At 61.6% G+C, this 57493-nt stretch carries 48 protein-coding genes, 4 tRNA genes and 1 pseudogene (1 of these 53 running past the window's edge); 15 read left to right on the top strand and 38 right to left on the bottom strand.

Features of this window, described 5'->3' with window-relative positions; all coding sequences use genetic code 11:
- From ACPW75_RS10130 to ACPW75_RS10095, 8 genes are all read right to left on the bottom strand, one after another.
- Positions 1–121 carry the beginning of a hypothetical protein gene (locus ACPW75_RS10130; RefSeq protein WP_077096878.1) on the bottom strand. 440 nt of this gene lie to the left of the window's left edge, so only the first 121 of its 561 coding nucleotides appear in the window; the start codon lies at positions 119–121; its stop codon lies off the left edge, out of view.
- A gap of 31 nt (positions 122–152) precedes the next feature.
- The gene (locus tag ACPW75_RS10125) at positions 153–1577 is read right to left on the bottom strand and encodes an FAD-dependent oxidoreductase (RefSeq protein WP_077096880.1); all 1425 of its coding nucleotides are present in this window, start codon (positions 1575–1577) and stop codon (positions 153–155) included.
- Positions 1578–1672: 95 nt separating this feature from the next.
- Positions 1673–2491 (bottom strand): FTR1 family iron permease, encoded by an 819-nt coding sequence (locus ACPW75_RS10120; protein ID WP_077096882.1) that lies wholly within the window; start codon positions 2489–2491, stop codon positions 1673–1675.
- Positions 2491–5460, bottom strand: a complete 2970-nt coding sequence (locus ACPW75_RS10115; protein WP_179101464.1) for a hypothetical protein — start codon at positions 5458–5460, stop codon at positions 2491–2493. The genes ACPW75_RS10120 and ACPW75_RS10115 overlap by 1 nt, the downstream gene beginning before the upstream one ends.
- A gap of 4 nt (positions 5461–5464) precedes the next feature.
- Complete coding sequence (locus ACPW75_RS10110; RefSeq protein ID WP_077096884.1) at positions 5465–5914, bottom strand: hypothetical protein; 450 nt, start codon at positions 5912–5914, stop codon at positions 5465–5467.
- 117 nt (positions 5915–6031) lie between these two features.
- Positions 6032–6517, bottom strand: a complete 486-nt coding sequence (locus tag ACPW75_RS10105; RefSeq protein WP_011706364.1) for a YqhA family protein — start codon at positions 6515–6517, stop codon at positions 6032–6034.
- Between the two features lie 143 nt (positions 6518–6660).
- Positions 6661–6736 (bottom strand) — tRNA-Asn (locus ACPW75_RS10100).
- 2 nt (positions 6737–6738) lie between these two features.
- Positions 6739–6814, bottom strand: a tRNA-Asn gene (locus tag ACPW75_RS10095).
- 485 nt (positions 6815–7299) lie between these two features.
- On the opposite strand from ACPW75_RS10095, the gene dauA reads away from it, so the two are divergent.
- Positions 7300–9096, top strand: coding sequence for a C4-dicarboxylic acid transporter DauA (dauA, locus tag ACPW75_RS10090; RefSeq protein ID WP_179101465.1), 1797 nt, complete (start codon positions 7300–7302; stop codon positions 9094–9096).
- Between the two features lie 183 nt (positions 9097–9279).
- Positions 9280–9367, top strand: a tRNA-Ser gene (locus tag ACPW75_RS10085).
- Positions 9368–9527: 160 nt separating this feature from the next.
- Here ACPW75_RS10085 and ACPW75_RS10080 read toward each other — a convergent pair.
- Complete coding sequence (locus ACPW75_RS10080; protein WP_077096890.1) at positions 9528–10130, bottom strand: helix-turn-helix domain-containing protein; 603 nt, start codon at positions 10128–10130, stop codon at positions 9528–9530.
- Positions 10131–10173: 43 nt separating this feature from the next.
- Between ACPW75_RS10080 and ACPW75_RS10075 the strand changes: the two genes are divergently transcribed.
- Complete coding sequence (locus ACPW75_RS10075) at positions 10174–10869, top strand: B3/B4 domain-containing protein (protein WP_077096892.1); 696 nt, start codon at positions 10174–10176, stop codon at positions 10867–10869.
- A 146-nt stretch (positions 10870–11015) separates the two neighbouring features.
- Here ACPW75_RS10075 and alr read toward each other — a convergent pair whose 3' ends face one another.
- From alr to ACPW75_RS10025, 10 genes are all read right to left on the bottom strand, one after another.
- Entirely contained in the window at positions 11016–12128 is a 1113-nt protein-coding gene (gene alr / locus ACPW75_RS10070) for an alanine racemase (protein ID WP_179101466.1), read from the bottom strand.
- Between the two features lie 466 nt (positions 12129–12594).
- On the bottom strand, positions 12595–14226 hold the full coding sequence (locus tag ACPW75_RS10065) for a methyl-accepting chemotaxis protein (protein WP_077096893.1): 1632 nt from the start codon (positions 14224–14226) through the stop codon (positions 12595–12597).
- Positions 14227–14337: 111 nt separating this feature from the next.
- Complete coding sequence (locus ACPW75_RS10060) at positions 14338–15546, bottom strand: EAL domain-containing response regulator (RefSeq protein ID WP_077096895.1); 1209 nt, start codon at positions 15544–15546, stop codon at positions 14338–14340.
- Positions 15547–15548: 2 nt separating this feature from the next.
- Positions 15549–16625, bottom strand: coding sequence for a protein-glutamate methylesterase/protein-glutamine glutaminase (locus ACPW75_RS10055; RefSeq protein WP_077096897.1), 1077 nt, complete (start codon positions 16623–16625; stop codon positions 15549–15551).
- Positions 16622–17485, bottom strand: coding sequence for a CheR family methyltransferase (locus ACPW75_RS10050; RefSeq protein ID WP_252410719.1), 864 nt, complete (start codon positions 17483–17485; stop codon positions 16622–16624). The genes ACPW75_RS10055 and ACPW75_RS10050 overlap by 4 nt, the downstream gene beginning before the upstream one ends.
- Before the next feature lie 2 nt (positions 17486–17487).
- Positions 17488–18015 (bottom strand): chemotaxis protein CheW, encoded by a 528-nt coding sequence (locus ACPW75_RS10045; RefSeq protein WP_011706355.1) that lies wholly within the window; start codon positions 18013–18015, stop codon positions 17488–17490.
- A gap of 9 nt (positions 18016–18024) precedes the next feature.
- A complete protein-coding gene (locus tag ACPW75_RS10040; RefSeq protein WP_077096898.1) occupies positions 18025–19701 on the bottom strand; it encodes a methyl-accepting chemotaxis protein in 1677 nt (558 codons plus the stop codon).
- Positions 19702–19744: 43 nt separating this feature from the next.
- Entirely contained in the window at positions 19745–21901 is a 2157-nt protein-coding gene (locus ACPW75_RS10035; RefSeq protein WP_264098666.1) for a chemotaxis protein CheA, read from the bottom strand.
- Positions 21888–22208, bottom strand: coding sequence for an STAS domain-containing protein (locus ACPW75_RS10030; RefSeq protein ID WP_039213501.1), 321 nt, complete (start codon positions 22206–22208; stop codon positions 21888–21890). The genes ACPW75_RS10035 and ACPW75_RS10030 overlap by 14 nt, the downstream gene beginning before the upstream one ends.
- Positions 22205–22573, bottom strand: a complete 369-nt coding sequence (locus ACPW75_RS10025) for a response regulator (protein WP_039213502.1) — start codon at positions 22571–22573, stop codon at positions 22205–22207. The genes ACPW75_RS10030 and ACPW75_RS10025 overlap by 4 nt, the downstream gene beginning before the upstream one ends.
- Positions 22574–23304: 731 nt before the next feature.
- On the opposite strand from ACPW75_RS10025, the gene hybO reads away from it, so the two are divergent.
- From hybO to ACPW75_RS09970, 11 genes are all read left to right on the top strand, one after another.
- A complete protein-coding gene (hybO, locus tag ACPW75_RS10020; protein WP_011706350.1) occupies positions 23305–24438 on the top strand; it encodes a hydrogenase 2 small subunit in 1134 nt (377 codons plus the stop codon).
- Between the two features lie 2 nt (positions 24439–24440).
- Positions 24441–25466 (top strand): hydrogenase 2 operon protein HybA, encoded by a 1026-nt coding sequence (gene hybA, locus ACPW75_RS10015; RefSeq protein ID WP_077096604.1) that lies wholly within the window; start codon positions 24441–24443, stop codon positions 25464–25466.
- Entirely contained in the window at positions 25459–26646 is a 1188-nt protein-coding gene (gene hybB / locus ACPW75_RS10010; protein ID WP_011706348.1) for a Ni/Fe-hydrogenase cytochrome b subunit, read from the top strand. The genes hybA and hybB overlap by 8 nt, the downstream gene beginning before the upstream one ends.
- Positions 26643–28346, top strand: coding sequence for a hydrogenase 2 large subunit (hybC, locus tag ACPW75_RS10005; RefSeq protein WP_039213505.1), 1704 nt, complete (start codon positions 26643–26645; stop codon positions 28344–28346). Before hybB ends, hybC begins: the two co-directional genes overlap by 4 nt.
- Complete coding sequence (locus ACPW75_RS10000; protein WP_039213506.1) at positions 28346–28876, top strand: HyaD/HybD family hydrogenase maturation endopeptidase; 531 nt, start codon at positions 28346–28348, stop codon at positions 28874–28876. The genes hybC and ACPW75_RS10000 overlap by 1 nt, the downstream gene beginning before the upstream one ends.
- A complete protein-coding gene (hybE, locus tag ACPW75_RS09995; RefSeq protein ID WP_077096603.1) occupies positions 28858–29406 on the top strand; it encodes a hydrogenase-2 assembly chaperone in 549 nt (182 codons plus the stop codon). Before ACPW75_RS10000 ends, hybE begins: the two co-directional genes overlap by 19 nt.
- A 107-nt stretch (positions 29407–29513) precedes the next feature.
- Positions 29514–31145 carry an ABC transporter substrate-binding protein gene (locus ACPW75_RS09990; protein WP_077096602.1) on the top strand — a complete coding sequence of 544 codons (1632 nt, stop codon included), beginning with the start codon at positions 29514–29516 and terminating at the stop codon, positions 31143–31145.
- Entirely contained in the window at positions 31130–32140 is a 1011-nt protein-coding gene (locus tag ACPW75_RS09985; RefSeq protein ID WP_077096601.1) for an ABC transporter permease, read from the top strand. Before ACPW75_RS09990 ends, ACPW75_RS09985 begins: the two co-directional genes overlap by 16 nt.
- Positions 32130–32945 carry an ABC transporter permease gene (locus ACPW75_RS09980; protein ID WP_077096600.1) on the top strand — a complete coding sequence of 272 codons (816 nt, stop codon included), beginning with the start codon at positions 32130–32132 and terminating at the stop codon, positions 32943–32945. Before ACPW75_RS09985 ends, ACPW75_RS09980 begins: the two co-directional genes overlap by 11 nt.
- On the top strand, positions 32939–33727 hold the full coding sequence (locus tag ACPW75_RS09975; RefSeq protein ID WP_077096599.1) for an ATP-binding cassette domain-containing protein: 789 nt from the start codon (positions 32939–32941) through the stop codon (positions 33725–33727). The genes ACPW75_RS09980 and ACPW75_RS09975 overlap by 7 nt, the downstream gene beginning before the upstream one ends.
- Entirely contained in the window at positions 33727–34368 is a 642-nt protein-coding gene (locus ACPW75_RS09970; protein ID WP_077096605.1) for an ATP-binding cassette domain-containing protein, read from the top strand. Before ACPW75_RS09975 ends, ACPW75_RS09970 begins: the two co-directional genes overlap by 1 nt.
- Before the next feature lie 343 nt (positions 34369–34711).
- Here the strand turns inward: ACPW75_RS09970 and hypB are convergent.
- Positions 34712–35470, bottom strand: a pseudogene (gene hypB / locus ACPW75_RS09965) (hydrogenase nickel incorporation protein HypB); the annotation flags it as partial.
- On the opposite strand from hypB, the gene ACPW75_RS09960 reads away from it, so the two are divergent.
- Complete coding sequence (locus tag ACPW75_RS09960; protein ID WP_404833757.1) at positions 35399–35809, top strand: hypothetical protein; 411 nt, start codon at positions 35399–35401, stop codon at positions 35807–35809. The pseudogene hypB and the gene ACPW75_RS09960 overlap by 72 nt on opposite strands.
- On the opposite strand, the gene hypA is transcribed toward ACPW75_RS09960, so the two are convergent.
- From hypA to ACPW75_RS09870, 18 genes are all read right to left on the bottom strand, one after another.
- Positions 35787–36128 carry a hydrogenase maturation nickel metallochaperone HypA gene (gene hypA / locus ACPW75_RS09955; RefSeq protein ID WP_005333346.1) on the bottom strand — a complete coding sequence of 114 codons (342 nt, stop codon included), beginning with the start codon at positions 36126–36128 and terminating at the stop codon, positions 35787–35789. The genes ACPW75_RS09960 and hypA overlap by 23 nt on opposite strands.
- A gap of 69 nt (positions 36129–36197) precedes the next feature.
- Positions 36198–37202, bottom strand: coding sequence for a hydrogenase expression/formation protein HypE (gene hypE / locus ACPW75_RS09950; RefSeq protein ID WP_077096597.1), 1005 nt, complete (start codon positions 37200–37202; stop codon positions 36198–36200).
- The gene (gene hypD, locus ACPW75_RS09945) at positions 37199–38317 is read right to left on the bottom strand and encodes a hydrogenase formation protein HypD (protein WP_077096596.1); all 1119 of its coding nucleotides are present in this window, start codon (positions 38315–38317) and stop codon (positions 37199–37201) included. Before hypD ends, hypE begins: the two co-directional genes overlap by 4 nt.
- A complete protein-coding gene (locus ACPW75_RS09940; protein ID WP_077096595.1) occupies positions 38311–38562 on the bottom strand; it encodes a HypC/HybG/HupF family hydrogenase formation chaperone in 252 nt (83 codons plus the stop codon). The genes hypD and ACPW75_RS09940 overlap by 7 nt, the downstream gene beginning before the upstream one ends.
- 5 nt (positions 38563–38567) lie before the next feature.
- Positions 38568–40994 (bottom strand): carbamoyltransferase HypF, encoded by a 2427-nt coding sequence (hypF, locus tag ACPW75_RS09935; protein WP_077096594.1) that lies wholly within the window; start codon positions 40992–40994, stop codon positions 38568–38570.
- A complete protein-coding gene (selB, locus tag ACPW75_RS09930; protein WP_077096593.1) occupies positions 40991–42874 on the bottom strand; it encodes a selenocysteine-specific translation elongation factor in 1884 nt (627 codons plus the stop codon). Before selB ends, hypF begins: the two co-directional genes overlap by 4 nt.
- A gap of 4 nt (positions 42875–42878) precedes the next feature.
- Entirely contained in the window at positions 42879–44315 is a 1437-nt protein-coding gene (gene selA, locus ACPW75_RS09925) for an L-seryl-tRNA(Sec) selenium transferase (protein WP_077096592.1), read from the bottom strand.
- Between the two features lie 269 nt (positions 44316–44584).
- Positions 44585–44676, bottom strand: a tRNA-Sec gene (locus tag ACPW75_RS09920).
- A gap of 193 nt (positions 44677–44869) precedes the next feature.
- Entirely contained in the window at positions 44870–45379 is a 510-nt protein-coding gene (gene hycI / locus ACPW75_RS09915) for a hydrogenase maturation peptidase HycI (protein ID WP_077096591.1), read from the bottom strand.
- Entirely contained in the window at positions 45379–45792 is a 414-nt protein-coding gene (locus ACPW75_RS09910) for a formate hydrogenlyase maturation HycH family protein (protein WP_077096590.1), read from the bottom strand. Before ACPW75_RS09910 ends, hycI begins: the two co-directional genes overlap by 1 nt.
- On the bottom strand, positions 45785–46600 hold the full coding sequence (locus ACPW75_RS09905) for an NADH-quinone oxidoreductase subunit B family protein (RefSeq protein WP_024944977.1): 816 nt from the start codon (positions 46598–46600) through the stop codon (positions 45785–45787). The genes ACPW75_RS09910 and ACPW75_RS09905 overlap by 8 nt, the downstream gene beginning before the upstream one ends.
- Positions 46600–47157, bottom strand: coding sequence for a formate hydrogenlyase complex iron-sulfur subunit (locus ACPW75_RS09900; RefSeq protein WP_005345227.1), 558 nt, complete (start codon positions 47155–47157; stop codon positions 46600–46602). Before ACPW75_RS09900 ends, ACPW75_RS09905 begins: the two co-directional genes overlap by 1 nt.
- 9 nt (positions 47158–47166) lie before the next feature.
- Positions 47167–48885: an NADH-quinone oxidoreductase subunit C gene (locus ACPW75_RS09895; RefSeq protein WP_077096588.1), complete on the bottom strand. Its 1719-nt coding sequence runs from the start codon at positions 48883–48885 to the stop codon at positions 47167–47169.
- Positions 48886–48965: 80 nt separating this feature from the next.
- A complete protein-coding gene (locus ACPW75_RS09890; protein ID WP_045526940.1) occupies positions 48966–49919 on the bottom strand; it encodes a respiratory chain complex I subunit 1 family protein in 954 nt (317 codons plus the stop codon).
- Between the two features lies 1 nt (position 49920).
- A complete protein-coding gene (gene hyfB, locus ACPW75_RS09885; RefSeq protein WP_077096587.1) occupies positions 49921–51804 on the bottom strand; it encodes a hydrogenase 4 subunit B in 1884 nt (627 codons plus the stop codon).
- Positions 51804–52469, bottom strand: a complete 666-nt coding sequence (locus tag ACPW75_RS09880; protein WP_077096586.1) for a 4Fe-4S dicluster domain-containing protein — start codon at positions 52467–52469, stop codon at positions 51804–51806. The genes hyfB and ACPW75_RS09880 overlap by 1 nt, the downstream gene beginning before the upstream one ends.
- 580 nt (positions 52470–53049) lie before the next feature.
- A complete protein-coding gene (gene kup, locus ACPW75_RS09875) occupies positions 53050–54918 on the bottom strand; it encodes a low affinity potassium transporter Kup (protein ID WP_010633733.1) in 1869 nt (622 codons plus the stop codon).
- Between the two features lie 629 nt (positions 54919–55547).
- Positions 55548–56792 carry an ATP-binding protein gene (locus ACPW75_RS09870; protein WP_143238999.1) on the bottom strand — a complete coding sequence of 415 codons (1245 nt, stop codon included), beginning with the start codon at positions 56790–56792 and terminating at the stop codon, positions 55548–55550.
- Between the last annotated feature and the right edge of the window lie 701 nt (positions 56793–57493).

The following is a 57493-nucleotide window of genomic DNA, read 5'->3' as shown; positions in this document are numbered from 1 at the left end:
GCAGTGCCTCGCGGGCATCGATCAGCGGCTCCTTGCCGGCGGCGGCGTAGGAGTAAGCCTGCGCCTGACCGCTCAGGGTCAGCAGCAGGGTGAGGGCGAGTAAACCCGGGCGGATGGTCATCCTGTTCTCCTTACTTATGCCAATGGCGCGGTCAGGCCACGCTCTGGGTTTCGATCACGGTATTTTCGTTGCGATGATTGAAGATGGCGTGACGTCTGTCCACCCCGTCGATCACCATGTCGGCGGCCATCATCCCCATCTCCATGGCGGTGTCGGTGAAGATGTAGCGAAATGTCCCCTGACGGCCGGTCATGATGAGGTTATTGATCGGCATCAGCGCCTTGATGGCTTCGTTGCGACGAGCCTGATAGCCGAGATCCATCAGCGGATAGGCGTACTCGCTGCGTGCTTCGAAGGTCTCATCGCCAAGCTTCTGGGTATCGACGCCGAGGCTGGCGAGATCGGCAGTGACCCGGCCGCGTAGTTCAGCGAGCGGCGCCTGCCAGGTGGCATCACCCGGGTTGCAGGGGATCTCCAGCATCACGGATGTCTGGCCCATTGGCGCCATAAAGGGGCTGCGGCGGCGCGGCTCCTGCAGACGGGTCGCCAGAATATGGGGGTCGGAGAGGTACTGCCAGGTGTTGTCCGACAGGTTCTCCTGTTTGAGCGGCATGTTGACGAAACGCAAGGAGCGGTAGTGCAGATCGCACGGCAAGCCCAGATGCTGGCAGGTGAGCGGCAGCGGCAGGGTGGAGATCACCTGATCAAAGCGCTCGCTCTGCTCCACGTCATCTTGTGACCAATAGACCCGTTCGATGAGGCCATCAGCCTGCTCAAGGCGGGTGATGGTAGCGCCGGTTTTGAGCTCAACCCCTTCGGCAACCAGCCGCTCCCCCAGGGTGGTGAAGATCTGGCCGAAGCCGTACTTGGGGTAGCGGTATTTGCGGGCATAGGTACGCACCGAGATGCTGCCGTTACGTCTTGGCAGCAGGCGGCGCGCCACGTCTTTGAGATCGATCAGGCTGATGCGCTGACCGGCCCAGTCGGCGGAGAGCTGGTCCGGATTGATGCCCCACAGCTTGCCGGTATAGCCCTCGAAGAACTGGCGATAGAGGGTGCGGCCGAAGTGACTCTGGATCCACTCGGCAAAGCTCGCCTTGGCAAAATCGGTGGGCTTCTTGGCAAAAGGCAACAGCAGCAAGTCTTTCACCGCCCCGGCCATCAGGGCGAGCGGCGCCGTCTTGAGCAGGTTGGGCAGGTTCAAGGGGTAGTCATAGGTGCGCCCGCCGAAGCGGATGACGCTCTTGCGCTCGGCGTGGAGCAGATCGTCCCCCATCAGCTCGTCGATAAAGGCGAGCAGCTCGGGGTTCTTGGTGATGAAGCGGTGGCCGCCGTAGTCGAAGCGATACTCGCCGTCGCGCCCCTTGAAGGTCTGGGTGGCGCACATGCCGCCCACCACTGACTCCTGCTCGAACAGGGTGACTGCAAAACCGGCCTGGCGCAGGCGCCAGGCGGCCATCAGACCGGCAGGGCCGGCACCCAGTACCGCAATGTGTTGTGTGTTGTTGTCGCTCATGACTCTTTATCCGAAAAGCTGACCAAAAGAGAAGACGTTGAAAAGGCGGCCCCGCTGAGCCGCCTTGTCATCCGCTGCTGCGCCGCGCTGGGCGATCAGCGCTGGGGACGATAGTTGCGATGCCAGACGGTGACGAAGATCACCAGGTAGCTGGCCCAGGTCAGCAACTGCAGGCCGGCTGGTGAGGCATTGTAGCCAAACAGGGCACGCAGGAAGGTACCAAATACCCCCTGATCGTCGAGAATGTGACTGATGTTGAAGACCGGCGTCGTCCAGAAGGTGATGAGCCCGGCCGCCTGCAGCATGTTGACGGCGGACGACAGCAGTCCGGCGGCGATGATGATGATGAGCAGGCCGGTCCAGCGGAAGAAGGGGGCCAGCGCCACCTTGCGGGTGGAGCGCAGCAGCCCCCACACCAGCACCACCGACAGCAGCAGGCCGCCCAGCGCCCCCATCAGCCCCTCGTGCAGATCCACCCCTTGTCCGGAGTAGACTAGGGCCGAGAAGAACAGCACGGTTTCAAAACCTTCGCGCATCACTGCCAGGAAGGCGAGCAGCACCAGCCCAAACAGGTTGCCGCCGTCGATGGCGGCATCGATGCGCGCCGTCATGGCTCCCACCTGGGATTTGGCCTGCTTCTGCATCCAGACCGCCATGTAGGTGAGCACCAGGGTGGCGAAAATCAGGATCCCCGCCATCAGCAAATGGTTGTAGCGCTCGCTCTCGAACTGGCTCACCACCACCTGGAACAGGAAGGCGACGATGAGGGAGGCAAGCAGACCCAGCCCCACTCCCAGATAGACGAACTTGTTGTAGCGGCTCGCCCCCAGCTTGGCGAGGTAGGAGAGGCAGATGCCGACCAGCAGGAAGGCTTCCAGCCCCTCGCGCAGGGTAATGAGAAAACTTGCAAACATCAGGTTTGAGGCTCCGTAGCGGGCGTGACGGGGAGGGGCTGCAGGGTGAGTTGCAGCCGATTGAGTAGCACTATGGGTGGCTCCGGCAAGCTCGGCTCGGCGGCGCGCACCGCATCATTGACCCACTTGGGGTAAGTGCGGAAATTGAGTTTGATATCGGTCTTGAAGGGCCCCTTGGCATCCGCCGGCAGCGGCCAGGCTTCATCGCGCCAGCCATCGGCTGGAATGCGGGTATCTTCCAAGAGCTTGGCGTAGCGCCAGAACTTGAGCCCCACCGGTTTGCCCTCGGCATCGCCGAATACTTTCCTGAACAGTCGCGCATCCTCGGGGACGGCGCCATCCACCGGCTGGCCGCTGGCAAGCACCCGCTTGCCGCTGGCGTCGGTGACGGTCAGCTCCAGCCAGAGTTCACGGAAATCGGCGACCCCGGTGGGCAGGGCGTGGCCAGCGCCGGTATTGGCGACCCGCACCACCAGCTGCGGGCTAGCGGCACCCTGCTCGATCCGAGCCGAAAGGGTGGCGCTTGAACGCAGCAGCGCCAGACTCTCCTGCTCGAGGGTTGCACTTCTCAGCCCCACCAGCTGGTGCTGGGCGCCGGTAAAGTTGTGGCGATAGAGCCGCTCTTTCACGGTGCCGTTTTCGGTGGACTGGCCGGCCACCGGCGCGCCGCCGTTGCCCGGCTCCGGGTTCATGTGGCAGTCGATGCAGGTGCGCCGTTTGGCGGGATCGTCCGCCTTGGCGAAGCTGGAGTTCTCCCACTCGTCCCAGGTGTTGACGATGTTGGCGCCGGTGCCGGGGGCAAACTCGTTGTGGCACGACTTGCACAGGGCCGCGTCGCGGTAGAAATCCTTCTGGTAAGAGGCCTTGTGCATGGCGGGGCGGGCGTTGATCTGCCGCTCCGCCAGCCAGTGCTGGAGGCTGCCGCCGGCGGCATCCTCGAACACATAGCTCTCGCGGTCTTTCAAATTCACGGTAAAGGCGCTGTTGCCGCCGGCATCTTCTACCTTGGTGATGCGATGGCAGAGCACGCAGCCGGTCCCTTCCTCCACCACGGGCTCGCCTTTCTGGTGGGCTGCGATCAGCGAGGCGCCGCCCTGCTCGAACATGTGGGATCCCTTGGGCAGATCCTGCTGGCCGTTCAGTACCTGCTGGGGCATGTGGCAACCCTGGCACCACTGACCGAACGCTTCTCCTTCGGTTTCGCGGGCCAGGGCCTGTACCACCTTGTAGTAGGGGTGGGAGTTGCCCATAAGCCTGTGGTTGCTCTCGCTCCAGTCCTGGAACGCCTGTTGGTGGCAGTTCTGGCAGGAGGCGGAGTTGAGCCACTCCCTGGGATGAGTGGTCGGCGCCTTGGCGGGATCCGTGCGCGGGGCATCGAGCCTGAGCCAGTTGGCAAGATAGGGGAGGTTGCCATCACTGGTCACGAAGGCGTGCAGATCCTCCATCATCGCCTTCACCTCGGGCTGGGGCTTGGCAGGGTCGACCGGCTCGGCGCCATCGCGGGTGTCATGACCCATGCCGCCCTGGGTCTGCTGGGTCATGCGCAGGTATTCGCCGATAAAGTCCCCCGCCACCATGTTGGCGAGGTTGGCGTGGCCGTTGATGGCATTGTCGCCGCTCTGCTGGCGGTGGGCCGCCATCAGATAGCGGTTGGTGAAGTTGAACCCGTCCAGATGGCAGGAGTTGCAGCTCATCCAGTTGTCCCCCGCCATGGGGAAGCGGCTGTTGGCGGCGGTGTTGCCCAGGTTGAACAACCGCTCGCCACGCTTGAGCGCTTCGGGGCGCGGATCCGTCTCTACCAGTTTGGCGAAGTGGGGCACATCCACGGTGACCCGCGCAAACGGGCCGCTGCCGCCGGTGTTGAGGCGGGTGAGATCCTGCCCCATGACGTTGTGCACCAGGATGTGGTCGCCGTCGACAAACAAGTCCCGCGGATTCTGGCCCGGCAGGTGGCGAAGGAGCTGGGTCGCCTTGGCGCCCCCCTGGAACTTCTTGCGGCGGTGGCGGTTGCTGTTCTGCTTGCCGCTGCGCGACAGGTCGAACACCAGCAGATCCTCCGAGCCCGCCAGGGTTAGGTAGACCCGCTTGCCATCGGCGGCGAAGCGCGCCGCGAACGGGTTGGAGACGATCTGGCTGCGGTTGCCGACGCTGGGCAGGTTGATCTGCAAGAAGAGCTGCTTGCGCTCATCCACCCGCTCTTTCTCTTCATCGAGATCGATGATGGAGACGGCCGGGAAGACGGTGCTCTGAAACTGGAAGGGGTGGTCGAAACTCCACAGCACGTGGGGCAGCCAGGCTTCGCTGCCATCGGGGGAGAGGGTGATGCCGTCCAGCAGGTGCGGCAAGCCTTGCGAGTCGCTTGGGGTGTCGCTGTGGGTCTCGGCCAGGGTGATGAGTCTGGGTTTGGGCAAGGCAGCACTCTTAGCGTCCTTCTCAAGCTTGGCGAGATCATAGATGGCGAGCTGGCCGGTCATGGCGTGGGTGAGCAGCAGGCGATCATTGTCGGTCAAGGCCAGCCCGCGCGGGGTCTCGGCAGTGGCCACATCCAGCTGCAGCTTGCCCGCCGTGTCATAGGCCTGCAGGCGAGCTGATTCGAACAGCGTGACCCAGAACCACTGCCGCTTAGGATCGAAGATGACCCCGTAGGGTCTATGGCCGGTGGGGATCGCCTTGTTCAGGGTGAGATCATCATCCAGCAGCAGCAGGCGATCGCCGCGATAATCGCTCACCAGCAGGGTGCCGTCATCGGCGCGAGCCAGCTGGCGCAGATCGCCACCCAGTTGTGCCTCTTTGAGTCGCTTGCCGCTATCGCGCTCAAGCAGGGTGACCGAGCCGGCGTTCTGGTTGGCGGTGACAAGGCGCGGGGCACTCCCCTCGTCATAGGCAATCATGGCGGTGCCCATCTCCTGGGCCGAGGCGGTCCCCAGCAGCAGGGTGGCGAACATCAGGGATAACAACAACTTCAACATAAGATCAGGTGCGCCATTTCAAGATGGTCCAGCGCCAGGCGTGGCGCAGCACCAGGGGAGTCAACGCGAGCGCGCTCAGCCAGTGGGCCCAGCTGGCAAGGTTGCCCATGCCATCGCCCGGGGTGCCGTGCAGCACCAGCAACAGCCCGCTGACCAGACAGATCAGCAGCAAGGCTTCGATGATGCGGCCGGTGGTGCGTAGGAAAGGCTTGCGGCTTTTGCGCAGCAGGCTGCGATGGGAGAGCCAGAAGGCGCCGAACAGCAGGGGGAACAGGGTGAGCGAGAGGGCGACGTGCAGGAACAGGTTCCAGCGTGCCAGCGACCAGAGCGGGGTCAGCGGTTCCCACAGCAGCAGGCCGGAGAAGAACATCAGATAGAGGGAGCCCTCGGCGGCCTGATGGTGATAGGCCAGCCACTGCCAGCAGTGTCGTGGTGAGAGGGAAAGGCTTGTCATAAGTGCTCCAACGCCCGGGCAGTGCAGCCCGGGGGAGCAAGTTTACAATGCAGGAAAGGTAATGAAAAGAGTTATCAATTCCGCTCTTGATGAATAAAGGCTGAATGAAAACCGGCGCTATTTGTGGTCCGCCAGCCGCTCGGTCACCGCGTAGATGAGCGCCGCAGTGGAGAAGGCGAGGAACACGATCACCGACCACTTCATCTCCACCTCGTTGCCGACCCCGTCATCCAGGAAGGCCTTGAGCACTTCAATCCCGGCAATGGTGACCAGGGAGTTGATGACGATGAGCTTGAGGGAGGCGAAGTTGATCTTGCTGAGCCAGTTGTTGCCAAGCGCCTCGCGCTGCTCCTGGGTCTGGATGAACTGCACATAGCCGCAGATGGAGACCAGGATCAGCATCTGGGCCACCAGCACGAAGTCCACCAGAGTGAGTACGCCGGTGATGAGGTCCATGTAGTGAATGCCTACGATGTCGATGCACAGGGCATAAAGCAGCATGGCGAATTTCACCATCAGCAGGGCCACGCAGACCAGAATGCAGACATAGAAGGGGAACATCATCAACCGGCTGCCATTGAGCATGAAGTTGAAACGGCGCATGAAAACTCCTGAAGAGGGTGAGGTTGCGCTGATTATGGCGCGGATCCGCCATCGAGGGCATCCCTGTTTGCGCACAGAGGGCTGATGGCGGCAGAGCAAGCGGAAACGAAAAAAGCCCAGCCATAAGGCTGGGCTTTCGAATGTGGCTCCCTCGACAGGACTTGAACCTGTGACATACGGATTAACAGTCCGCCGTTCTACCGACTGAACTACGAGGGAATTGGCTCCTCCTACTGGACTTGAACCAGTGACATACGGATTAACAGTCCGCCGTTCTACCGACTGAACTAAGGAGGAATTGCCTGTCTCGTCGAGACGGTGCGGATATTAATGGCCCATCCGCCGGGTGTCAACCCGCGATCCGCTGCAAAAAGGGGATTTTGGCCCGTTTGCCCAAAACTTGGCCGCTGCGGACTATTTTCAGCACAATCAGCAGCTTGGCGTTGACCTCTCGGGCTCATCGAGACGGCTCAGTGGCATGAAGAGGGGATGGATGAGGATATGCCGAGGCATGGTGCGGGATAAGCAGCTGTCTTATGGCCGAACAATGGTAGACATAAAGGAGGGGAGAGGCAGGGACACGCATAAGGGTGGGGTAAATTGGTTAGCAGGCGAAGTGAGTGTGCTGCGTAATGGTGAGAAAAGTGGTCGATATGCTGACAATAAACGGTAATTCTGCGTGGTAACGGCCATTCATTGATCCCGCCCATCGAAATATTTCATCGGCTGGGGTATGGTTGGCCAGGATACCATCGCCGTGTCGACAGCTCTGCCGGCCCTTGATGATGATCGGGCGCCGGTTCAATCCGGCCTTTATCTCCCTCTTCTGGTATTACGAATACATGCACAACCAAGCACCTTTGCAAAGCGTGAAGCTGGCCATTGCTTTACGCCAATCCTGTATTGACGAACCCTACAGCGTTCCCCGCTTCGGCCGCGACCTGATCGCCGGCATCACGGTCGGCATCATCGCCATTCCGCTGGCCATGGCGCTGGCCATCGCCAGTGGCGTGCCACCGCAGCACGGTCTCTATACCGCCATCATCGCCGGCATCGTCATCGCCGTGACCGGCGGCTCCCGCTTCTCCATTTCGGGGCCGACCGCCGCTTTCGTGGTGATCCTCTATCCGGTGGCCCAGCAGTTCGGCGTGGGCGGTCTGTTGATGGCGACCCTGATCTCGGGCTTCTTTCTGGTGGCCATGGGGGTGGCCCGGCTCGGACGCCTCATCGAGTACATTCCGCCTTCGGTGACCCTGGGCTTCACCGGTGGTATCGCCATCGTGATTGCAACCCTGCAGATCAAGGACTTCTTCGGCCTGCATGTGCCCGAGATGCCGGAAACCTACCTCGGCAAGGTCGAGGCGCTGGCCCATGCCCTGCCCAGCTGGCAGTGGGGGGATACGCTGGTCGGCATTGCGACCCTGGCGGTGCTGCTGCTCTGGCCGCGCCTGCGGCTGCCGGTGCCAGGCCACCTGCCCGCCGTGCTGGTGGGGGTGGGCCTTGGCTTTGGCCTGCATCAGTTCGGGGTGGACGTCGCCACCATCGGCAGCAAGTTCAGCTATACCCTGGCCGATGGCAGCCAGGGCATGGGGATCCCGCCCATCGCGCCGACCCTGGTAATGCCCTGGGCTCTGCCGGGGCCTAATGGCTCGCCAGTGGAGTGGAACCTGGCCGCCATCGAGCGCCTGTTGCCTGCCGCCTTCTCCATGGCGATGCTGGGGGCCATCGAATCCTTGCTCTGCGCCGTGGTGCTGGATGGCATGACAGGTCGCAAGCACAGCTCCAACGCCGAGCTGGTGGGGCAGGGGCTTGGCAACATAGTCGCCCCCTTCTTCGGCGGCATCACCGCCACCGCCGCCATTGCCCGCTCCGCCGCCAACGTGCGGGCCGGGGCTACTTCTCCCATCTCCGGCATCGTGCATGCGCTGGTGGTGCTGGCGGCCATCCTGGTGCTGGCGCCCTGGCTCTCCTGGCTGCCGCTCTCGGCCATGGCGGCCCTGCTGCTCATCGTCGCCTGGAACATGAGCGAGGCGTACAAGGTGGTGGAGCTGATCCGGCGTGCCCCCAAATCCGACGTGCTGGTGCTCTTGGTCTGTCTGTCGCTGACCGTCATCTTCGACATGGTCATCGCCATCACCTTCGGGGTGATCCTCGCCTCCCTGCTGTTCATGCGCGAGATTGCCAAGATGACCAAGCTGCACGATCTGGCGGATCACAAGCGCTATGCCCATGAGGTACCGGAGCAGGCGCTGCTCTACAAGATCAACGGCCCGCTGTTCTTTGCTGCCGCCGAGCGGGTGTTCGGCGAGCTGGTAGCCCAGGTCAAGGGCCACAAGCTGCTGGTGCTGCAGATGGAGGCGGTCTCCATCCTGGACGCCGGCGGGCTCTCCGCCTTCCTGCAGTTTGAAAAGCAGATGGCCAAGGCGGGAGTGCAACTGCGGGTCGCCGAGTTGCAGTTCCAGCCGCTCAAGACCCTGGCGCGCGCCAAGGTGCGTCCGGTGCCCGGTCAGCTGGAGTTTTACGGCTCGCTGGAAGAGGCGCTCAAAGGCGAGCACTTGCACGAAGCGACTGGAAATTGATGGAAAGGGATACGAAACGGCATGTTTTTAGTCACTTGGTTCGGATAATGAGCAAACGAACGCAAAACGTGAAAAATTGCATTGACCGCATGCCGTCGTATCCCGTACATTACGCCCCGTTCCAGCGCAACAGCGCTGCGAACACCGTGCTGGCTGAGCACGTTAAACAGCAGACCAAAATTTGGTGAGGTGTCCGAGTGGCTGAAGGAGCACGCCTGGAAAGTGTGTATACGGCAACGTATCGAGGGTTCGAATCCCTCCCTCACCGCCAAATTACAAAAAACCGACCTGATGGTCGGTTTTTTGCTTTGGGCGTAGCAATACCTGCTCTCGCTAACAATTGGCAAAGGCCCCGTCGCAAGACGGGGCCTTTTGTTTATCAGGAAGCGTTGTTTATCAGGAGACGGTTTGTCACCTCGCAGCGGCCAGCCTCAACCGTGCGGTTCCACCACCGTCATGGTAAAGCGCAGCATGCTGTCGCCTGCGTTGCGATAGGCGTGGGGCAGGTCGGTGCGGGCCACGGCCGAGCAACCCTGAGTGACGGCAAGCTCGCTCGCTCCCAGCTGCAGTTGCAGGGTGCCCTGCTCGACGTGAAACAGCTCCACCGTGCCGGGCGGGTGGCCGTCAGAGTCAAACTGCTCGCCGGGGTACAGTTGCCAATGCCACAGCTCGATCATGTCCGGTCCCCGGGTACCGGCCAGCAGGCGGGCCGAGCCGCCGAGCGGGCCCTGCCACAGGGTCGGGATGGCTTGCGGCTCGATCAGGTGCACCGTCGGGGTGCTGGCTACGTCGACGATATCGGCAACCGATACCCCGAGCGCGGCGGCCAGCTTGCACAGGATGGCGATGCTGGGGTTGGCCGCCCCCTTTTCGATTTCGACCAGCATCCCCTTGCTCACCCCGGCCCGGCGCGACAGCTCATCGAGCGACAATCGGCCCTGTTGTCTGTACTCCTTGAGCCGGCGGGAGACGGCGGCGGTGACATGCCCCACGTCGGCGCCGGCATCGGTCGTTATATTGACTCTCTTGGTCATCGGTCATTATCATGAAATAAAATAGTCGATATAAGGATATTCCATGAGATCGGTACAACCGTCAATCGATCCCGCGCTGGCGACGCTGGCCCCGGGATTTCGGGCTATCAGCATTACCCTGCAGGCCGACGAGATCGTCAATCCGGCCATCGCCGTCGATGAGTTGGCGCAGGCCTGCCAGCGGGTTCTGCACGACCCCGCGCCCTGGACCGAGGCACATCTGGCCGCCTGGGCTGCGGTATTCAAGGGGTTTGGCGCCAAGCCCCAGCGTACTCCCTGTTCGGCGGATGCCCTGCGCAAGCGGGTGCTGCGTGATGGCGCTCTGCCGAGCATCGATCCCGTGGTGGATCTCTACAACGCCATCAGCCTTGCCTATGCCCTCCCGGTCGGCGGGGAAAACCTGGCCGCCTATGTCGGGACGCCCCGGCTGGTCATTGCCGATGGTAGCGAAGCCTTTGACACCATGAAAGAGGGGGCGCCGGCGCAGGAGTGCCCGGAGGCGGGCGAGGTGATCTGGCGCGACGATCTGGGCGTTACCTGCCGGCGCTGGAACTGGCGTCAGGGGGTGAGAACGCGCCTGGATAGCGATGCCAGACAGATGTGGTTCATTCTGGAGAGCCTGCCCGAGATGCCGCTGGCGGCCTTGCAGGAGGCCGCTGCCAGGCTGGTGGACGGGCTGCGGCGCATGATGCCTGACGCCCGCATCGAGCAGAGCCTGGTCGGCTTCGATCTTCCTTGAACCCGGCAGCAGGGGCGCCCTTAATCTCAACGCTGAGAGGAAGGGCGCCCCCGCCGTGGTATTGCTGCTCCCGCCATGAGGAGAGGCCAACTTATTGCCTGATGACGGCATAACAGGGCCCACATCGCAGGCCCGTACCCGCTTGCTCAGGCCAGCTTCAACATCGGCATCTGTTCGCGTTTGTCGCAATGCCTGAGATGGACCCGGCTGGTCAGGCGGGTCAGCAGTTCGTAGGGGATGGTGCCTATCTTTTCGGCCACCTGTTCCACCGGCAGCCCTTCCCCCCACAGCGTTACTTCGTCTCCCACCTTGTCGCTGGCTGCCGGCCCCAGATCGACGGTGATCATGTCCATGGAGACCCGACCCACGATGGGTACCCGGCGGCCATTGAGCAGCATGGGGGTCCCTTCGGGCGCCATACGCGGATAGCCATCCCCGTAGCCCGCCGCCACCACGCCGAGGGTGGTATTTCGATCTGCCACCCAGTGCCCCCCATAGCCGACCGTTTCGCCCTGCGCGCAGGCGCGGGTGGCGATAAGTTGGCTCTTGAGGGTCATGACCGGGCGCAGATCATGGTCGACGGCGAGCTGACCCGTAAACGGGGAGGCGCCGTAGAGCATAAGGCCGGGCCGGATCCAGTCGCTGCGCGATGCCGGCCAGGCGAGGATGCCGGCGGAGTTGGCCATGGCCCGCTCGCCCGGCAGATGAGCAGAGAGGCGGTTGAACTCCTCGATCTGCAACTGAGTGGCCTGGGTATCCTGTTCATCGGACTGGCTGAAGTGCGTCATCAGATGGAACGGCTGCACCACGTTGCGACAATGGCTCAGCCGCTCGATGAAGGCGGGCAGCTCCTCGGCGCGCAGCCCGAGCCGGTTCATCCCGGTATCGAGCTTGAGCCACACCTTGATGGGGGCGGGCAGAGTGGCCTGCTCGAGCAGTGCCAGCTGCTCCCAGGTATGCAAGGTGGTTTGCAGTTCGTGTTTCACCAGCAGCGGCAAGGCCTCGGCACTGAAGAAGCCTCCCAGCACCAGAATGGGCTTGGTGATGGCGTTGGCGCGCAGCACCAGCGCCTCCTCGACCCTGGCCACCGCATAGGCATCGGCCTGGGCGAGTGCATGGGCCACCGGCAGCAGCCCGTGGCCATAGGCATTGGCCTTGAGTACCGCGATGATCTTGCTGTGGGGGGCATGGCGGCGCACCACGGCGAAATTGTGCTGGAGTGCATCGATATCGATGCTGGCCGTAACTGTGTTCATCATGGGGTCGGGTGTCTGCTCGATGAGAAGTTGGCTGCTGGTTTCAATCCTGATCCGGTGATCCTGGCTGCCGCGACGGGCAAACGGGGGGTCACTGAATCATGTTGTTTTATATGCTTTAAAATGTAAAAAGATGTTATCAGTTGTTTTTTGGTTGGTAAATTATGTGGCGAATGGGAATATGAAAATGCGCAAAATACGGGATATTCCTCTGTATAAATTTGCCTGCCAACGCTTTCTCTGGCTCCCTATGACCCAGTATTTATCACTGGTTTTGTCCCTCCAAACGGGAGGGGAATGAGGCTGTTTTGGGCTGTTTTTGATGGATGTTTGAGCGGATGCCGCTCTGATGTCGGCATTCCAGCGCCGGCCGTCGTGAGCCCGCGGCAAAGAGGCGGGGTAAAGATGGGAGCTTGATGGCAGGATAAGGAGGAGGGACCCGCCCGGCCCATGGTCGGGCAGGTCGTGGTTATACCTTGAAGAACCCGATGCCCTGGTTGAGCTGCTGGATGATGGTGGTCAGCTGGGAGGCGTCGTGATTGACGCTCTCGGCGGCGGAGACGTTCTCCAGCGACATCTGGGTGATCTCTTCCACCGACTGGGCGATGAGCTGGCTGGCGGCAGCCTGCTCGTGGAGCATGGAGCTTATCTCCTGGATCAGCTCCACCACCTTGCGGGAGCTCTGATCCACCTGGGCCATGGTTTCGCTGGATCCCTCGGTGGTCTCCCGTACCGTGCTCATGCTGTCGGAGCAGGCGTTCATCCCCTTGACCGCGCTGGTGGCCCCCTGCTGGATGGAGGTGAGCATCTCGTTGATCTCCTGGGTGGCCTGGGTGGTGCGCGCCGCCAGGGTCCGTACCTCGTCGGCCACCACGGCGAAGCCACGGCCCATGTCGCCGGCCCGGGCCGCTTCGATGGCGGCGTTGAGCGCCAGCAGGTTGGTCTGATCCGCGACCCCCTGGATCATCACCGAGATCTGGCTGATGCGGGTGATGTCGTCAAACAGTCCCTGCACCTGCTTGGCGGAGTCGTTGACCGCCGTGGTGACCCTGAGCACCTCCTGGGAGGCGTGCTTGACCTGCTTCTCGCCAGCCTTGGCTATCTCCCCGGATTGCATCACCACGCTGTTGGCCTGATTGGCAAACGAGGAGAGCTGGGAGACGGAGGTAGTAAGCTCTTCGACCGAGGCGGCCGTGTTGGCGGTGGCGAGGGACTGCTGCTGGGAGCTGGTATTGACCTGCTCGGCCGCCGCCCCCAGCTGGGAGGCACTGGCGGTGAGGCTTTCGGCAGCATGCTGCATGGTCGAGACGATGTCGCGCAGGCTGCGGCGGGTGCTGATCATCGCCTGCTGCATGCGGGTCAGCTCGTCGTTGCCCTCGGCCTGATCCGGGGCGGTGAGCCGGCCCTGCGCCAGTTGCTGCAGATCCTGCATGATGGCGAGCAGCGGCTGGTTGATGCTGCTGCTGAGCAACCAGCCCAGCAGCAAGGAGAGCAGCACCGAGATGGCGAGTATGGTGTAGGTGGCGGTGGTGATGTCGCTGGCAATCACGTCGCTCTCATCAAAGGCCTGTTTGCCCAGCCCCTGATTGATGTCGACCAGCTTGCTGAGCAGATCGTCCACCACCTGAAACGTGGTGGCGGCCTCGCCCTTCATCAGCTTGATGGCGCTGTCGTTGTCGTTGGCTGCACTTGCCGCCATCGCCTTGTGCGCCGCTTCCTTGTAGAGCGGCCAGGCGCGGTCAAAGTCCGCCAAGGCTACTTTCTCCGGTTCGCTCAGCTGGGTTGCCCGGTACTTGTCCAGCAGGGCGACCATCTTCTGCTCGTGCAGATCCATATCCCTGGCAATCTTGTCCATGCCGCTTTGGGTCGGCTCGATGACGTAATCGAACAGCGAGCGGTTGTGATAGATGGCCTGCATGTTGGCGTTGGCGACATCCGTGATGGGGGTCAGGATGTTGAGGTACATGTCGTTAAGCATGTCATTGATGGTGTTGGTGTTCTGCTTGCCGTAGAGCCCGACCCCGATCAGGATGAGATTCAGCAACAGGAAGGAGACGATAAGCCGCGTCTTGATGGAGAGCTGGCGAAGTAGGTTGTTCATGGTAGCCTCATGCTTGTTTCAAGCGTCCATGCAGCGATGTCGATACTGCCGGTGTTGTTGTTATCCCGCCCTCTCAGAGCGGGGTTCCTCAATAGCGCAAAGGGACACGATTCAGGTCGCCCTGGCCTGCCATTCGGCAAACCATTTTTCAATCTGATCGACCGGCAGCGGTCGGCTGATGTAATAGCCTTGCGCCAGCTCGCAGCCGAGCAGTGCCAGCTGCTTCCAGTCCTCTTCGGTCTCCACTCCCTCGGCGACCGTCTTGAGGTTGAGCTTCTGGCTCATGACGATCGCTGAGGTCAATATAGCCAGCTTCTTGGGGCTGCTATGGGCGTCGTGCACGAATTCCTTGTCAATCTTGATCTCGGTGAAAGGACAGCGAGATAGCTGCTTCATGGAGGAGTAGCCGGTGCCATAATCATCCATTGCGATGCCGAATCCACGCAGTCTCAATCGTGCCAGGGTGCCCAGCGACATGGCGAGGTTGGACATGAAGGTGGTCTCGGTGACTTCGATGATGATGGCGCTGCAGGGCAGTTGATGGGCCTGCACGATGGCAATCATGTTCTCGACCAGCTTGTCCGTCAGCAGCAGGCTGACCGGCATGTTGATGGAGCAGGTGGGATGCTCGGACAGTGCGCCCAGGGTGGTGAGCGCCTCGCAGGTGGCGTGCAGGAACTGGTAGAAGAAATCGAGCGCCAGCTGCCCCTCTTCCAGGTGATGAACGAAGCAGATGGGGGGAATGACCCCGTGGTCGGGATGGATCCAGCGCACCAGCGCCTCGAAGCCGTAGAGACTGGCGTCCGCCATCAGCACCTTGGGCTGCAGAAAGGGGATCAGCTGGCGGTTGTCCAGCGCCTGCTGTACATCCTCGGCGGTGAAGGTGAGCTGCATCCACTTCTTGTTTTCCCGGTGCGCCAGCGGATCGCAATGCTGCAGCATGTTGCGCAGATCGCTTTGTCGCAGCGGCTTTGACAGCACGCCGATCACCTCCAGGGTGCTGGCATCGGCGATGGCGTGGATCACGTCCAGCACGTCCCGCTCCACCCCGCTCATCACGGCCACGAACATCCGGTAGTGGGTGTTCTTCTCCAGGTTGCTGATGAGCTCGACCCCGTCCATGCCGGGCATGTTGAGGTCGGTCAGCAGCAGATCGATGCGCTCGAGCTGCTGCAGCTTGTTCAGAGCATCCTGACCATCATGGGCCAGGTGGATCTGGCCGAACCCCAGCTCCTGCAGCAGACAGGTCACTTCGTACTGCTGGGTGCGGGAGTCATCCACCACCATGGCACTGCGGCCTTGCCATTTTTCCAATGACATAATTACACGCCTCGTAGATCCGGACGGCTGAGCGTCTGGGTAATGTGGGTGAGGGACATGACTTCATCCACTCCGCCGTGGGCTATGGCCTCTTTGGGCATGCCGAACACCACGCAACTGGCTTCATCCTGGGCAATGGTGCGTGCGCCCGTGTCGTGCAGCTCCCGCATGCCGCGGGCGCCGTCATCCCCCATGCCGGTCATGATGACGCCGAGGGCGTTGCGCCCCGCACTCACCGCCACCGAGCGAAACAGCACGTCCACCGAGGGGCAGTGACGGGAGACCGGCGGCCCCTCTTTGACTTCCGCCAGATACTGGGTGCCGCTGCGCTGGATCAGCAGGTGCTTGCCCCCTGGCGCTATGATGGCGACCCCGGGCAGCAGGCGATCGCCGGTCTCGGCCTCTTTCACCTCCAGCTGGGAGAGGCTGTTGAGCCGCTCGGCAAAGGAGGCGGTGAAGCGGGCCGGCATGTGCTGGACGATGGCGATCCCCGGGCAGGTGGCGGGCAGGCGGGAGAGCAGGTACTCCAGCGCCTGGGTGCCGCCGGTGGAGGTGCCGAGCGCAACTATCTTCTCGGTGGTGCGAAAGGAGATCCGCTCCGCCGGCGGGGAGAGTACCTCGTCGGCATTGCGCCTCGGGGTGACCGGCAGCGGGGCGGCACCGGGCAGCAGATTGCGCAGCTTGGCGCCGACGGCGCCCCGGATCTCCTGGATGAAGTCGTTGGCGGACTGCTGCAGGAAGCTCTTGATGCCGACGCTGGGCTTGGTGACGATGGAGATGGCCCCCGCCGACATCGCCTCCAGGGTGATCATGGCCCCCTCTTCGGTGAGGGAGGAGCAGATGATGACCGGGGTGGGGTGCTCGGCCATGATCTTCTTGAGGAAGGTGAGGCCGTCCATGCGCGGCATCTCGATGTCGAGGATGATGACGTCGGGCCAGCACTTCTTCATCTGCTGCATGGCGAAGATGGGGTCGAAGGCGGCGCCGATCACCTCGATATCTTCCGCCTTGCTCAGCATCTGGGTCAGTACCTCTCGTACCAGGGCCGAGTCGTCGACGATAAGCACGCGTATGGTCATGGCAGCTCCTTGGGCTGAAGGGGCAGGCAGCGGTAGCGGGAGGGGGCCTCCTGCACCAGCGGCAGATCCTGCTGGCGGATGATCTCGGAGTGGCCGACCAGCAGGTAGCCGTCCGGGCGCAATAAGTTGCAGAGCTGCGACAGCACCCGGGCCTTGGTCTCGTCATTGAAGTAGATGAGCACGTTGCGCAGGAAGATGACGTCGAAGTTGCGCTCCGGATAGTCGCCGCAGGTCAGTAGGTTGAGGTTGGCAAAGGTGACCTTGCCGGCCAGCTCCGGCTTGACCCGGATCTTGCCGGCGAACTCGTCATGGCCGCGCTGAAAATAGCGCAACCACAGATGGGGCGGCACGTGCTGGGCCCGCTCGACCGAGTAGACGGCGCGGCGGGCAAAGGGAATGACCCGGGTGTTGATGTCGGTGCCGTGGATGCTCCAGCGATCGTTGATGCCGAGCTGTTCGGCCAGCACCATGGCGGCGGAGTAGGCCTCTTCCCCGGTGGAGCAGGCGGCGGACCAGACTCGCAGCGGCTGGCGGCGAGTGGCAAGCAGCTGTTCGGCATGGTGCTTGAGCCAGCTGAAGTGCTGGGATTCGCGAAAAAAATAGGTCTCGTTGGTGGAGAGCAGGTTGATGGCGAGCTGCCGCTCGTGGGGATCGATGGACTGGTTGATCCGCTCCCAGTAGGCGTGATAGCTGGTGAGGCGCAGCGCCCGCAGCCGCTTGGCGAGCCGGGATTGCACCAGCGCCCGTTTGCAGGGGGCAAGATCGATGCCGGCCGAATTCAGGATGAAGCGGCGAAACAGATCGAACTCGCTCTGGCTGAGGGTCGGGGTGAGTTCGGCGGTGAAGGGGGGCGCCACCATGGTCAGCCGCCTTGTTCCGGGGAGAACTGCTGCTCGGTGGCCGCCTCGGCCATGGCGCTCAGCTCGGCGATGGAGAGGGCTCTGTGCATGTCGAGCAGGATGGCGAACTGCTGATCGATGGTGACCACCCCCTGAATGAAGTCGCCGCGGATGTGGGTGCCGAAGGTGGGGGCCGGTTCGATGGCGTCGCTGCGGATCTCCAACACCTCGCAGACCGCATCCAGCAGCATGCCGATCTCCTGCTCCTCGCCGGTGCTGTTGGGCAGGGAGAGGATGGCGACGCAGGTGGTGGGTTGCAGCAGGGTCTGGCCCCGGCCGAAACGGATGGAGAGGTCGATCACCGGCACCACGGCGCCGCGCAGGTTGATGATGCCTCGCACGAAGCGCGGCATCATGGGCACCGGGGTCATCCCCTCGAATTCGATGATCTCGCGGATGCAGCCGATGTCGATGCCGTACAGTTCGCCGCCCAGCATGAAGGTGACGCAGTGAAAGTGGGCGCTGGTATCAGGGGCAAGCTTGTCTCTCATCGCCGGCTCCTAGTAGTTGGTGAACTTGCCATCGTCTATCTCTCGCTCCAGATCCTCTTCATGAAAAGGGTAGGGGCGGGAGAATGCGGACTTCGGCTTGCTGCGCCGGATGACATGGGCGCCGCCGTGCGGGGTATAGGGCTGGCGAGTGTTGCCGCCGCGCAGGGTGAACTGCTGCATCAGCTCCTGCAACTGCAGGGCGGTGGAGCTCAGCTCTTCCGAGGTGGAGCTCAGTTCTTCCGCCGAGGCGGCCGAGGCCTGCATGCCGTCGCTTATCTGGGTCACGGCAATGTTGATCTGGGAGACGCTGGCCCGCTGCTCGCGGGAGGCTGAGGCGATCTCCTGCACCAGGGTGGCGGTCTGATCGATGCCGGGCAGCATTTCACGCAGCAAGGATCCCGCCTGTTCGGCGACGCTGACCGAGCGCCCGGCCAGCTCGCCAATCTCCTTGGCGGCAGTCTGGGAGCGTTCGGCCAGTTTGCGCACTTCGGCGGCGACGGTGGCAAAGCCCTTGCCGTGCTCGCCGGCGCGGGCCGCCTCGATGGCGGCGTTGATGGCCAGCAGATCGGTCTTGTTGGCGATGTCGTTGATGACGGTGATGCGCGACGCTATCTCCTTCATGGCGTGCACCATCTCGCCGACCGCCTTGCCGCTTTCGGTGGCGCTGCTGGCCGCTTTGGTGGAGATGTTCTCGGTCACCTTGGCATTGTCGGCATTCTGGCTGACGGTGGCGGTCATCTCCTCGACCGAGGCACTGGTCTGTTCGACGCTGGAGGCGAGCTCTGAGGAGGTCTGGGAGAGGGCATTGGCGGTGGCGGCCACCTGCTCGGAGGCCGAACCGATGGCTTCCGACATGGCGCCCACCTCGTTGAGGGTGTCGGAGAGGCGGTGGGCCATGCTCTTGATTGCATAGAGCAGGCTCGAGGTGTCGTCGGCCTTGAGCAGCACCGGAGTGGAGAGATCCCCCTCGGCGACCCTGGACACTACTTGCACCGTGTAGGAAGGGTCGCCCCCCAGCTGGCGCAATATGCTGCGGGTCACCAGCAGGGCCAGGATGAGGCAGATGAAAAAGGCGGCGCTGGCGATGGCGATGAGGATCTGCAGGTTGTCCTGATAGATGTTCTGGCTCTCATCCATGGATTGGGTGGCCAGCTCGGCATTCACCTTGACCAGATCGCTCAACAGGGAATCGGCGATGTCGAAGGCGGGGCGCCCCTTGTCACCCATCAGCCGAAAGGCGTTGCGCTCGGGCACCCCATCCTGGCCCGGTGTCTGGGCCAGCTTCAGGATCTCGCTGGCGTACTGCTTGTAAGTGGCCCAGGCCTGATCGAAGCGGGTGAGCAGGTCCACCTCCCGCTGGGTGAGATAGGTCTTGCGGTAGCTGGCCAGAAAATCCCACATCCCCTTCTCGAACTTGTCGACATTGACCAACGCCTGAGCCTTGAGATCCGGGTCGACCTCGCCGATGTAGCGATAGAGGGCACGGTTCTGATAGACCGCATAGATGTTGGCGTTGGCGATGTCCTTGATCGGCAACAGCTGGTTGGCGTGCATGTTGCTGACCAGCTGCATCATGGTTCTGGTGGAGTAGTAGCTGGTGAGCGACAGCACCACCAGCAGCACCATGAGGATGGAGAACGAGAACACCAGCTTTGTTCTGACTTGCAAGTTGTGAAACCAGTCCATGGTCTGACTCCGTCAATTCCGTTGATGTGCTTAAGGTGTGTGGTCAATCTCTGAGGCTGTAGAGGGCATCGGCCTGTTGCCGGAGCGCATGTTGTTCCCGCCGCCAGGCCAGCTGGATGAGCTGGGGGACGTCGAGGATGAGCGCCGGCTGGCCGTTGCCAAGAATGGTGGAGCCGCTCACGTAGCGCAGGGACTTGAACAGCTCGCCGAGCGGCTTGATGACGGCCTGCACCTCGCCAATCAGGCGATCCACCACGATGCCGGCACGATGGTCGGCATAGTCCACCATCACCACGAATTCGGGTTCGTCGGCAGGGGGCAGGGCAAACAGCTCGCGCAGGACGATGAAGGGCACCCACTCGCCGCGCACGTTGATCTGGCGGGCCGGGGTGAGCAGGGCATCCGGCGGCAGATCGATGCACTCGACCATCATGTCGAGGGGGATCACCAGGGAGGCGTGATCCACCTCGATGCGAAAACCGTCGATGATGGCGAGGGTGAGCGGCAGCCTCAGCCTGAAGGTGGTGCCCAGCCCCAGCCGGCTGTCGATGGTGGTTTCACCGCGCAGAAACTCCAGGTTGCGCTTGACCACGTCGAGCCCGACTCCCCGCCCGGAGAGATCGCTGACATCGCTGGCCGTCGAGAAGCCGGGCAGAAACAGCAGTTGAAAGATCTCCTGTTCACTCAATACCTTGCCTTCCGGCAGCAGCCCCTGGCCATGGGCCTTGGCGAGGATCTTGTCGCGGTCGATGCCGCGGCCGTCATCGCTGACCTCCACCACCACGGCACCGGCGTCGTGATAGGCGTTGAGGGTGATGGTGCCCTGCGCCGGCTTGCCGGCGGCGAGCCGAGCCTGTTGCTCCTCGAGGCCATGATCGGCGGCGTTGCGCACCAGGTGCATCAGGGGGTCGGTCAGCTTCTCGACCATCGACTTGTCGATGTCGGTATCGGCGTTGCGGATCTGCAGCTGGATCTCCTTGCCGGTCTGCTGGGACAGTTCGTGTACCAGTCGCGGGAAGCGGTTGAAGATCTCGTTGATGGGCACCATGCGCAGAGTGAGCGCGTCGTCGCGGATCCCTTCCACCAGGGTGTTGACGATGGCCACTGATTCGATGAGCTCCGCATCGCCCCTCATCCTCGCTTGCAGGGTGGTGGCCGAGGTGGCGATCACCAGCTCGCCGACCCGATTGATCAGTCGATCGAGCTTGGCCGCCTCGATGCGGATGTAGTGCCCCTCCGCCCGCAGCGGTGCGGGTCTGGTCTGTTGTTGGGGGGCCTCCTGCGGCGGGGGGGCTGACTGGATGGGGGGCGCCAGGGCAGGCTCTGCGCTTGCCGCGCCGGGCGTCAGTTCACCCTGCGCGATGCAGGCCGCTTCCTCTTCGCTCAGGGCACCGGCCTGCACCCAGCGCTGCAGCTGGGCCGCGAGCGGTTCATTGCGCCAGGCCGCCAGCTTTTGCCCCTGTTCTGAAAACTGCGCCAGATCCTGATGGGGGCTGAGCAGACAGATGAGACTGGCGTGGGCAACGAAGTCAAAGGTGCTCCGGATCCGCTCGGCCGGTTCGGCGCTGAGCAGGCCAATCTCGTAGCCGAGAAAACACTCGGTGGCATCGAGCAGTTGCAGCGGGGGCCACTCCTGCCAGACCGGCTGGATGACGCGGATCTCCCCCAGGTTGCCGAGGTAGCGAATGAAGGCCAGCAGATCGAAGCCGTCCTGATAGAGGGCCGGATAAAAGCGCAGGGAGAGGTGCCAGGCGCGCCGATCCGCCTGATTGGCTGGTGCGGGAGCCGGCATGATCAGCGGCTGGCTGGGTAGAGTCTGGTGCCCCTGCAACTGGGAGAGCAGGGCCAGGATCTGCTGGGTTTCGGTCTGTTGCAGCTCGGGGTTGTGTTCGGCTCCTTGCAGCAGGTCGCGCAGTTGATCGTTGCAGGCCAGCAGCAGGTTGATGAGGTGTTCGTCCAGCGCAATCTCGCCGCTGCGCAGCCGCTCCAGCATGTTCTCCATGGCGTGGGCGAAGCGCACCAGCATGGCCAGCCCCAGCATGCCGGCCGAGCCCTTGATGGTGTGGGCGGTGCGAAACATCAGATTGTAGGTATCGGGGTTGGCCGGATAGGTGTCGCGATCCAGCAGGGCGTGTTCCAGATTGTCGCACTGCTCGTAGGCCTCCTCGAAGAAGAGGGCGCGGGCCTTATTGATGTCCATCCACACGGCCCTCCCCATGGTCGGTCGGCCACAATCCCATCAGGCTCAAGACATGGCGGGCCTGGCTCCCTTCAGCGGCCTCGAGTCGCAGCTGCTTGCCCTGCTGGCCGGCCTCCTGCTGCAGGATGGCGATGAGCTGGGCACCGCAGCCGTCAAGCATCTCCAGCGGGGTGAGATCCAGCGTCAATACCGAGAAATTGAGCAGACCGAACAGTTCATCCTGCAGATCCCCCAGCGTGATGACGCTGAGCTCGCCGCTCAGGGTGGCGGTCACCGGCGTCTGCCGGGTGTCGATCGTCAGGCTCATGGCTGCACCACCTTGCAGACATCGTCCAGCAGCTTGAGCGGTTCGAACGGCTTGGTGAGCCAGACTCGGGCGCCGGCCTCGAATCCTTCCCGCTTGATCTGCTCGGAGTCTTCGGTGGTCAGCATGATGAAGGGGAGGTAGCGGGTAGTCTGCTGAGCCTTGACCCGCCTTAGCAGGGTCATGCCATCCATGCCGGGCATGTTGAGATCGGAGATGATGAGGTGTACCCGCCGCTGCTCCAGTTCGATGAGGGCGGCTTCGCCATCGCCGGCCTCAACCACCTCAAAACCGGCGCTGCTGAGCGTCATGGTGATGGCCGCCCTGATCCCCACGGAATCATCCACCACCAGTATGGTTTTGCTCATCGGTCATCCTCATCGACTGCATGGATTCCTTGCCCTTAGCGCCAAGGGCAGAGCCCACTCAGGGCTCAGTGATAATTGTTGTTCAACAGCTTGATGTTGGAGAGATTTTTATGTCATCACCGACCAATAGAGACAAATGGAGCCAGTTGTACGGGCCAGGTGGCGCAGCCAGGCCGGGAAGGAGGGGGTGGGCCACCCGTTGCAAGAGGGGAAATAGGGGGGAAATGCAGATACCCTGTTGATGTCAGTTAATTAATCAAGCAAGGGGGATATTTCTTGAAATAGGCAGGTAAGCTTATTTTAGAAGCTGATAATAAATATCGTTCGCGCGTCCATTCCACTTGTTTACATATAATCATACAAATATAAAGGTATATATTATCAGCCACTTTTGACGAGGTAAAATAGCCTATGGCTGGTAACATAAAGACCGGGTCAAATAGTGTGACAACGCTTTCATTCTGATTATTTAACATCACGAATTAACGGGTAATTTAAATGAATTAAATTCATTAACACACAAAATTACCCCCTAGTGGGTATTTTGGTGGTTAGTGCCATGCTTTCTAAGTCTATGCTACATATGAAATTTTTAAATCCATGCTGATGAGTTTTCTATTTGAATAATCTTCCGTCACTTGATGGAGATCAACGCGGGGCAGGGGGGGAGTACTTAGCATTTCCGCTATTAAGCATTTATCAAACAAGTGCTCACTACGGGAATAAAAAGAATGGTCGAGGATACTTTTTTATCGGCTCATGGAATTAATCGCCGTGACTTCATGAAATTGTGCGCCGGGATGGCCGCAACCCTTGGATTAAGCCAGCATGCCGTGGCCAAGATGGCCACCGCGCTCACCAGCCCCGAGCGGCCACCGGTGATCTGGATAGGGGCGCAGGAGTGTACCGGTTGCACCGAATCGCTGCTGCGCGCCACCCACCCCACCATCGAGAACCTGATCCTCAACACCATTTCGCTGGAGTACCACGAGGTGCTCTCGGCGGCCTTCGGCCATCAGGCCGAAGAGAACAAGCACAATGCCATCGAACGCTACAAGGGCAAGTATGTGCTGGTGGTGGATGGTTCCATCCCGCTCAAGGACGGCGGTATCTACTGCATGGTGGCGGGTGAACCCATCGTCGACCATATTCGCCGCGCGGCTGCCGATGCGGCTGCCGTCATCGCCATCGGCTCCTGCGCCGCCTGGGGTGGAGTGCCCGCCAGCGGCGGCAACCCGACCGGTGCCGTCAGCCTGGAAGAGGCCCTCGGCAACCTCGGCACGCCGATTATCAATATCCCGGGCTGCCCGCCCAACCCCCACAACTTCCTCACCACGGTCGCCTACTACATCACCTACGGCAAGCTGCCGGCACTCGATGCCAAGAAGCGGCCGCTGTTTGCCTATGAACGGCTCATCCACGAAAACTGCGAGCGCCGTCCGCACTTCGATGCCGGCCGCTTCGCCAAGGAGTTTGGCGACGAGGGCCACCGTCAGGGCTGGTGTCTCTATCACCTGGGCTGCAAGGGGCCGGAGACCTACGGCAACTGTTCGACCCTGGAGTTCTGCGACGTGGGCGGCGGCATCTGGCCGGTGGGCATAGGCCACCCCTGCTACGGCTGCAACGAGCAGGGAGTGGGTTTCAGCAAGGGGATCTTCCAGCTCGCCAAGGTGGAGAATCCCACCCCGCGGGTGAACAAGCCCGACGTGGCCATCCAGGAGGGAGGACACATGTCGCCCACCGCCACCGGCCTTATCGGTGGGGCGCTCGGGGTGCTGGTCGGGGTGAGTCTGATGACGGTGCGTGAGCTCGGTCGCCAGCAGAAGCGCCATGAAGCCGGGCAGCACACCTCACGGGAGGAGTGACCGTGAACAGACGCAACTTCCTCAAATTCGCCTCCGTCGGTGCGTTGGCGGCGGGCACCACCGTCTCCGGCACTGCCCTGGCGGCGGCCGAGAACAAGCCGCCCATTCCCGGCGCACTCGGCATGCTCTACGACTCCACCCTCTGCATCGGCTGCCAGGCCTGCGTGGCGGAGTGTCAGCGCCTCAACGGCAACCCGGCCAATCCGGCCGGGGAAGCGACCTGGTCCAACAACGACAAGCTGAGCCCCTACACCAACAACATCATTCAGGTGTGGAAGAGCGGCACGGGTGAGCACAAGGATCAGCTGGTGGATGGCTATGCCTACATCAAGAAGCAGTGCATGCACTGTGTCGATCCCAACTGCGTCTCCGTCTGCCCGGTGCAGGCGCTGACCAAGGATCCCAAAACCGGCATCGTCCATTACGACCCGGATGTCTGCACCGGCTGCCGCTACTGCATGGTGGGCTGCCCGTTCGACGTGCCCAAATATGACTACGACAACCCGTTCGGAGCGATCCACAAGTGCGAGCTCTGCAACCAGAAGGGGCTTGCGCGCATCGATCAGGGCAAGTTGCCCGGCTGCGTGGAGGTGTGCCCCACCGGCGCCGTCATCTTCGGCACCCGCGAGGCGCTGATGGCCGAGGCCAAGCGCCGGCTGCTGGCAACGCCGGGCAGAGAATATGCCTATCCGCGCCAGACCTTCAGCGCCAACGATCCCTACCTGCATGAAGTGCCCAACTACCAGCCTTATGTCTATGGCGAGAAGGAGGGGGGCGGCACCCAGGTGCTGGTGCTGGCCGGGGTGCCCTACACCAAGCTCGACATGCCTGACTTGCCGGAGCTCTCCTCCGGGGCGCGCTCCGAGCACATCCAGCACACCCTCTACAAGGGGATGGTGCTGCCGCTGGTGGTGCTGACCGGGCTCTCGGTGCTCATTCGCCGCAACACCAAGGACCATCAGGATGGCGACGATCATGACTCGCACGCGGGCCATGACAAGCAATCGGGAGGCAAGGATCATGAGTAATCACAAGGCACATCCGCTGGGAGGGAGGCTGGTCAGCTGGCCGGTCATGGTGCTGGCGCCGTTCGTCATCCTGTGCGGCATGCTGATCCTCAAACGCCTGATCTTCGGGCTGGGCTCGGTCACCGATCTGAACGGCGGCTACCCCTGGGGGCTCTGGATCTCGTTCGATCTGCTGATCGGCACCGGTTTCGCCTGCGGCGGCTGGGCGCTGGCCTGGGCGGTCTACGTCTTCAACCGGGGCGAGTATCACCCGCTGGTGCGGCCGGCCCTGCTGGCGAGCCTGTTCGGCTATTCCCTGGGCGGCCTCTCCATCACCATCGACGTCGGCCGTTACTGGAACCTGCCCTACTTCTACATTCCGGGTTTCTTCAACACCTCCTCGGTGCTGTTCGAGACGGCGGTCTGCATGACCATCTACATCGGGGTGATGGCGCTGGAGTTTGCCCCCGTGCTGATGGAGAAGTTCGGCTGGAAGGTCTCCCTTGCGCGGATCAACAAGGTCATGTTCTTCATCCTGGCGCTGGGGGCCCTGCTGCCCACCATGCACCAATCCTCCATGGGATCCCTGATGATAGTGGCGGGGGAGAAGATCCATCCGCTCTGGCAAAGCTACGAGCTGCTGCCGGTCTTCTCCTTGCTCACCGCCTTCATCATGGGCTTCTCCATCGTGGTGTTTGAAGGCTCCCTGGTGCAGGCGGGGCTGGCGGGGCGCGGCCCCAACGAGAAGCCGCTCTTCTACAAGCTGACCCAGGTGATCGACATCTTCCTGATCCTGTTTGTGGCGCTGCGCTTTGCCGAGATCGTCATCAACGACAAGTCGGAGTACCTCTCCCAGTGGGATCGCTACGCCTTGATGTTCTGGAGCGAGATCGCGCTGATGATCTTCCCGCTGCTGGTGTTCCACTGGGACAAGAGCCGCCGCGATTCGCGCATGTTGTTCCTGGGGGCCCTCAGCATGCTGCTGGGCGCCGCCCTCTGGCGACTGGACTACTCCCTGCTCGCCTTCAACCCCGGCAATGGCTACCACTACTTCCCCTCCGCGGCGGAAGTGCTGATCTCCTTGGGCTTCGTCGCCATCGAGGTGTGTGCCTATTTGCTGCTGATCCGGCTGCTGCCGGTACTGCCATCACTTGAACGTGTTCACCAAGATTATCAGGCCCGAGGGAAAGCCAACGTATGAGCCAACGTATCACCATAGACCCCATCACCCGCATCGAGGGTCACCTGCGTATCGACTGTGAAATCGAAGGCGGCGTCGTCACCAAGGCCTGGTCGTCCGGCACCATGTGGCGCGGGATGGAGGAGATCGTCAAGGGCAACGACCCGCGCGATGCCTGGATGATAGTGCAGCGCATCTGCGGGGTGTGCACCTCCATTCACGCCATCGCCTCGGTGCGGGCGGTGGAGAATGCCATCGGTGCCAAGGTGCCGGTCAACGCCCAGTACATCCGCAATCTGATCATTGCGGCCCACAACATCCACGATCACATCGTCCACTTCTATCAGCTCTCCGCGCTGGACTGGGTGGACATCACGGCCGCACTGCAGGCCAATCCGCAAAAGGCGGCCGACCTGCTCAAGGGGGTATCGACCTGGTCCCTCAACAGCGCCGACGAGCTGACCAAGGTGCAGGACAAGATCCGCGCCCTGGTGGCGAGCGGCCAGCTCGGCATCTTCGCCAACGGTTACTGGGGCCACAAGGCGATGAAGCTGAGCCCGGAGGTGAACCTCATCGCCGTGGCGCACTATCTGCAGGCACTGGAGTGTCAGCGCGATGCCAACCGCATCGTCGCCATCCTCGGCGGCAAGACTCCCCACATCCAGAACCTGGCGGTGGGCGGGGTGGCCAACCCCATCAATCTGGATGCGCCGAGCGTGCTCAACCTGGAGCGGCTGCTCTACGTGAAGAGCTTTATCGACCGGCTCGGCGAGTTTATCGAGCAGGTCTACAAGGTGGATGCCGCCATCATAGCCGCCCACTACCCCGAGTGGCTGAACCTGGGGCAGGGGGCCAAGCATTACCTGAGCGTGCCTGAGCTGCCCACCGACGGTGACGGCGGCAGCTTCCTGATGCCCGGTGGCTACATCGAGAATGGCGATCTGGCCGGCTATCGCCCCATCGAGAGCCATCAGGATGCCTGGCTGATGGATGGCATCGCCGAGAGCAACAAGCACGCCTGGTACAAGGATGACGCCCCCCTCAAGCCCTGGGAGGGCAAGACTGAGCCGAACTACACCGGTTGGCAGGATGACGGCAAGTACTCCTGGGTCAAATCCCCCACCTTCTACGGCAAGGTGGTGGAGGTGGGGCCGCTCGCCGATTTGCTGGTGAAGCTTGCCGCCAAGCACCCGGAGACGGTGGCGCACTTCGATCAGCTGAACGGCCTCTACAAGACGCTGACTGGCTCTGCCATCAAGACCGAACAGCTGCACTCCACCCTGGGCCGCATCATCGGCCGGGCGGTGCGTTGCTGCGTGCTGAAAGACACCCTGTCCCATCAGTGGAAGGCGCTGGTGGACAACATCGGCAAGGGAGATTTCAGCGCCTACATCAAGACCGAGATCCCGGCGGACAAGGAGTTTCGCGGGGTGGGCTTTGAAGAGGCGCCGCGCGGCATGCTCTCCCACTGGATCGTCATCAAGGGCGGCAAAATTGCCAACTATCAGGCGGTGGTACCGTCGACCTGGAACTCGGGCCCGCGCAACTTCAACGACGAGCCCGGCCCCTACGAGCAATCCCTGGTGGGCACCCCGGTGGCCGACCCCGCCAAGCCGCTGGAGGTGGTGCGCACCATCCACTCGTTCGATCCCTGCATGTCCTGCGCGGTGCACGTGGTGGATACCCAGAGTGGTGAAACGACTCAGGTGAAGGTGCTGTGATGAACACCCTGATCCTGGGCGTGGGCAACTTGCTGTTGAGCGATGAGGCCGTCGGCGTGCGGATCGTCGAGGGGCTGGAGCGCGACTACCGCTTCGCCCCTGGCATCGAGCTGCTTGACGGCGGCACCGCCGGCATGGAACTGCTCGAAGTGATGGCCAGTCGCGATCACATCATACTGGCGGATGCGGTGCGCAGCGGCAATCCGCCGGGTACCGTGGTGACCCTGAAGGATGAGGAGATCCCGACCCTGTTCGGTCGCAAGATCTCCCCCCATCAGCTGGGGCTGGCGGACGTGCTCTCGGCGCTGCACATGACGGGAGAATCCCCCAGGCGGCTCACCCTGATCGGGGTCGAACCCGAATCCCTCGAGCCCCGCATCGGCCTCACCCCGGTGGTGGCGGCTGCCATGGGGGAGGCGACGGATCGGATATTGACTCTGCTGGCCAGCCTGGGGGCACCGGCCATCCCGCTCTCTGAGCAGGAGAAGGCCGAGCGAGCGCGGGAGGGCGTATGGTGCAATCCATTGTGAATGAGGCAGTGAACGAAGCCGCGCAAGAGCCGGCGCAGGAGTTTAGCGGTTTTGCCACCAATCCCGCACCATTGCTGGTAGCCCAGTACGAGCGGATCGCGCAGCAAGAGATGCAGGCGCTGCCGTTCTACCACCCGGCCATGCCCATCGTGGCCGAGTGTACGTTGTTTGAAGGTCAGTGGCTCGGCTGCGTGCTCACCCCCTGGATGTTGAGCGTGGTGGTACTGCCGGGGCCGGAACAGTTCTGGCCGGTGCGCGGCAGCAGCGATCGGCTCGCCCTGCAGCTCCCCTGCGGCAACCTGACCTTTATGGTGGGGGCATTGCCCGAGACGGGGCAGTTGCTGGCCTGCTCGCTCATGTCCCCCATCGACCCGCATCTGGGGGCCGACGAGGGGCGCTCGCTGGTGAGCAGCACCCTCAAGATGCTGCTTTCGCTTCCGGTGCAGCAGGGGGAGGGCGGCGTGAACTTGAGCCGGCGTCGCCTGTTCAGCGGCCGGCGCAGCGACGCTGTGGGTGGTACCCAGCGCTAGGTCTCATCTGCAATCAGGTTTAGAATAGGGGCCGTTTTGGCCCCTCACTCGCTTCTGTCGTGCCCCTGTTTTTTGGGTAGTGAGTGGTAAAACGAACAAGGGATCTTATGACCATTCAATGCTTTGGCTGCCACTCAGGCAGCAACGCCACCCGCCGCAAAGGCCTCTCTGTCACGGCGGCCGCCTTGCTGGCCCTGCTCTCGGGCGGTTTCTCTTCCATGGCGCTGGCGGCCCAGCCCGTCCCCGCCGAACTCAAGCTCGCCATCGGCAGTGAGCCCACCGAAGGGTTCGACCCGCTGCTTGGCTGGAGCCACGGCAGCTACCTGCTGCTGCACAGTCCGCTGCTCAAACAGAACGCCGATCTCAGCTGGCAGAATGTGCTCACCCAATCGGTGACCCCGAGCAAGGATGGCAAGGGGTGGATCATTACTCTCAAGCCTGAACTGAAATTCTCCAATGGTGCACCGCTCACCGCCGAGGATGTGGCCTTCACCTACAACAGCGCAGCCCAAGGCGGCGGCAAGATCGACATGGGCAACTTTGTCTCGGCCAAGGTGCTCTCACCCACCGAAGTTGCCATCACCCTGAGTGCTCCCCAGAGCACCTTTGTCAACGTGCTGGGATCTTTGGGGATAGTGTCGAAGCAGGATTACGACGCAAAAGCATATGCCCAAAAGCCGGTCGGTGCCGGCCCTTACCGGTTGGTGAGCTTCCTGCCCGGTCAACAGCTGGTGGTGGAGGCGAACCCCTATTACGCCGGTGGCAACAATGACTTCAAACGGCTGGTCTTTGTCTTTATCGATGAAGAGAGCGCCTATGCCGCCGCCCAGAGCAGCCAGCTCGATGTGGTGCGCATCGCCCCGTCGCTGGCGCCTACCGTGCCTGCCTCCCTCAAGCTGTGGGTGCGGCCGAGTGTCGAGAACCGCGGCATCGTCTTCCCCATTCCTCCAGCGGGCAGCAAAGATGCCAAGGGTTATCCCATCGGCAACGACGTGACCTCGGATGTAGCGGTGCGCCGCGCCATCAACTACGCCATCGACCGCAAGCTGCTGGCCGACCAGCTGCTGGAGGGGCACGCCATTCCCGCCTACAGCGCGGTAGAAGGCTTGCCCTGGCTGAACAAAGCCACCGCCTTCAAGGACGGGGATGCCGCCCACGCCAACGCCCTGCTCGACGAAGCGGGCTGGAAGATGGGCAGTGACGGCATTCGCCACAAGGGCTCCCTGCGCGCCGCCTTTACTCTCTGGTACACCAGTGGCGACAGCACCCGCCGGGATCTGGCGGAAGCGGTGCGAGCCATGCTCAAACCCATTGGCCTCGAGGTGAGCCTCAAGTCCGGCAGCTGGGAGCAGGTGGAGCGGGAGATGCACGCCAATCCGGTGCTGATGGGGTGGGGGAGTCTGGATCCCATGGAGCTCTATCACCACTACCAGAGCGGCTCCGGTGGCGTGGAGTTCTACAATCCGGGCTACTACAGCAACCCAGTGGTGGATAGCCACCTCAAGCAGGCGCTGGATGCCCCGAACTGGCAGGCGGCCGTGCCCTTCTGGCAGCAGGTGGAGTGGGATGGCAAGACCGGCGCTGGAGTGCAGGGAGATGCCGCCTGGGCCTGGCTGCTCAATGTGCAGCACACCTATCTCGCTAACCGTTGCATCGACCTTGGCAAGGGGGCGCCGGAAATCCACGGTAGCTGGTCACTCCTCAACAACCTGCAGGATTGGCGGTGGACGTGCCGTTAAGTTCGCCCTTGAGTCGTTCAGGTTATCTGTTGCTAAAAGCCCTGCTGCGTCTGGCAGGGCTGTTATGTCTGGTCTCGGTCGCCACCTTTGTGCTGCTGAGCTACTCCCCTATCGACCCCATCAAGGCCTATATCGGCAACGATCTGCTCCATGTGCCGCCGGAACAGTACGCCCGTATCGCCGCCCGCTGGGGGCTGGATCAGCCGCTCTGGCTGCGCTACTGGCACTGGTTTAGTCAGGTGCTGCAAGGAGATCTCGGTTACTCCATGCTCTACAACGCACCGGTGGGTGAGGTAATAGGCCAGCGCTTTGCTGCCTCCTTCCTGCTGCTGGCGGGTGCCTGGCTGCTCTCCGGCTTTTTCGGGATTTTGCTGGGCCTCTGCGCCGGTCGCTATCTCAACCGCTGGCCCGATCGCCTTATCTGCCGCTTTGCCTACCTGCTCGCCTCCTTGCCCACTTTCTGGGTGGGCCTCTTGCTGCTGGCGCTGTTTGCGGTGCACTGGCCCTTGTTGCCGGTCTGCTGCGCCTGGACCCCGGGGCTCGCTGCCGATGAGGCGGATTGGGCCATGCGGTTGCGCCATCTGTTGCTGCCGGTCACAACCCTGGCCCTGCTGGGGCTTGGTAACATTGCGCTGCACACCCGGGAGCGGGTGGCCGAGGTGCTGGCGAGCGATTTTATTCGCTACGCCCGCGCCCAGGGCGATGGTGGCTGGCCCATGCTGCGCTTTCACGTGCTGCGCCATGCCCTGACCCCAGCGCTCTGCCTGCAGTTTGCCTCCCTCGGTGAGCTGATTGGCGGATCGCTCTTGGCAGAGAAGGTCTTCTCCTATCCGGGGCTCGGTCAGGCCACCGTGGATGCGGGGCTGAGGGGGGATATCCCCCTGCTGATGGGCATCGTGCTCTTCTGTACCCTGCTGGTCTTTTTGGGCAACACGGCGGCGCGGGTGCTGCTGGCCCGTATCAACCGCGGCTGGGAGGGTGTGCATGCTGTTTAATCCGCTCCCCTCCTTGCTGCGGCTGGGCTTTGCGCTGATCTGCCTGCTGCTGCTGGCCAGCTATGGCTGGAGCCTCTCTCATCAGGATGTGCCGATGGATCTGCTGGCGCGCCAGCAACCCCCTTCGCTGGCGCACTGGTTCGGGACCGATCAGATGGGACGGGATCTCTGGCTGCGGGCCTTTCAGGGTACCCTCACCAGTCTGGAACTGGGGATCAGCACGGCCCTCTGCAGCGGTCTGCTGGCCATGGTGGCGGCGAGCCTCTCGCTGGTTCATCCCAGGTGCGATGCGGCGGTGCGGCTGGTGATCGACGCCATGCTGGCGCTGCCCCATATGCTGCTGTTGATCCTGATCTGCTTTACCGCAGGGGGCGGCATGCGCGGGGTGATCCTGGCGGTAGCGCTCACCCACTGGCCCAAGCTGGCACTCATTCTCTGCGCCGAGGCACGGCGCATCGCCAGCAGCGACTACGTGGTGCTGGCCCGCTGTCAGGGGATGGGGGCGCTGCGCCGCTGGCGCACCCACCTGCTGCCGGGGCTGTTGCCCCAGTGGTTTATCGGGACTTTGCTGATGTTTCCCCATGCGGTACTGCACAGCGCGGCGCTGAGCTTCCTCGGCTTTGGTCTGGCGGCCCACGAGGCCTCGCTGGGCCTGCTGCTGGCCGATGCCCTGCGTTATCTGGCCGGTGGCGGCTGGTGGCTTGCCCTCTTCCCGGGGCTGATGTTGCTGCTGCTGGTCCTGCTGTTTGATCAGGCTACCCGCGCCTTGCAACAGCTGTTGTGGCACAGGAGTGAACCATGCTGAGTTTTGACCAGGTGACCATAGAGGCAGCCCACTACTCCTGGCTGGGGCGGCGCAGCTGGCAGCCATTGTTGACCGATATCAGCCTGCAACTGGCGCCCGGCGAAATCGTGGCGCTGGTGGGGGGGAGCGGCGAGGGCAAGAGCCTGCTGTTGCAAAGCGCTCTGACATTGCTGCCGGACAACCTGAGGATGCGCGGCAGCATCTCCCTCGATGGCGTGCCCCTGTGCGATGCCAGCCGGGCCCGTTTGCGCGGCCACACTCTCTGCTATGTACCACAGGGGGTAAGCGCCCTCAATCCATTGCTGACGGTGGAGCGTCAGCTGGGACGGGCGGCACGCCTCTGCGGCCAAAGTGGTTCTCGCGATCGGCTCGGCGAGCAACTGCTGCGCTACCAGTTGCCCGCGACCACCCTGGACAGCTATCCGCGCCAGCTCTCCGGCGGTATGGCCAAGCGCATTCTGGCCTGTACCGCGGCCCTTGGCGGTGCCCGCTACATTCTGGCGGACGAGATCACCGCCTGGCTCGACGAGGGGCTGGCCTGCCAGCTGCTCAGCCAGTTGCGTGAATTGGCCAATCAGGGCAGCGGCATCCTCTGGGTGACCCACGATCTGGCGCTGGCTGCCCGCTTTGCCGATCGCATCGTCGCGCTGCATCAGGGGCAGGTGAGCGACACCTTGAGCAGCCACCACCTGCGCCAGGGGCTGGGGAGCGAGATGCTCCGCGCTCACTGGCAGGCGCTACCGGAGTTCAACGCGCTCTTTTCTGCGCCGGAGGTTTCATGATGCTGGAAGTACGAAATCTCACCATCGCCCAGGGGGAGCGCCCCCTCTGGCAGGGGTTGTCGCTGACGGTGAAAGCGGGCGAGCGGCTCGGTATCTCCGCCCCTAGCGGCCATGGCAAGACCACCCTGGGGCGGGTATTGGCGGGTTGGCAACCGATTGGGGCCGGCGGGCAGATCCTGCTGGATGGGCAGCCGGTGCCTGAACAGGTAAAAGGTTATAACCCCATCCAGCTGGTGCCCCAGCACCCGGAGCTCACCTTCAATCCCTATCGCACCACCGGGCAGGCGCTGTGGGATGTATGGCGTCCCGATGACGCCATGCTGGCTCGCTTTATGGTCAAGCCTGCGTGGCTCAGTCGTAAACCCGGTCAGCTCTCCGGCGGCGAGCTGGCCCGCATCGCGCTGCTGCGCGCCCTCGATCCCCGCACCCGGTTGCTGATTGCCGACGAGGTGACCGCCCAGCTGGATCCGCAAATCCAGCGTCAACTCTGGCGGGAGTTGATGGTTGAGTGCGAGCAGCGTGGCCTCGCCATGCTTGTATTCAGTCACCAGCAGGCATTATTGCGCCAAATCTGCCATCGGGTGCTGCGCTTTGGTGAGGCGCCTGCTGAGGCGGAGTCTATGTCCCGCAGCGTGGCCTGAAGATTGGCTTCCCCCTCATCCCCAGCCCTTCTCCCGCAAGGGGAGAAGGGGGCGGAAGGTGCCTCTCCCCAAGCTTGGGGGGGCAAATGCTAGTTGTTATGCTCGAAGCGCCCCCTAAGGGGTCTGAGGGCGTCGCATCGTTGCTGCCTGCTGTCGGCATCCACGAACCAGTTCCCTCTCCCTGGGGAGAGGGTTAGGGTGAGGGGGGTGAGTATGAAACGCTGGCTATTCGGTATAGAGAGAGCGCCTGACAAGGTTCGCAGATTTCGCAGATAAAGAGAGGGAGGCATCAGCCTCCCTCTCTTGTTATCCACCGTTATCAGCGGTTGTGATCTATCCGCACTCAGGCAGTCGCCAGCCAGTTGAGCCAGGCATCCATCCCTTCACCGGTAGTGGCGCTGACCTGGATCACTTGAATATAGGGGTTGACCCGTTTGGCGTTCTCGATGCAGCGGGCCACGTCAAAGCTGACGTAGGGCAGCAGATCGATCTTGTTGATCACCATCAGCTGGGCGGCGGCAAACATATCCGGGTATTTCAGCGGCTTCTCTTCCCCCTCGGTGACGGAGAGGATCGCTACCTTGTACTTCTCGCCGAGATCGAAGCTGGCGGGGCAGACCAGATTGCCCACGTTCTCGATAAAGAGGATGCCCCCTTGATTGTCAGGCAACTGATGGCAGGCATCGTGAACCATTTTGGCGTCCAGATGGCAGCCCTTGCCGGTGTTGATCTGCACGGCAGGGACACCGGTGGCACGGATGCGATCCGCATCGGCACTGGTCTGCTGATCCCCTTCAATCACCGCGCAGGGGCGCTTGTTGGCCAGCTGGCGCAGGGTTTCGCACAGCAAAGTGGTTTTGCCTGAACCCGGGCTAGAGACCAGATTGAGCACCAGCTGGTCGGCAGCTGTGAAGTGCTCGCGGTTGTGGGCGGCCAGCGCATTGTTCTTGGCCAGCACATCCATCTCGATGGCGATCAGCTGGCGCTGTCCCATGCCGGGCACCGACAATCCCGCTTCCCCTTTGCCATAGTGCAGATCACCCTGCTGATGGTCATGGTCATGGTCATGGTCATGGTCATGGTCATGGGGATGCGCGTGGGAATAGCCGTGGTCATGAGAGTGGGCATGATCATGATGGTGGGGGTGATCATGCCCCTCATGGCTTATCGGAGCCTGCACCCCGTGGTAGTGATGATGGACATTCCCCTGATGGTGGTAGTGGTGGTGAATGATCAGGGTGCGCGGCGCACTCTGCTCGTGGTCATGATGGTGATGGGCGTCATGGGCATGATGATGGTCGTGTTCATGACCATGTTTATGGTGATGTTCATGTTCATGTTCATGTTCGTGATGATGCTCATGATCGTGCTCATGGCCGGCGATCCGCGCCTGGCCGCATCCGCATACGCTACACATATCAACTTACCTCGATGTCGGTGATGCGCAGGCTATCACCCTGCGCGACTCGTAATTTGTATCCGCCACACTCGGGGCAGGCCTGCCCGCGCTCGGTGAGGGTGACCGTCTTGTTGCAGTCGTAACACCAGGCCTCTGCCGCCTGGTGCTGAAAGTGCAGTTGGGCCCCCTCGACGGCGGTGCCCTTGGCGGCGGCCTCGAAACAGAAGGCAATGGTGTCCGGGTCGACGCAGGAGAAGCTGCCGACCTCGAGCCAGAGGGCGGTCACCTTGGTAAAGCCCCGCTGGGTGGCCTGTTCAGCCGCCAGATCGATGGCGGCCATGGCCAGAGACATTTCGTGCATGGTGGCTCCTTAACCGATATGGGGAGGAGCAGTGACTCCTCCCTGTAATTGACGGAACGGCATGGCCGCTCAACAGATCCGCGGCAGCAGCTCCCCTTGCGGTAGCTCCAGATAGCGGCGGCTGCCCCAGGGGTTGTTGAGGATCACCTTGTGGCGATCGCTCGCCTGCACCACGCCGATCTGGCTGGCTGCTGGGTTGAATTGCCGCAAGATGCCCAGCGCGTCCTGTGCCTGTTCGGCGGGCAGGGCCAGCACTATGGTCCCCTCGTTGGCGAGATCATGGGGCTCGAAACCGTAGAGCTCGCACAGGCCCCGCACCGGATCGCACACTGGAATAGCGGACTCCTCCAGCTCGATGGCAACGCCGGAGGCGCTGCTCCACTCGTTGAGCACGGCGGCAAGGCCACCGCGGGTGGCGTCGCGCAGGGCGTGAGGGGTAATGCCAGCCTGCAGCAGCGCTTCGACCTGCGGCCAGAGGGTGGTGCAGTCGCTCTTGAGATCGGATCCCAGTTGCAGGGCGTCACGGGCCATCAGGATGCAGGCGCCGTGGCTGCCGATATCCCGCGACACCAGAATGGCGTCACCGGCTTTGAGGTTGCGTACCGAGATGCCCCGGCTCTGCTCAGGCCGCGGAAAGGTGCCGACCCCGCTGGTGTTGATAAAGATCTTGTCGGCCGCCCCCTTGGGCACCACCTTGGTGTCGCCGCAGACGATGCGGGCACCGCTCTTGGCAAGTTCGGCCGCCATCGACTCGACGATGCGGGCCAGATCGGCGTAGGGGAAGCCTTCCTCGATGATAAAGCTTGCGCTCAGATACTCGGGCTTGGCCCCCATCATGGCGAGATCGTTGACCGTACCGGCGATGGCCAGCTTGCCGATATCGCCCCCCTCGAAGAAGAGCGGCGAGATGGTAAAGCTGTCGGTGGTGAAGGCGACGGGGCCGCTCACTGGCAGCAGGGCGGCATCTTCACCGCGCAACAGGATCTCGTTGCCAAAGTGGCGAAAGAAGAGCTGGTTGATCAGCTGGTTCATCTCGACGCCGCCACCGCCGTGGCTAAGTTGGATTTCTCTCATCGTTCCTGGATCCCCATATATCGGTAGTAGGCATTGCAGGCCCCCTCGGAGCTGACCATGCAGCTGCCCATGGGCTGGGTCGGGGTGCAGCCACGGCCAAAGACTTTGCACTGGTTCGGCTTGGCCAGGCCGCGCAGGATATCGGCGCACTGGCACGCCTTGTGGTCATCGATGGGGGTCTCACTGAGTTGAAAGTGGCGCTCCGCATCGCGTTTGGCAAAGGCATCGCGCAGGCGTAGGGCGGAGGCGTTGATATCCCCCAGACCTCGCCAGCGAAAGTGCTCGCGGGTCTCGAAAAAGCGCTCGACCAGCCGCTGGGCGGCTTTATTGCCGCTGGCGGTGACGGCGCGGCTGTACTGCACCTCCAGCGCGTAGCGGCCTTCCACCTTCTGGCGCACCATCATCAAGAGCGCCTCCATCACATCCACCGGTTCGAAGCCGCTCACCACCACAGGCACCTGATAGCGATCGACGATGGGCAGGTAGATATCGGCACCGGTAATGACGCTGACATGGGAGGGGCCGATAAAGGCGTTCACCTTGGCCACCCCGTCGGCCATCACCGCATGAATGGCGGGGGGCACCAGCACATGGTTGATATGAAACAAGAGGTTCTCGACCTCTTGCTCTTCAGCGGCAGCCAACAAGGCGGCCGTCATCGGGGTGGAGGTCTCGAAACCGATGGCGAAGAAGACCACGGTTTTCTCAGGGTTCTCACGGGCGATACGCAGGGCATCGAGGGGGTCATAGACCGGGCGGATATCGCTCCCCTTGGCCCGTTGCTGGGCCAGCGTGCCCTTGGAGCCTGGCACCCGGATCATGTCCCCCAAGGTGACCAGAATGACGCTGGGCTGGCTAGCCAGCTCGATGGCCTGATCGATGCGCTCTTTGGGCATGATGCAGACCGGGCAGCCGGGGCCGTGGACAAACTCGATGCTGGCCGGCAGCAGCTGGTGCAGGCCGTACTTCATGATGGTGTGGGTATGGCCGCCACACACCTCCATCACCCGCAGCGGTTCGGGCAGATCGTTGGCCAGTTCAGTGATCTGGGCGGCGAGGGCGCGGATCACCTCGGGCTGACGAAAGCCCTGGAACAGGTCATTCAAGGTCAGCATGGCAAGATATCCTGGTTGGGCATCAGAGCCACCATCTGGCGGAAGTTCTCCAGGCTGGCCTGCGCCTCCTCCTGGTCAATCTTGCTCATCACAAAGCCGATATGGAGCAGCACATAGTCGCCCACCTGGAGAGGCTCTTCGAGCAGCATGCAGCTGACGCGTCGCTGCACCCCCAGGGTATCGACGGTGACGCAGTTATCTTCGGGGTGCAGTTGCACCACCTGAGAAGGGATGGATAGACACATGGATTTCAGGACTCCGACAAGGTGGCACAACCGGTGGTGACAGGCTGATGCGTGGCAAGATGGTGGATGGCAAACCAGAGCTGACCGGCGGCGATGCCACCGTCATTGAGCGGCAGGGTTTCGCTGGTCAATACCTGCCGGCCGGCGGCTTCGAGTGCGGGCACCAGCTGGTCCATCAGTACCCGGTTTTGAAAGACGCCGCCCCCGAGCGCCACCGGATAGTCGGGGAAGCGCTCGGCAAGAGCGATGACCAAAGCGCTGATGGCACGGATAAAACCGGCGGCCAGGCTGGTGATTGAGGTGCCTTGGCGCCGCTCGCTGACAAGGGTATTGATGAGCTCTGCCCACTCGATCTGCAGTGGCCCCTCTGATGATTGGCTGAGATCAAAGGCGAGGGGGAAGGGCTGTTCATCGGGGGCCAGCTGCAAGGCGGCTGCCTCCAGCAATAGCCCTGCCTCGCCCTCGTAATCGGGGGTGTCGATCACCCCCAAGAGCGCCGCCACCGCATCGAACAGGCGGCCGAGGGAGCTGGTGTAGGGGGTGTTGCGACCCAGCTGCCAGAGCTGGTGCAGGTTGCGGATCCGCTTAAGGGGCAGTTGCTTGATCAACGGAATATCGAGGGCACTGATCTGCTCAGGGCTGTGCGATTCAAACAGCAGCCCCAGCAGCTGACGTACCGGCTCGCGGATGGCCGCCTCGCCGCCGATGAGCTTGAAGGGTTTGAGGTGGGCAACGCGCGTAAAGCCCTTTACATCGGCCATCAGCAGCTCACCACCCCAGAGGGTGCCGTCATCGCCAAGGCCGGTGCCGTCGAAGGCAACCCCCAGCACGGGGCCCGTGATGTCGTGCTCGGCCATTACCCCCAGCAGGTGGGCGTGATGGTGCTGCACCTCGAGATGGGTTGCACCCTGATGGTGGCAATAGCGTTTGGCCCACTGATGGCTGAGATAGCCCGGGTGGCGATCCGACACCAACACTTCGGGGTTGAGATCGTAGAGTTCGCGAAAGGTCGCCAGGGTCTGCTCGAAGTGCTCCTGCATCGGCAGGCTGTGCAGATCGCCGATATAGGGGCTGTAGATGCGCTGGCGGCCAAAGGCGAGCGCCAGCTGGTTCTTCTGCTGCGCCCCGACTGCCAAGAGCGGCACCTTGACCGCCTCTTGCAGGCTGGGGGTGCAGGGGGCATAACCCCGGGCGAGGCGCAACGTCTGGCGTCGTCCGCCTGCCCACTGCACCAGACTGTCGTCGCACGGGTGCAGGATGGGGCGGTTGTGATCCAGGATGCCGTCAATCTCGCCCCCGAGTTCCCTGACCACAGCCTCGCACTCGATAAGGATCGGGCTGCCGCGACCATTGGCGCTGGTGGCCACCAGCGGCATGGCGCAGGCATCCAGCAGCAGCTGATGGAGCGGGGTATAGGGGAGCATGATGCCAAGGTAGGGGATGCCGGGGGCGCTCCCCTCGGCCAGCGGCGTGGTTGTCAGTTGGGATTTTGACGGTCGATCATCGTTTTTGCGCTTGCGCAGCAAGGTGATGGGTCTGGCCTGAGAGGCGAGCAGCTGCCACTCGTCTTCGCTGCCGCTGACATGCAATTTGGCCTCGGCAAGGGAGCCCATCATCACCGCCAGCGGCTTGCGCGCGCGCCGCTTGAGCGTTCGCAATCTGGCCACACTCTGTTCATTGCGGGCATCACACATCAGGTGATAACCCCCCATTCCCTTGACCGCAATCAGCGCCCCCGCTTGCAGGGCGCGGGCCGCTGCGTGCAGTGCATCCTCGCGCTCGGCCAGCGCATCGCCGTGGCCGCTGCGCCAGCTGAGATGGGGCCCGCACTCGGGGCAGCTCACCGGCTGGGCGTGGTAGCGTCTGTCCAGCGGGTTTTCATAGGCCGCCGCGCAGTGCGGGCACATGGCAAAGCCCACCATGGCGGTGTGGGGGCGGTCGTAGGGGAGGCGGCGGATGATGGTGTAGCGCGGGCCGCAGTGGGTACAGTTGGTAAAGGGGTAGCCATGGTGGCGATCGTTGGGGTTGGCCACATCGTTGGCGCACGCCTCGCACATCCCCTGATCCGGCGAGATGGCGACCGTGGCGGCGCTCTGCTGCTGGCTCGCTTTAATTCGAAACTGGCCATCGTAGTCGGGATCATGAGCGAAGGGCAGTTCCCGCTCGCTGAAATGATCAATTCGGCTTAAGGGTGGCGCCAGTTCCCGCAGTTCGCGGGCAAAGGCGGCGAGCTGCTCGGGGGAACCCTCGGCGCCGATGGTGACGCCATTGGCATCGTTCAAGACATAGCCGGCAAGGCCGTGGCGCAGCGCCAGCCCATAGACGAAGGGGCGAAAGCCGACCCCCTGCACGATACCGTCGATATGAAATTCGCGGCGCAGCCTGTTGGCAACAGGATTGGCAGAACCAGAAGGGGCGATGGTGGCGCTCATGCCGGCTCCATCTCATCTTGAGTGGCTGGCAGACGCAGCACCCGGCGCTCGTTCTCCTCGCGCCGTACCCAGCCATCCATCTCCATGCGCAGGCAGAACGGAATGGCGTATTTGCGCGACAAGCCGGTGATCTCCTTGAAGGATGCCATGTCGATCAGATCTCCCACCTGCTGGCCCGCCAGCACGGCGGCGACCATCTGGTTGTAAAGGGCGGCGTCGTAATAGATGGGGCCATCGAGCTGCACCAGATACTTGAGTCGCGCCAGGTTGCGCAGCTGCTTTTGCAACGCGCCTTTTTGCTGCAAGCCCTGCTGCAGGGCGGTGGGCAGCTTGCGGGTGATAAAGGGATCCTGCTCCACGCCGCCGGGGCCCAGTTTACCGGGCTCGTAACCCTCCTTGCCTTGATCTCGCACCACCTTGAGCACCAGCTGCGCCTCTTCCCCCAGATCATCTTCCGACTCGCCGCTGCCCGGCTGCCACTTGTCATGGTGCAGGCGAACCAGCTGCTCGCTCTTGAGCTGCTGGAGCAGGGCCTGAGTGACCGGCAGAGCGATGCCGAAGCGGGTCGTGAGCTCCGCAGCGCTCAGCGGTTCGCTGGCCAGGGTGGCGAGCAGCTGGTCGCGGCTCTGGGCCAGCCAGCAGTTATCCAGCAGCCACTCACCGAGGGGGGTGACCTGCCCGGGCAGCTGGTCAAAGCGGCTGGCCAGCACATAGCCATTGAGCCCCAGCTGCAGGGCGGCCGGGTTGTAGCGCGCCAAGTCATCCGGCAGCTCGCCCAGCAGGGCGTGCAACGCCTTGCGTCTGGCGGGATGGATGTCGCCGCACCAGACGATGCGGGCGCCGTGCAACAGCTCGCTGCTGCCGTGGCGAATGATGGCGAGTGGCTGGCCGAAGAAGCAGGGAATGGGGCTGGCAAAGATCAGCCGTGCCAGCCGGGTATCCTTGATGGGCACAAAACGGGCACGGCCATGCCAGCTGCCGAGGGCCACTTCGACCTCGCGGTTGCGCTGTTCCCGGATGCTGCTGCCGACCTCGCAGAGCCGCACGATAAGGTGGGTTGCCGCCTCGCACTGGCCAGCGGCGTTGGTAAGGCAGTGACCGCGGGCCACCTCCTTGTGGGGCACTTTTTTAAGGCCCACCGCTACCCGGCAGACGGCGCCGATCTCGTCGACGCTCTGGTGATAGGCCTGCAGGGAGCGCACCTGCACCTCACGATCGGCAGGGTAGAGGCGCAGCTTGTCTCCCACCTTGAGGCGGCCCTGTTGCAAAGTGCCGGTAAGCACGGTGCCGGTGCCGTTGGCGGTAAAGACCCTGTCTACATACAGTCGCGGGGCGCTCTGCTCGCGGGCAGCGTGTGAGGCTGGCAGATCGGCAAGCTGGCGCACAATGGCGGCGTGCAGGGCGGCCATATTTTCACCGGTCTTGGCGCTGACGCTGACGATGTCGGGCACCATGCCGCTCTCGTCCATCACCCGCTCCAGCAGGCTCTCTTCCAATAGCACAAGCTCCTCAGGGGAGACCAGATCGCACTTGTTGATGCAGACCAAGAGGCGCGGCACCCCCATCGCCTTGAGCAGGCGCAGGTGATCGCCGGTCATCGGCATCCACCCCTCGTCGGCGGCGATGACCAGCAGCACCAGATCCAGACTCCAGAGCCCCGCCACCATGTTGCGGATATAGCGCTCGTGACCGGGCACGTCGATGACGCCGATGGTGTTGCCCTGACCGTCGTCGAAGTGGGCAAAGCCGAGATCCTGAGTCATGCCGATGGCCTGCTCATGGGCGCGGGCCGTGGTGATGCCAGTGAGGGCCTTGATCAGCAGGGTCTTGCCGTGATCCACGTGGCCGGCAAGACCGATAACGGCGCGATAGGGGGTCATGGGATCAGGGCTCCTCGGTCGCATTTGTTGCATTGAACGGGGCGGGGAGCAGCAACTCCCTGAGTTGGGCGATCAGCAGTTCCATCTCTGCTGGCAGCAGGGTGGCCATATTGAGCTGCACCTTCTGCTGGCGCACGGTGGCGATGACCGGCACCGGCAGTTCGCGCAAATCATCGAGCAGCTGCTGGGCCGGGCGCGGGTCGGTGCACTCGAGCGCTGGTGCCGGGTAGAACTCGTCCGGCAGGGTGCCGCCGCCCACCACCAGCTGGGCGGGGACCGGCACAAAGCAGCCGGGCAGGGCGGCCATCAGCTGATCGGCTCTGGCCTGCATGGCGGCCGGGTTGCTCAAGGTGCGCTGGGCAATGCCCTCGCCGATAGGGGACTTGTTGAGCTTGTGGATGAGCAGGCGTTCGAGCAGGGAGTAGACGATGCGGCTTGGGCGGAAAGTGCGCATCATGGGGTGTTTTTCCAGCCGCTTGATAAGGTCGCTGCGGCCGCTGATGATGCCCGATTGCGGGCCGCCCAAGAGCTTGTCGCCTGAGTAGCAGACCAGATCCGCCCCTGCCTTGATGTACTGGCGCACCGAGGTTTCATCCGGCGCAAACTCCTCGGTGGTCAAGCCGGAGCCCTGATCCACCGCCAGCACCACGTGCTCGGGCAGGGCGCGTGCCACCTCGCCGATATCGGGGGATTCGGTAAAGCCGCGAATGGCGAAATTGGATCTGTGAACCATCAGCACCAAGGCGGTCTGCTCTGTGATGGCATCCAGGTAATCTTTGGCGGTGGTGATATTGGTGGTGCCCACCTCCACCAGCTTGGCGCCGGAGAGCGCCAGAATGTCGGGAATGCGAAAGCCGCCGCCAATCTGGATCTGCTCGCCGCGCGAGACGATCACCTCGCGCCCCTTAGCCACCTCCTGCAGCAGCAAAAAGAGCGACGCGGCGTTGTTGTTGACCACCAGCGAATCCTCGGCCTGGGTGAGGCAACGGAGCAGGGGGGCGATCAGCCCCTTGCGCCCGCCGCGCTTGCCGGTGGCGAGATCCAGCTCCAGATTGTTGTAGCCGGTGTTGAGGTCACGCACCTCGTCCCACAGATCGGCACTTAACGGCGAGCGCCCCAGATTGGTGTGCACCAGGGTGCCGGTGGCGTTGATCACCCGGGTCTGACGCTGGCGCAACTGCTGCTGGCAGCGCTTGGCAATCAGCGCCTCAAGATGCTCGGGGGCGACCCCATGCTGGCGAAACACCTCGCTCTGGCGCAGTTCGCTGAGGGTGTCGCGCACCGCCTGAGTCACCAGCGGGCGGCTCAGCGCCTCGATAAACCCGGCGAGAAAGGGTTGCTGCAGCAGCTGTTCCACTTGTGGCAAGCGACGCTGATTTGCGGGAGGCGCGGCATAAGAGGCGCTGGGGGCGAGGGAGGATACGTCAGACGGAGTTTGCATGGGATGACCCGGGCTGTGCGTGGGAGTGACATGCACGCCGCCTTGCCGGGGGAAGGCCGCTGCGACGCTGCTTATTTGCTGCTTTTTGCCATTCATGAATTAATAAAAAAGGCGAATGGATAAATTAATGTTCGAGCAGATAAATAAGCGTGTCGGAGCGCATTCAGATTATATTGGCAATGCGACAGGCACCTTGTTAGAACAATATGTGAAACAGTCGTCAACCAGCCTGAAAAATAATTGACGGTTTCTCTCCAATATATGAAATTTGGCGGAAGAGGCAGGAATCGAACCTGCCAAAGCCTTCTCGGCTCTCATCGGTTTTGAAGACCGAGGAGGCCACCAGACCCCATCAGCTTCCGCAATGGCCACCATTTTGTGGCAATTTTCTGTGACTGGCAACGCTTTTTTATGTTTAAAAATAGCGAGTTGGCCAATTTTATGAAAAATGTCCGCGCGTTGATTTATATCAATTTCATGGCAATTAGCCCGATGTTTTTAATTTAACATCGGGCATTTACATATGCCTTTAGAGGGAGCTGTTACTACTGCCGTTAACAAGCCGGCAAATAATCGGTGGCCGCATTGGTGATATTCCACTGGGCCAGCCGGTTTATTAACAACTCGCTATCTTTAGCCTCTTCCAGATGATCGTAAAGATAATCCATGGCCCCGCTCACCATCTCGGTCATCGGGAAGGAGAACGCCACGATGGCCGGTTGTACCCCGACAAAGATCACCTCGGGGACAAAGGTCTTGAGCTCGTCGATCAGGAAATTGAGCGGCATATTGTGGGTCGAGAAGATAAACATGTCGGCGATGGTCTCGGGGGGGATCACCTGCAGGGTGCCCGCCTTCTCGCCGATCTCGGCGGCATCCACCAGCACTACCCGCTCCGGTTGCAGCTCCCGCACCTTGTAGACCACATTTTCCGGCGCGATGCCGCCGTCGATATGGACCCAGCCGGGCAGGGGGGCGGCTTGCAGCTTGTCGGCGAGATAGGGGCCGGCACCGTCGTCCCCCATCATGGCATTGCCCACGGTCAACACGAGATTGCAGCCCATCAGCGGCTCCTTACCATCAGGTACATATGGGGGTCGTTAAAGAGGGCGGTGAGCTGATCCATAAAGGTGTTGGTCCAGCCCAGCTCCTGCTCATCGAGTAGATTGTCGGCTTTGCGCAGTCGGTCGAAGGCGCAGGCCAGCATATGGCAGTGCTCGCGATAGATGGTGATCTCGCCAAAGGTGAGAAACCCCTCCATCTTGCGGCGCGCCTCGCTCCCCTCTGGCAGCTTGGCCACCCAGTCGCGATAACCGGTCAGCGAGCAGACCAGGTCTGCTCGCAGGCAATCGACGATGCCGAGGTGGTGGCCGATGGCGAGGCTGTAGTACATCACCTCCCTGGCCTCTTCCGGCACGTCAAACTGCTCGTCGACGAACTTGCGCGAGAGGCGGTAGAAGAAAACCTGGTCAGCCATGCACCGCCTCTCCCTTGCCGGCCGCCCGGTTGAGGCAGGCGTTTGCGAGGTTGTTGACGATCTCCGCCAGGCGCGGATCGTCGTGCTGATCGAGGTAGCTCTGGATGCGCAGATCCACATCCTGCTGGGTCGCCCCTTCGAGCAGGGCCATAAACTCGTCGGCGATGATCCGCCCCTGCCGGTAACCGGCCATGCGGCGCGCTTCGCGCTCGATCATCACCCGGATTTCGTTGGGGATGCCGGTGTGGCGCAGCTCGACCCGCTCACCCGGTTGCACCTCGTGGCTGGTGGCTTTGAGTTTCTGCTCAAGCAGACCGAGCGCCACGGCAAAGCCGTAGATGGTGGCCGCCGGTGTCGGAGGGCAGCCCGGGATATAGACGTCCACCGGCACGATTTTGTCGGTGCCGCCCCAGACGCAATAGAGATCGTGGAAGATGCCGCCGTCACAGCCGCAGGCGCCGTAGGCGATGCAGATCTTGGGATCGGGCGCCGCCTCGTAGGCGCGCAGGGCTGGCACCCGCATCGCCCTGGTCACCGCGCCGGTAAAGAGCAGGATGTCGGCGTGACGGGGAGAGGCGACCACCTTGATACCGAAACGCTCTGCATCGAACAGCGGGGTGATGGTGGCGAAGATCTCGATCTCACAGGCGTTGCAGCCGCCGCAATCGACCCGGTAGACATAGGCCGAGCGGCGAATGTCCTTGAGCAGGGTCTTCTTGAGTTTGGTGATCTCGGGATCCTGTGCCAGCGGCACGGCACGGGTATGGGCATAGCCGACAACCGGTTCTATGCCTTTGATCTTGCTCATCACATCCACTCCTTTTGTGCGGCCATCGGTGTGGCTATCGGTGTGATCAGGGCCGAGTCAGGCTGGCTCAGCATGCTCTGTTTTCGTTTGCAGTCGGGGCAGTGGTGCAGTCGCTCCGGGGTGGCCAGCGGTGTGCCTGCCTGCTTGAGGGTGTCCTCCACCAGCGCCACCAGCTTGCTTGGGGCAAAGTAGGTGCCGCACAGAGTGCAGGGGGCCAGCGCGAAGCGGGCCTCCTCATAGAGATCCGCCTTGTTGGTTACCGCCAGTTCGAACTCGGGGGAGAGGGCGATGGCGCGGGTCGGGCAGACCTCTTCGCAGCGGCCGCAGAAGATGCAGCGCGCCATGGAGATCTCCCAGCGGCGTTCGCCGGTCTCCATGTCCACTTCCATCACCAGCGCATTGGCCGGGCAGGCCTTGGTGCAGGCGGCGCAGGCGATGCACTGATCCGCCTGATATTTGGGTTTGCCGCGAAAATCCCGGTTCACCTCGTAAGGGGCGAAGGGGTACTTGGCGGTCGGGGTGCCAGCCTTGAGGATGGTCTTGAACAGCTTGATCATGATGACCCCTTATTTCAGCGGAGAGTGCTTGCGATCGATGCCGTAGCGCTCGATCTCCTTGTAGGAGACCACGGTGGATTTGCCCTTCTTGGGGTCGACCAGGGTGACCCGGTCGGTACAGGAGTAGCAGGGATCCAGACTGCCGATGATGAGCGGCGCATCCGCCACGGTATTGCCGCGCAGCATGTAGCGCAGGGCAGGCCAGTTGGCGTAGGTGGCGGCGCGGCAGCGCCAGCGGAACAGCTTCTGGTTATCTCCCGTCATGCTCCAGTGGACGTTCTCGCCGCGCGGCGCTTCGGTAAAGCCCAGCGCAAACTTGCCCGGCTGGTAGGTGAAGCCTTCGGTGAGCAGTGGCCCTTCCGGCAGGTGCTCCAGGCCAAACTCAATCATGTCGAGGGAGTCGTAGAGCTCGTGGATGCGCACCAGCACCCGGGATTGCACGTCGCAACCCGCCTTGGTCTGGATCTCCATCGGCAGCTCGCGGTAGCCGGCAAAGTCGTGGACCCGGCGCACGTCGCGCTTGAAGCCGCTCGCCCGCACCATGGGGCCGACGCAGCTGAAATCGCGGGCAATCTGCGGCTCGAGCTTGCCGATACCGATGAGGCGGGAGGAGATGTTGGCGGTATCCAGCAGCATGGCCACCAGGGGTTTGAGCTCATCACGCAGCTCGCGCACCAGCTGGGCACCCTTGATGCGATCTTCCTTGAAGATGTCGCGGCGCACCCCGCCAATCAGGTTGAGGCCGTAGGTCTTGCGGGCACCGGTCAGCAGCTCGGCCAGGGTCATGGATTTCTCCCGCACCCGGAAGAACTGCATGAAGCCGGTGTCGAAACCGGTGAAGTGGCTCGACAGGCCGATGTTGAGGATATGGCTGTGCAGGCGCTCCACCTCCAGCAGCACGGCGCGGATCATCTTGGCCCGCTCCGGCACCGGAATACCCATGGCGTTCTCTACCGAGGTGGTGTAGGCGACGCTGTGGGTAAAACCGCAGATGCCGCAGACCCGGTCGGTCAGAAAAGCCACTTCGTTGTAGCCCATCCGGGTTTCCGCCAGTTTTTCCATGCCGCGATGGACATAGAAGAGGCGGTAGTCGGCATCGATGATGTCTTCGCCATCGACGAACAGCCGGAAGTGGCCCGGCTCGTCCGAGGTGATGTGCAGCGGGCCCACCGGCACGATGCGGTTGGCATCACTGCCGAGCTCATTGACGAAGGGGTAGGTCTCTGTGTCGGTGGTGGGCATCGGGCGCTGGCGATAATCCATGGCGTCCTTGCGCAGCGGGTGGATATCCTCCGGCCAGTCGTCCGGCAGCACCAGACGGCGTTCGTCCGGCAGACCGATGGCGTGCAGGCCGTACATGTCGCGGATCTCCCGCTCGCCCCACACCGCCGCCGGAATGGTCGGGGTGATGGAGGGGTACTCCTGGGTATCGGCATCCACCAGCACCTTGACGGTGATCCAGCACTTGGTGTCACCCTCCATGGAGAAGACGTGGTAGACGGCGAAGTGGCCGTTGAGGCTGCGCTCGTCATTGGCAAAGGAGAGCGGAAGCCAGCCCCCCAGCTGATGGAAGATCAGGCTGGCGGTCTCGACCAGACTGGTGGGTTTGACGGTGATGGTGGCCTGATCGGCGGTTTGCCACTCCTCGTCGACGATGGCGTGGGGCAGTTGTGCTCGCACCTGCTGGATGTAGTCGCAGCCGATGCGATCCGAAATGGCGATGGTCATGCAGTTCTCACTTTAATGTTCGGGAATGAGCATTCACAAATGATGAAATCGGAAAAAGTTGCTGTGCTGGCGGGCATGATTCAGATCCCGACCAGATAGGCGAGCAGCGCCAGCAGGGCCAGCCCCAACCCGTAGCGGGTGAGCTTGTGGGTGTGCACGAACTGGGTACGGGCCATGGCGTTTTCGATGATGCCGGCCAGCAAAAAGGCCACCAGCAGCTTGCAGGCGAGGATAAGCGCCGCGCCGATGAGTGCCGGCAGACTCCAGTTGGCCGCCTTGCCGAAGGGCAGGAAAATCACCAGAAAGAGCTGTACCACCACCAGTTGCTTGAGGCCGATGGAGAGCTTGAGCAGGGCAAGACCCGCACCGGAATACTCGGTAAGCGGCCCCTCCTGCAGCTCCTGTTCGGCTTCGGCGCAGTCAAAGGGCAGCTTGCCCATCTCGACAAACACCGCGAAGGCGCAGGCGGCGCCGGCCAGCAGGGTGGCGATGGGCGCGGCCAGCGGCTGGGTCGCTACATAGCTGCTGATGTTGCCCAGATCCGAGCTGCCCACCATCATCGCCATGATGAAGCAGGCGAGCACCAGAATGGGCTCCACCAGAATGCCCAGCGTCAGCTCACGGCGGGCACCGATCCCTGCAAACATGCTGCCGCTGTCGAGCCCCGAGAGGGAGAAGAAGAAGCGGAAAATGGCGAACAGATAGATGTCGGTGATGAGATCCCCGGCGATGGGGAAGGGGGACTCATGAGTGAGGGTCGGTAGCGCCATCCCTACCAGCAAGAGGGCGGCGATCAGCAGCGCAGGCATCAGGTTGAAGATGATGCCGGCAGGCTCGGGGGTCACCTCCTGACGGCGCAGGAGCTTGGCGATATCCCGGTAATCCTGCAGCAGGCCCGGCCCCTGACGGGAGTGCATCTTGGCCCGCAGCACCCGGTTGAAACCGGTGGCGAGCGGCGCCAGCGCCAGCATGGCGATGGCCTGGGTCAGGGCGAGGGCAACCATGCCCCAGCTCGGCATTTCAAGAACAGGCATATCAGACTCCTACAGCCATCAGGATAAAGAGCGCCAGCACCACGCCATTTATTAAAGAGAGCAGCAGCCTGCCGGTGTTGCTGCTGGCATCGCTCACCCCGTGCAGGGCGCTGGCCAGATCGAGCTGCGGCTGCTTGCGATAGAGCGGCGCGCAGAGTTGGCGCAAGGTGTGGGTGACACCGCCGGAGGTGAGGCTCATGCGCTCCTCATAGGCGTAACCACAGGCCCACGGGGTGCCGGCGTGACGACGACCCAGCTTGGGCCCCTTGAAGATGGCCAAGATCAGCAGCGGAATGAGGAACAGCCCCAGCAGGGTGATGGCGATAACGGGCGGGGAGAGGATCGCTTGTGAGCTGTCGAGTGGCAGCAGGGTGGCGCCAGTGGCCACGTTCATCTGGCCGCTTACCAAGGCTTGGCCATAGCTGGCGATATGGGGGGCAATCCAGGGGGCGCCCAGACCCAGTACCAGACAGACGGCGGCCAGCAGCAGGGTGCCTGCCACCATGGCGCCCGGCACTTCGCGGGCGTGGCTCGCCTTCTCGCAGCGCGGTGCGCCGCAGAAGCAGATGCCGTACACCTTGACGAAACACATCACCGCCATGGCGCCGGTCACCGCCAGCATCACCACCGCGAGCGGCGCGACGACGGAGGTGCCGAGCTTGGTCATGGAAAGGAGCGACTGATAGATAAACCACTCGCTGACAAAGCCGTTCAGCGGCGGCAGCGCCGAGATGGCCATGGCACCGATGAGAAACGCCAGCGCGGTCCAGGGCATCAGCTTGGCCAGCCCCCCCATCTTGTCCATGTCGCGGGTGTGCAGGCGGAACATCACAGAGCCGGTGCCCATAAAGAGCAGGCTCTTGAAGATGGCGTGGTTGAGCAGGTGATAGAGGGCGCCGAGCAGCCCCAGCACCACCAGCGCCGGCTGCTGGTTGGCGATGCCGATCATGCCGATCCCCATCCCCATCAGGATGATGCCGATGTTCTCTACCGTGTGGTAGGCGAGCAGCCGCTTGAGGTCATGCTCGGCCAGCGCAAACAGCACCCCGAGCACTGCCGAGCAGGCACCGAAGATCAGCACCATATAGCCCCACCAGAGCTGGCTGGCACCGAGAAAATCGATGCTGACCCGCAAAATGCCAAAGAGACCCAGCTTGACCATCACGCCAGACATCAGCGCCGAGATATGGGAGGGGGCGACGGGTTCGGCCACCGGCAGCCAGCCGTGCAGCGGCACGAAACCGGCGCGCAGGCCAAAGCCGCAGAAGCTGAGCAGGAACACCAGAGATGCCAGGGCGCCCGCCAGATGGTGCTCGCGCAGCGCGGCGAACTCCAGCGAACCGCTTTCGCGGCAGAGCAGCCAGAAGGCGATCAGCACCAGCGCCATGCCGATATGGTTCATCACCAGATAGAGGCGGCTCTGTTTGGCAGCATCCGGATTGGTCTTGACCAGCCAGTAGGTGGTGAGGGTCACCAGCTCGTAGCAGAGCAAGAAACCGAGCGCGTTGTCGGCCAGCACCATGCCCACCATGGCAAAGAGGAAGAGGTTCATCAGCGCGCCGATGGCCACATCCCCCTTGCCCTGATATTCGCGGATATAGGCAAAGGAGTAGAGGGCGACGGCGACGCCGACGGTGCTGATCACCAGCAGCATCAGTGCTGCCAGCATATCCAGGTGAACCGAACCCAGCAGCCAGAGCTGGCCGTCGACGGGGGCGCCTTGGGCAAAGATCTGGATGGCGGCGACCAGACCCGCGAGCGAGCCCAGCAGGGCAAAACCGCTATTGAGACGGTTGGCCAGTGCGGGCAGCTTTTGCAGCAGCAAACCGGTGGCAGCGCCCAGCAAAAAGAGCAGGAGCGTGGCCATAACAAGGGGGGACAACATCAGCACGCTCCCTCTGTGGTGGATAAATCGGATGCAGGGAGCGCCGTGGCGGGTGCCGAGAAGGCAGAGGCCCCTTGCGGGTTGGTGTCGGCCGCTTGCTGACGACGAATACGGGCGGCGCGTTCGGTGTCGCCGTCATTGACCAGCTTCAGCGCCTGGGAGGGGCAGGCACCGACACAGGCCGGGCCATCGGCGCGAAATTCACACAGGTCGCACTTGATAGCTATGCTGCGCACGCCCGGCTCCCAGCTCAGCAGATCCTCGCCAAAGCAACGCAGGCCGGCAGAGGTGGAGGGGTTGCTGGAGCGGATGGAGCAGGGGATATAGGTGTCGTAACTGGTGGCCACGGCTACCGGACGGCTGCCGCCACTCTGAATGGCGCCAAAGGGGCAGGCCACGGCGCAGAGATTGCAGCCGATGCAGAGCGACTCGTTGAGTTGCACGCAATCGCCGGTCTGGCGAATTGCCTCGACCGGGCACACCTTGCTGCAGGGAGCATCGTCACAGTGACGGCACTGAACCGGCATGGTCGCCTGCTCGTGTCGCATAACGGTTAAACGGGGGGCTTGTTGCAAACCTTGCGCCTTGTGTACCTCGCTGCAGGCCGCCATACAGGTGCCACAGCCGATACAAAGCTTGGGGTCAGCGATAACGAAGCGGTTCATAGCCTACCTTGTCGTGTCGCGAACGGAGAAAGTAGGGGCAGGTTGGCAAGATACGGGCCAGCTTGGTTTTGCTTGGCTGTGTGAGTGTAAGTGTTTGTTTTTAAATGATTTTCAAAATGGCGTCATCGGGTGTCGAGGCCTTGCCTTACTGTCGAAGCGTGACGTTCGTCACTTGTGACGAAGGGTAGGAGAGGGTTCGTCACCCCCGCAAAAGGGTATCGACACGGCTGAATGCGGGGCAGTGACAAGGGGTGAAAGGGCTACGGGTCTGAGCCAGGGCATCGGGGGAGGGGGCAAAGAACCAAGTTAATTGCACCGGTCTGCAAATACGTTCGCGGTGGTGTGCTCCCTTCTCCCCTCGCGGGAGAAGGGTTGGGGATGAGGGGGAGTCTGCCATATGGCGCACGGCGCTGCGCTTGTTGCACCCTACGGTGGGATGTCTGTGGGGGTCGCCGTGGTGTGTGTACCCTTCTCCCCTTGTGGGAGAAGGGCTGGGGATGAGGGGGCGGCCATCGGGATTAACGGTAAAAAGAGAGAGGGAGGCCAATGCCTCCCTCTCTCTTTAGCGCAACTCACGCCATCAGATATCTACCTGGGATCCCAGCTCGATAACCCGGTTGGGCGGGATCTCGAACTGATCCGGCGCGCGCAGGGCGTTGCGCTGCAGCAGCATAAAGAGCTTGCCGCGCAGGTAGAGATACCAGGGGCGCTCCTTCATGATCAGCGACTCGTGGGCCATGAAGAAGGAGGTCTCCATCATCCGGCAACTGAGCCCCTCGGCGTTGCAGCGGTGGAAGATCTCCTCCACGTTCGGGGTCTCGCGCCAGCCATAGCTTGCCACCACCCGCCAGAAGGTGGGGGAGAGCTGCTCGATGCAGACCCGGCGCACGTTGTGGACGTAGGGCACCTCTTCCACCCGCAGGGTGAGCAGGATGATCCGCTCGTGCAGCACCTTGTTGTGCTTGAGGTTGTGCAGAAGCGCATGGGGGATCACATTGACCACCCGCGACATATAGACCGCCGTGCCGGCCACCCGGGTCGGCGGGGATTTCTCCAGCGAGGCGATCATCGGCTCCAGCGAGTTGCCGTGCTCGTTGAGGCGGCGAATAAGCTGAAAGCGCTCGCTCTTCCAGCTGGTCATCACGGTGAACATCACCGCGCCCAGGGTGAGCGGCAGCCAGCCGCCGGAGAAGATCTTGGCGAGGTTGGCGGCAAACAGCGGCACGTCGATGGCCAGCAGCGCGATAAACAGGGCGGCCACCAGGTACTTGTTCCAGTGCCAGCTGTGGCGAGCCACCGAGCAGGAGAGGATGGAGGTGAGCACCATGGTGCCGGTGACGGCGATGCCGTAGGCCGCCGCCAGATTGCTGGAGTGCTCGAAGCTCATGATGACGATCACCACCGAGATATAGAGCATCCAGTTGATGACCGGAATATAGATCTGGCCGGACTCCTGCTCGGAGGTGTGGACGATGCGGATGGGGGAGAGATAACCGAGGCGCACCGCCTGTCGGGTCAGCGAGAAGACCCCGGAGATCACCGCCTGCGAGGCGATCACCGTGGCCAGGGTCGCCAGCAGCAGCAGCGGCAGCAGCGCCCATTTCGGCGCGAGCAGGAAGAAGGGGTTGGTGATGGCCTCGGGATGGGCCAGCAGCAGCGCCCCCTGGCCGAAGTAGTTGAGCACCAAGGAGGGTAACACCACCATAAACCAGGCGCGCCGGATCGGACTCTTGCCAAAATGGCCCATGTCGGCGTAGAGCGCCTCTACCCCTGTGATGGCCAGCACCACGGCGCCGAGGGCAAAGAAGGAGGCGGTCTGGTACTTGGCAAAGAAGCGCAGCGCCCAGACGGGGTTGAGTGCCCCCAGCACCTCGGGGTGCTGGAAGATGCTGTTCAGGCCCAGCACCGCCAGGGTGATGAACCAGGTGAGCATGATGGGGGCGAACAGCTTGCCCACGGTGGCGGTGCCGTGTTTCTGGATGGCGAACAGCAGGGTCAGCACCAGCACCGAGAGCGGCACTATATAAGGGTCGAGGGAGGGGGCGGCGATGTTCAAGCCCTCGATGGCCGACATCACCGACATCGCCGGTGTGATCACCACCTCGCCATAAAAGAAGCTGCCGCCAATGAGCCCCAGGATGATCAGCAAGGGGGTCCACTTGGCCGGGGTGTTGCGGGTGGCCAGCGACATCAGGGTAAGGATGCCCCCTTCGCCGGCGTTGTCGGCCCGCATCACGAAGGAGAGGTACTTGACCGAGACCACCAGGATCAGCAGCCAGAAGATCAGTGAAAGAAAGCCCAGGATGGAGGCGGGCTCCACCCCGAAACCGAACTGGCCGGAGAGGCACTCGCGCAGGGTATAGAGCGGGCTGGTGCCGATGTCGCCATAGACCACGCCGATCGCCGCCAGCGTAACGCCGGACAGGGCTTGTTTGTGATTACCGTTCATGAAGTTGTCTGTCAGTTTGATGGTGACGATTGGCCAGCACGGGCCGCCCCCGTCTATCGGGCGTGCGGCAGGTGCCGCAGGAACGCATTAATGGATTGCGATGGGAAAGGGAGCTAACTGGATATAAAGAGGCTCATCATGGGACACAGTCTGTTCATCTGCCGTTAAGGGTATAATGACACACCCGTCGTGGGTTTATGCTCAGGTATAAATAATCAAAAAGGGGTGGTTAACGAAATTATTAATTGGCCGCTGATTGAAATACCCCGTCCAGACCTTGGCAAGTGATTGTTTTAGCTGACTATCCATTTTTGCCAGCGTTTTGCATCAAGCTGGCTAAGAAATAAACGATAAAATGCTGACCAATAAATTACCTGCCTGAATCGTAAATAAAGTGGAATAGGGAGGCAATGGAGTCTTTATTTAGAGAGGGAGAGTAAATAGCAGGAGTGGAAAGTGATCGCACCAAGGGTGGTTACTATACAACAAAAGATAAACAGAGATACTAAATATAGTGGTGCAATGAACGAAATGAGTTGCACCACTATAAAGCGGTGCAATGTACTTATCATATCTTATATGTACTTGTTCATATATGGTCAGAATAGTTAGGTGTCTGCCGCACCAGATCATCGAATATAAAATAAGAAGTATGGGTCACGGATATCGAAAACATCATGCTCACCATCCCATTCGACAATTTTTGTACCAGCGGCATCATTAACTATCTTTGCTGAGTGAGAGCAAGCACTTGTAATACTTGAACCACTTGGACTTTCTCTTGTACACATACCTAATATTCTTTCACTAAGTGGGCTATATCTAAATGTTAATTTCGGTGGGTCAAGTGAGATCGCTTTAACAAGAAGTCGATATACATCACCATTCCAACCAAATGTCGTAAAATAAAGATTTCTATCAGAGCCACGAGTCTTTGGACCTTCTTTCATAAGCTGTACAACAGAGCCATAATCTGTTGATTGTACAGTTCTGCCGCATATTTTTTCGTGAAGATCTGGCGCATCTAATTGCTCAGGCGCTATTGTTTTTTCGCCTTTGAATTTTAGTCCAAGCTCATGACAGGCATTTAAGCAGAGATATTGCATTAGCTGCGGAGAACCTGCGGCTTCTGCAGCCAAATGTTCTATTGCTGTATCTCTATAATCTATACCAAGTTCTAGGAAACCTTTGTATGCAATTTTTTTGAGAGTTTCCCCTCCCCAATACTCAAAGTCAATGGTAAATACTCTTCCACGTAAATCTGGATTGCTTCTTATTACATCATCGGAATGGTATGGAACAGAAGCGCATATAAATTTCACATTGTTTCTAATAGCTTCTTTTATTTGACGAGCCACCTCAACTTGAACCTCTCTTGGGATGTAGTGGAAATCATCAATAAAGACAACAAAATCCGTGTTAGTGAGCTCACGGATTAGCAGTTGTAAGCAATCTGAAGCCAATGATGCTGATGTTGTTTGGGATTTAGTATTGGTTCTGTCTATTGATACTTCAGCCTTTCCTTTTGCTACTAATATACCTCCTTCTATTGCGCCTTTACCGCCTACGCTACTCTGCGCTGAGGTAACATTAGAAATAGCACTTGGTACTTCTGTTCCAATAATATCAAAAACCCGCATCCACAGATCTGACGCCTCCGTTACACCAGCACCAGTGACTTGAATTAGGCTTGTTCGACCAAGGCATTCCTCTATAAATACAGTTTTACCTGATTTAGATGGGCCAGAAATAGATACTAGCATTGCGCCAGCATCAAGGGTATCTAGAAGTTGAGTCCTTTTATCTTGCAAATGGTCATCAACGTATGTGTAAGTTGGGTACCTGCCAGGTGTAAAAACATCGGATACTTTCATTGGTGCTCCTGTATTTTACGTTTAAATTTTAAAAAATGTAGAGCTCTATCATGCGAACAGTTACCACATAATAACAAACCATTTTTTATATGTTCAAAAAAATAGTTTGTTATTTTAAATAAACATCTTTTAATTCTACGTATCGATAGTTCAGGGATGCCATGTCTATATATGACAAAGCCTGTTCTATATCCATGTTAGAGGTTGATGTTCTAGTTGCCCAATGTGTGCAGACAAGGAAGGTCATTTCTAGTTAGCATGTTTATTAGCTCCCGCTCCTGAATTACAGTCCCCAGTTTTTTGCTATTAACCCGCGCTGTTTGATCTATCCATTTCATGGAAACACCCTCAACGGAGTTGGTTGTCATCTGGGACATGCTAACTGTTCGGATAAAAAACAGAAGCAGGAAGCGTTGGAAACAGGATCTTGCTCAATAAATTTATCAGTAGAGGATTTTTTTGTTCGATCTTTCTTTGTGTATCCTTTTACCTAGATGGCAAAGTTAAACAACTTTTTCCCCATTTTTCCTCACCAGAGCCTGTGGACGCTGTCTTGAGCCCTCTTGTCGCCACTCCCTCCATGAGCCATCGACATGTCGTTGAGAAGTCGGTCAATCCGATGGAGCAGGGGAGTGGCCATTGGGTGTCGACCTCGTCACTTTTGTCATGTCGAGCAGGGGGCGCCCCCTTCGTCACCCTCG

Source organism: Aeromonas sp. FL131 (genome assembly GCF_049860615.1).
Lineage (GTDB): Bacteria > Pseudomonadota > Gammaproteobacteria > Enterobacterales > Aeromonadaceae > Aeromonas > Aeromonas hydrophila.
Note: the sequence above shows the minus strand (reverse complement) of the source record. Positions and strands in the feature narration are given on the sequence as shown.

Bases quoted from the DNA above. Each gene is read 5' to 3' on its own strand.
- ACPW75_RS10125 (WP_077096880.1), bottom strand. From the start codon at position 1,577: ATGAGCGACAACAACACACAACACATTGCGGTACTGGGTGCCGGCCCT.
- ACPW75_RS10120 (WP_077096882.1), bottom strand. From the start codon at position 2,491: ATGTTTGCAAGTTTTCTCATTACCCTGCGCGAGGGGCTGGAAGCCTTC.
- ACPW75_RS10115 (WP_179101464.1), bottom strand. From the start codon at position 5,460: ATGTTGAAGTTGTTGTTATCCCTGATGTTCGCCACCCTGCTGCTGGGG.
- ACPW75_RS10110 (WP_077096884.1), bottom strand. From the start codon at position 5,914: ATGACAAGCCTTTCCCTCTCACCACGACACTGCTGGCAGTGGCTGGCC.
- ACPW75_RS10105 (WP_011706364.1), bottom strand. From the start codon at position 6,517: ATGCGCCGTTTCAACTTCATGCTCAATGGCAGCCGGTTGATGATGTTC.
- dauA (WP_179101465.1), top strand. From the start codon at position 7,300: ATGATGATCGGGCGCCGGTTCAATCCGGCCTTTATCTCCCTCTTCTGG.
- ACPW75_RS10080 (WP_077096890.1), bottom strand. From the start codon at position 10,130: ATGACCAAGAGAGTCAATATAACGACCGATGCCGGCGCCGACGTGGGG.
- ACPW75_RS10075 (WP_077096892.1), top strand. From the start codon at position 10,174: ATGAGATCGGTACAACCGTCAATCGATCCCGCGCTGGCGACGCTGGCC.
- alr (WP_179101466.1), bottom strand. From the start codon at position 12,128: ATGATGAACACAGTTACGGCCAGCATCGATATCGATGCACTCCAGCAC.
- ACPW75_RS10065 (WP_077096893.1), bottom strand. From the start codon at position 14,226: ATGAACAACCTACTTCGCCAGCTCTCCATCAAGACGCGGCTTATCGTC.
- ACPW75_RS10060 (WP_077096895.1), bottom strand. From the start codon at position 15,546: ATGTCATTGGAAAAATGGCAAGGCCGCAGTGCCATGGTGGTGGATGAC.
- ACPW75_RS10055 (WP_077096897.1), bottom strand. From the start codon at position 16,625: ATGACCATACGCGTGCTTATCGTCGACGACTCGGCCCTGGTACGAGAG.
- ACPW75_RS10050 (WP_252410719.1), bottom strand. From the start codon at position 17,485: ATGGTGGCGCCCCCCTTCACCGCCGAACTCACCCCGACCCTCAGCCAG.
- ACPW75_RS10045 (WP_011706355.1), bottom strand. From the start codon at position 18,015: ATGAGAGACAAGCTTGCCCCTGATACCAGCGCCCACTTTCACTGCGTC.
- ACPW75_RS10040 (WP_077096898.1), bottom strand. From the start codon at position 19,701: ATGGACTGGTTTCACAACTTGCAAGTCAGAACAAAGCTGGTGTTCTCG.
- ACPW75_RS10035 (WP_264098666.1), bottom strand. From the start codon at position 21,901: ATGGACATCAATAAGGCCCGCGCCCTCTTCTTCGAGGAGGCCTACGAG.
- ACPW75_RS10030 (WP_039213501.1), bottom strand. From the start codon at position 22,208: ATGAGCCTGACGATCGACACCCGGCAGACGCCGGTGACCGCCACCCTG.
- ACPW75_RS10025 (WP_039213502.1), bottom strand. From the start codon at position 22,573: ATGAGCAAAACCATACTGGTGGTGGATGATTCCGTGGGGATCAGGGCG.
- hybO (WP_011706350.1), top strand. From the start codon at position 23,305: ATGGTCGAGGATACTTTTTTATCGGCTCATGGAATTAATCGCCGTGAC.
- hybB (WP_011706348.1), top strand. From the start codon at position 25,459: ATGAGTAATCACAAGGCACATCCGCTGGGAGGGAGGCTGGTCAGCTGG.
- hybC (WP_039213505.1), top strand. From the start codon at position 26,643: ATGAGCCAACGTATCACCATAGACCCCATCACCCGCATCGAGGGTCAC.
- ACPW75_RS10000 (WP_039213506.1), top strand. From the start codon at position 28,346: ATGAACACCCTGATCCTGGGCGTGGGCAACTTGCTGTTGAGCGATGAG.
- hybE (WP_077096603.1), top strand. From the start codon at position 28,858: ATGGTGCAATCCATTGTGAATGAGGCAGTGAACGAAGCCGCGCAAGAG.
- ACPW75_RS09990 (WP_077096602.1), top strand. From the start codon at position 29,514: ATGACCATTCAATGCTTTGGCTGCCACTCAGGCAGCAACGCCACCCGC.
- ACPW75_RS09980 (WP_077096600.1), top strand. From the start codon at position 32,130: ATGCTGTTTAATCCGCTCCCCTCCTTGCTGCGGCTGGGCTTTGCGCTG.
- ACPW75_RS09975 (WP_077096599.1), top strand. From the start codon at position 32,939: ATGCTGAGTTTTGACCAGGTGACCATAGAGGCAGCCCACTACTCCTGG.
- ACPW75_RS09970 (WP_077096605.1), top strand. From the start codon at position 33,727: ATGCTGGAAGTACGAAATCTCACCATCGCCCAGGGGGAGCGCCCCCTC.
- hypA (WP_005333346.1), bottom strand. From the start codon at position 36,128: ATGCACGAAATGTCTCTGGCCATGGCCGCCATCGATCTGGCGGCTGAA.
- hypE (WP_077096597.1), bottom strand. From the start codon at position 37,202: ATGAGAGAAATCCAACTTAGCCACGGCGGTGGCGGCGTCGAGATGAAC.
- hypD (WP_077096596.1), bottom strand. From the start codon at position 38,317: ATGCTGACCTTGAATGACCTGTTCCAGGGCTTTCGTCAGCCCGAGGTG.
- ACPW75_RS09940 (WP_077096595.1), bottom strand. From the start codon at position 38,562: ATGTGTCTATCCATCCCTTCTCAGGTGGTGCAACTGCACCCCGAAGAT.
- hypF (WP_077096594.1), bottom strand. From the start codon at position 40,994: ATGAGCGCCACCATCGCCCCTTCTGGTTCTGCCAATCCTGTTGCCAAC.
- selB (WP_077096593.1), bottom strand. From the start codon at position 42,874: ATGACCCCCTATCGCGCCGTTATCGGTCTTGCCGGCCACGTGGATCAC.
- selA (WP_077096592.1), bottom strand. From the start codon at position 44,315: ATGCAAACTCCGTCTGACGTATCCTCCCTCGCCCCCAGCGCCTCTTAT.
- hycI (WP_077096591.1), bottom strand. From the start codon at position 45,379: ATGGGCTGCAATCTCGTGTTGACCGTGGGCAATGCCATGATGGGGGAC.
- ACPW75_RS09910 (WP_077096590.1), bottom strand. From the start codon at position 45,792: ATGGCTGACCAGGTTTTCTTCTACCGCCTCTCGCGCAAGTTCGTCGAC.
- ACPW75_RS09905 (WP_024944977.1), bottom strand. From the start codon at position 46,600: ATGAGCAAGATCAAAGGCATAGAACCGGTTGTCGGCTATGCCCATACC.
- ACPW75_RS09900 (WP_005345227.1), bottom strand. From the start codon at position 47,157: ATGATCAAGCTGTTCAAGACCATCCTCAAGGCTGGCACCCCGACCGCC.
- ACPW75_RS09895 (WP_077096588.1), bottom strand. From the start codon at position 48,885: ATGACCATCGCCATTTCGGATCGCATCGGCTGCGACTACATCCAGCAG.
- ACPW75_RS09890 (WP_045526940.1), bottom strand. From the start codon at position 49,919: ATGCCTGTTCTTGAAATGCCGAGCTGGGGCATGGTTGCCCTCGCCCTG.
- hyfB (WP_077096587.1), bottom strand. From the start codon at position 51,804: ATGTTGTCCCCCCTTGTTATGGCCACGCTCCTGCTCTTTTTGCTGGGC.
- ACPW75_RS09880 (WP_077096586.1), bottom strand. From the start codon at position 52,469: ATGAACCGCTTCGTTATCGCTGACCCCAAGCTTTGTATCGGCTGTGGC.
- kup (WP_010633733.1), bottom strand. From the start codon at position 54,918: ATGAACGGTAATCACAAACAAGCCCTGTCCGGCGTTACGCTGGCGGCG.
- ACPW75_RS09870 (WP_143238999.1), bottom strand. From the start codon at position 56,792: ATGAAAGTATCCGATGTTTTTACACCTGGCAGGTACCCAACTTACACA.